Raw genomic sequence first — 57671 nt, forward strand, 5'->3', positions numbered from 1 at the left:
CTCGCGTTCCAGTAATTCCATTTCAACAATTCCACTCCGGCATCGCCATTTCATTAATCCTTCCTCGCGTTCCAGTAATTCCATTTCAACAATTCCACTCCGGCATTGCGATTCCTTTAACTCTATTATGTCGAAATAGTGATTGACAAATATTTCAATTCAATTCCACCGTTTTTTATCAATCAGGAGCTTCCCATATTTCCCCCTGGTCAAACTTCCCAAGCTGTTCCTTTATCTATTTATGCTTTCGGTCTTTCCTATTCTGCCTGTTGATTTTGCCTCAGGTTCCTTTCGTCTTTACTTCTTGTTCTGTTTGTCTTTGCTATTCTTCCTGTCAGTTTTGCCTCTGGTTCCGTATGTCTTTACTGCTTGTTCCTTTCCCGTTCGTCTTTACTACTTGTTCATTCGGTCTTTGCAGTTAGTATGTTTGGTTGTTGCCTTATGATCTGCGTTCGTCTTTGCCTCTTGTTCTGTTTTTATTTACTTGTTCTGTTTTTTTCTATATCGGATGCCCGTTTTTCTTCAGGTTCTTCCACTTTCGGATCGCCACTTTTAACTTTATACTTTTAACTTTTTACTTTCTCAAGCATCCATTTCTCCCGCTATCAGATTCAAGCTACTCAGCGTAATAATTGCATCACTCAGCATTGCTCCTTCACTGATTTCAGAGAAGGCCTGGTAATAAATAAAGCAGGGTCTTCTGAAATGCAGCCTGAATGGAGCGCGGCCACCATCACTGATCAGGTAGTATCCCACTTCGCCATTGCCACCTTCCACTGCCTGGTACACTTCGCCTTTTGGCATATCGATTTCTCCCATGATGATTTTAAAATGCCAGATCAGGGCTTCCATCTTGGTATAAACATCTTCTTTTTTCGGAAGATAATATTCGGGAACATCGGCATGATAAATGGTGGCTTCTTCACCTTTGAACTCCTGTACTTTGCGATAAGCCTGCTCGATTATGCGAAGACTCTGCCACATTTCCTGGTTCCGAACCAGCCAGCGATCGTAATTGTCTCCAGTGGTTCCAACGGGAATTTCAAAATCAAAATCTTCGTAGGAAGAATAGGGGGATGTTACACGAACATCATAATCAACTCCGGTGGCACGCAGGTTTGGTCCGGTGAAACCGTAGTTCAGCGCCCGATCTGCTGCAATGGCACCGGTACCCATGGTTCTTTCCATGAAGATGCGGTTTCGTTGGAACAGGGTTTCGAATTCTTTCAGAACAACCGGATATTCTTTCAGGAAACGTTCAATTTTTTCGAATGCGGTATTGGTGAAATCACGTTCAAATCCGCCTATACGGCCAATATTGGTGGTAAGGCGGCTGCCGCAGATTTCTTCATAGATTTCATAAATCAGTTCACGGTACTGCATCACGTAGAGGAAGCCGGTAAAGGCACCGGTATCCACCCCAACGATGGAATTACAGATCAGGTGATCGGAGATCCGGGCGAGCTCCATAATAATTACGCGTAGATAATCCACTCGCTTGGGCGTTTTCACGCCCAGTAATTTTTCGCAGGTGAGGTGCCAGCCCATATTATTGATGGGGGCTGAGCAATAATTCAATCGGTCGGTAAGCGGTGTAATCTGATAAAGTGGCCGTCTTTCTGCAATTTTTTCAAATGCCCGGTGAATATAGCCTACTGTTTGTTCAGCTGACACGATTCGTTCACCATCTACTTCCAGGATATTCTGGAATACACCGTGGGTGGCGGGGTGAGTTGGGCCAAGGTTCAGCGTCGTGGTTTGTTTTCCGATAGAGCCTTCCGGAAGCCTGACGTGCTGCTGTTCTTGTTGTATAATTTCTGACATTGCTGTCTTGTTGTTTAAGGTGTTGGTTAGTTCTTGAAAATACCGGTTCAGATGCTTCCGCCTCTGCCGAACATTTCATCGTCCTTATCAATACGAGTCTGATCTTCCAGTGGGTATTCCTTTCTTAGCGGGAAATAATCCATTTCCTCCACATTCAATATCCGCTTCAGATTCGGGTGCCCCACGAAATTGATTCCATAGAAATCATAAGTTTCTCTTTCCTGCCAGTTGGCCGACTGATAGAGGCTGGTTGCAGTAAATACATCCGGCTGCTGCACATCGGTGAACACTTTCATCCGGATCCTTACATTTTCCGCCATATTGTGCAGGTGGTACACAACAGCCAGTTCACGACCCTTCTGATCTGGATAATGCACCCCGCAGAGATCGGTCAGGAATCGAAAAGCGAGGTCCGGATCATCCTGCAGAAACTGCATCACTTTCAGGTTCAGGTCCTTGGGCACTTCGAAGGTCAGCAGTCCATATGGTTCTTCCACATTTGAGATGGACTCTCCAAATTTTTCTGTTAATCGCTGTGTGATATATTCGTTCGTCAAAACCATGATGGTAATGCTGATTTGTAATTATTGAATACCGTAGGATTCGAGTAAAGCTTTGTACCGGTCTCCGTTTCTGCGACGCAGACTTTCATTCCCCACCAGTTCCTGAATTTTCATAACCCCGTCGATGATCGCTTCCGGGCGGGGAGGACATCCTGGAACATATACATCTACCGGAACCACCTGATCAATGCCCTGTAATACAGAGTAGCTGTCGAATATTCCTCCGGAAGAGGCACAGGCTCCAACGGCAATTACCCAGCGGGGTTCTGCCATTTGAAGATAGACCTGTTTTACAACAGGTGCCATTTTTTTAGCGATGGTACCCATTACCATCAGGAGATCACACTGGCGGGGTGAGAATCCCACCCGTTCTGAACCAAACCGGGCCAGATCATAGTGAGAAGCCATGGTGGCCATGAATTCGATTCCGCAGCAGGATGTAGCGAAAGGTAAGGGCCAGATGGAATTTTTCCGTGCTAATCCAACGATGTCGCTGAGCTTGGATGCAAAAAACCCTTCTCCCATGTGACCATCGGGCAATTCGCCCATGGTAACGATCTTACCACCTTCATTTTTTACATTAAACTGAACCGGACGTGCCATAAGTTGCTTTTTTAAATTAGTCCTCCCATTGGAGGGCACCTTTTTTGATGATGTAATAGAACCCACACAAAAAGAACCCCACAAACATCAATACAGCGAGGAAGCCATTCCATCCTAACTCCCTGAAATTCACGGCATAAGGATAAAAAAAGATAACTTCCACATCAAATAATACAAACAGGATGGCCACCAGAAAATACTTGATGGCTACGGGCTGGCGGGCATTTCCTACTGCGTCAATTCCACTTTCAAAGTTGGCTAACTTATCACTTGTTTTACGTGAGGGACCAAGTAAATGGGTACCTCCAAGGGTCAGAGCAACAAATCCCAGCGCAAACAGTAACTGAATGGCTATGGGCAAATAATTGGTTGTGGTATTGGATGCAACCGCAGTTTGTAAGAAAAAAATATTCATGCTTTTGCTGTTGTGGGGCAAAAATAAGATAGCCTGCCAAATAAAACGCGGAACATTGAAAATAAGTTCATTGCATTCGATTTAAGGGCACTTATCAACGAAAAAAGGCCTTCGGAGCGTATCCGAAGGCCTTCCTATTAGATTTAATTTAATCTGATCGGCTAATTTCCTGATGAAGCGGAGGGTTTGGCACTTCCTCCCGAACTACCCGCTTTCTTATTTACTGCTTTGCTCAGAATGTCTTTGATTTTAACAGCTGTTTCATTAGCCGGATCAATAGCCAGCACTTTCTCGATGTATTCGAGTGCTTTTGCCGGATCCTTTTTAATGTCATTATGGTATTGAACCAGGTAGAAATAAGAGGATACTGCCTGTCCCTTGTATTTGGCAGCGTCCAGACTAAGTGACATTTCACCTAACTTTTCATAATGTGGTACAGCTAATCCCTGCGCCATGGTGGTATCCATTGCCTGGTTTGCTCTGGCCCTCCAGAGGTAGCCAAATATTTCATTGGGATATTTTTCTGTATAGATTGCAAAAATTGAATCGGCCTGAGGATACTGCGCAGCCTGATAATTAGCGAAGCCCCAATTATACAGGTCCACATTGTTGGGATCCTTTTTTGTTTTAAAGAGTTCACCCAGGTATTTTGCTTCCATTACACGGTTACCGGTTTTTTTAGCCAGCGCCGCAGCATTGGTCATCAGTTCCAGTTTGGATTCCATGGCAGTATCCATAGCGATGGCTTTATCGTAATTGGACATAGCCTGCTCTTCATTACCGGGGAATTTAGCCAGGGTATTTGCCAGGAATTCATAATCCTTTGGTACAAAACCTTCTTCCTTCTGTTTAGCGAAATACTGCTCCAGGAATTTTTTTGCATTCAGAGAGTCTTTTTTCTCATCATAAGAATAGGCGATGAGTTTGTAGTATTTCGGATCAGCCTGTTCACCGAGTTTGGCTATGAAACCATTCGCTGTGCTGATTGCTTCGTCATAGCGACGGGAAGCATAGAGGATAGCGGTTTTTTCATAGTCGTTTTCAGGTGAAGGATCGGAAACAGCCAGGTATTTATCGTAATAATCCTTGGCTTTGTTGATATCGCGACTGAAATAATAATAATAGAGATCGTAAACAGCCGGCGCATAATTGGCATCCAGGCGAATCGCATCTTCAAATGCCGGTATAAAAATATCGGAGTTTTTCTGCGTCAGGTAAATGCGGCCGATACGGTGTTTCGCTGCTGCCAGATTGGGATTCAGTTCCAATGCTTTCTGGTAATTGGTTACCGCGCTGCCGCCATCCACTTTTTTGCGATAGGCATCACCCATTATCAGGTAAGTCTCCGCATTATTGAATTTCTTAATCTGAGTAGCCTGTGTGAGTTTTTCAATAGCATAATCAGAGTCACCGTCTTTTGCATTTACAACGGCACGACCAATGGCATTAAAAATATCAACATCTTTTGATTTGGTGAGACTGATCGCCGTTTCAAAACGTTGTTTTGCTTCTTCTTTTTTGCCATCCATTAATTCCATATGACCGGTACCTACCAGCAGCAGGGGTGCATTACCGTTAGTGGAGAGTGCTTTCTGATAAACGGCGCGGGCACCCACGGTATCTTTCATATCCAGTAAGGTCTGACCCAGCCAGTAAGTAGCCTCAATATTATTGGGGTTGGCTGCCAGTACTTTTTCCAGTTCATCTTTTGCACTCTTATAGCGCTCATAATAATAAAACTTCTTTCCCTGGTCAACACTCTGCGCAAACAGTGCATTGCTACACATTACTGCGGCCACTACCAGACTGTAGAGGTATTTCTTCATTCGTTGCTGTTTTTAGTCGTTAGTCGGATGATAAAAATATTAAAATAATACAGATTACTCGTCTATTCCTGCATTTCTTATCTCAAAGGCCATTTTTGCCGGCCAGAGATAAGCTCTGCGGAAAATCAGCTGTCCTCTTTCATAGATGAGAAAATTCGCGAATCCACTGCCCAGCCCTTCATAATTTTCTTTTAAAATGTAATGCAATCCGCGTACCAAAGGATAACGGCGGGTAGCTATATTGGCCTGATAAGGCTTAACATAGGCGTCATCCGGACAAATTTCACATTTTAAAGAGGCGATGGTAACTTTTTTCTGAAAGCTGAGTTGAACGGGATCGTCGTTGTTGCCGATCCAGCTAACACCGATAAAACCGATGGCGTCTTTGTTTTTGGAAACATAATCGATTACCCCTTCGCTGGAAGTGGCGGCGGTTACTTCTTTGCTTAGTTTATCGCCTCTGAGGATGGAATCAATAGCGAAACGGACGGTACTGGTGGCGGTAAGTCCGTCCATAACCGGCCTGAATTTATAACCACTGGTTCCGTTCAGGATTGATTTCAGGTCACTGCGATCGAGCAGGGAATCCTTATTGGAGGGGTGCACGATTATGGTAACCGCATCAAATGCAGCCCTTCCCTGAACGGGGATAAATCGCAACGTATCTTTCAGACGTCTTTCCTCAATAGGTAAAAGTTTGCGGGTAACAATGACCATGCGGATACTGTCTACCAGCAGGTCTTTCAGACATTCTGCCTCGGCTTTGTAATGCGCAATGATTTTTGCTTCGGGGTTGGAGGATTCGAATACTTTAATCTGTGAATCAATAACAGGTTTAAAGGATTCGTCCACGCTGATATGAATGGTTCCTTTGGTTGCGGTATCTCCTCTGTAAACAACCGGCTGGTTGTTACAGCGAATGAACGCGAACATTGCCACTACCACGGTGATCTGTACTTTCCAACGCCTATGCATACACGATATCTTAATTCTTATTCGGAATAATAATTTTTCTGGTAACCGCGATAAATTCGCCAGGCTCCATACACAATACAAAGTCCGGAGAAGAAATATTTAAAAAATGGTTCCATTTCGAAATCAAAGCCCAGTTTTTCAGAAAATAAGAAGAAGAAACCAAAGGTCAGTATGAGTACACCCATGCCATAATCGAGGATGGATCGCATCAGACTGTATTGCTTTCTTCTTTTATTTTGTGGATCAATAGCCATGTTAAGCTGCTTTGTTTGCGTTGGGCAATTTAGGAAAAATATGGGGTTCCCCTTTCACTACTCTTCGGGGGTTTCAAAAATTATGGGAATATTGAACCAAACGGCAACGGTATTACCATTTTGTATACCCGGATTCCACTGGGGCATTTTCTTTATTACGCGCATAACTTCCTGATCGTAGGGGTCTCCACCGGATTGGGTGAGCTGAATCCCGGTTATTTTTCCATTAACATCCACCACGAAGCGGGCGATTACTTTTACTCTTTGTCCGGGTTCCAGTCCATCCTGGGGTTTAAGGTTTCTGGAGAGCCAGCGTTGGAGGGCACTTAATCCACCCGGGAAACTGGGCATTATATCGGCAGTTTTGAGAATTTCCGGTGTTTTTTCTACTTCCGGCTCGATGGGGGCGGCACCTGTTCCAGAGCTTTCAGGGGCTGGTGGACGGGTGATATTATCGGATAGAGGTCCGTCCTGTGAGATGGTTGAGATGACTTTATTAACCAGGTCATCCATTTCGGGGAGCGGATCGGTGTGTTGATCATCCGGTACAATTTCAGGGGCTACGTATTGTTCAGATGCTGCAGGTGGCGGTGGTGGAGCAGGTGCGGGAGGTGGCGGAGGATCAACAGGTGTGGCCGGGGGCGGGATAAAATGATGGTCATCTGTAAGTATGATAGGGCCGCTCAGGAGTTTGGGGCTTGGGGGTTGCAGCAGAAAAAAGTTGGCTGCCAGTACCAGGACGGCCATTCCGCCCATTGCTATTAATAAACGCTGCGGGTATTCCCGTCTGAGCGTGTAGGCGCCGTATTGTTTGTTGCGGTTTTCGAAAAGAATGTCAAGCGCATCGCTGCGGAGAATGGTAGAAGGTTCCATACTGATTAAGTTTAGTTTGGATAAATAAGGAACGCAGCGCTGTGTTGAGATAGAGATGCAGGGGTTACAACTTTCCATAAGGGAATCTGTCCTATTTTTGCCGCCATGAAGATTTTGATGGTCTGTCTCGGGAATATTTGCCGGAGTCCGCTGGCAGAAGGAATATTACAGGCGAAAGCTGCAGCAGCCGGACTGGATTGGGAAATTGACAGTGCAGGCACCAATGGATACCATGTGGGGGAAGCGCCGCATCGCCTTTCACAAAAAGTAGCTTTGCACAATGGGATTGATATCAGCCTGCAAAGAGCGCGCCGGTTCCGGGCGGCGGATTTTGAGGAATTTGATCTGATTTATGCCATGGCGGAGGATGTGGTGGAGGAAATGAAGTCGATCTCCCGCCAGCAATTCGATGGTTCCAAAGTGGATTTACTGATGAATGAATTGCATCCCGGGCAGAACCTGGATGTTCCTGATCCCTGGTATGGAACCGAGCCCGGCTATCATGAAGTGTATGCCATGCTTGCTGCGGCCTGTGATAAATTGATTGAAAAACACCAATAGAACAATAATGTCGAAACCTTCCCTGCCTTCGGGCACGCGTGATTTTGGTCCGGATACCGTTCGGAAGCGTACCTATATATTAAATACGATCAAATCCGTTTTTGAATTGTATGGATTTCAGCCGCTGGAAACTCCGGCGATGGAAAATCTGGATACCCTGATGGGCAAATATGGAGATGAAGGGGACAAACTCATCTTCAAGATACTGAACAATGGGTTGAATGATCCGAAAAATATGGATAAGGCGCGGGCAGCATTTGATCAGGTGCTGGCGGGTAAAAATGATAAAAACCTGACGGAACGGGCCCTGCGCTATGATCTGACGATTCCGTTTGCGCGATATGTTGCCATGAACCATGGGCAGCTGGCATTGCCATTTCGCCGCTATCAGATTCAGCCGGTTTGGCGGGCTGATCGTCCGCAGAAAGGCAGGTATCGCGAATTTTATCAATGTGATGCGGATGTAGTGGGGAGCCGGAGCCTGTATAATGAAGTGGAATTGACATCGATTTATGCAGCTGCATTTCAGCAGTTGGGTATTCCGGTTGAGATCCGGTTGAATAACCGAAAAATTTTAGCTGCTTTAGCGGAACATTGTGGAGGTGCGGAAAAGATGATGGATATCACGATAGCAATTGATAAGCTGGATAAAATCGGGATGGAGAAAGTGAAGGAGGAATTGGTGGAACGGGGACTGGATGAGGCGCAGGTGAACGGGATTGAAACCTATTTAAAGATTGAGGGGTCGAATGAAGAAAAGCTGGCGGCGGTGGAAGCCTTGCTTGGCTATCTGGAATCGGCTCGTGTGGGTTTGGAGGAGTTGCGATTTGTATTGGGATTGTATGACGAAACGCGCGCTTCGGTTGCTGCTACAGGTGGGGTTGATTTGGTTTGTGATTTTACGTTGGCGCGGGGATTGAATTATTATACCGGGATCATTTTTGAGATTCGTGCGGTTGGGGTGAAGATGGGCAGTATTGGTGGTGGTGGCCGCTACGATGATCTGACCGGATTATTTGGGGTTCCGGATATTCCGGGTGTGGGGATCAGTTTTGGGGTGGATCGGATATACGATGTGATGGAGGAGTTGGGCTTGTTCCCTGAAACGGTAGCTGCGGGAACGGAGTTTTTGTTTTTCAATCTGGGGGAGGCGGAGAGTCGCCGGGCTTTTGCGTTGATGCAGGAATTGCGTGCATTGGGTCGGCGATGTGAGTTGTATCCCGAAACGGTGAAGCTTCAGAAGCAGTTCAAGTATGCGGATCAGAAAAAAATTCCTTTTGCGATTTTTTTGGGCAGTGATGAGCTGGCTGCGGGTACCCTCACGGTAAAAAACCTGCTAACCGGTGATCAGTGGAAGCTTCCTACCCAAGGTGTCAGACAGGTGTTAGAACTGTGTTAGAGAGGTGTCAGATACGTGTTAGAACGGTGTTAGTACACAGTGCTAACATGTATCTGATACCTGTCTGACGTTTAAGCCCTGCGTACTTTCAGGGAATGGATAGCCTGATCGAAGAGTTTGGCGCGGTCGGGTTCTACATAGTCGTAGCCGATGATAAAACAGTCGCGGACGGTCCGTCTCCAATTGGTGCCATTGGAATGTTTTCCGCTCCCCTCCTCTCCCATTGATTTCTTTAAATCGCTAAGTGTAGCGGAAGTGCGTTCAACCGCAATTACAGGATTTAATTCCTTGTCTTTACAGGCTATAAAAAACTCTGCCCCGTCTTTGTAATGAAAGGTGCGAATCAGAACGCCATTCTCATCCCGATGATGCGATTCTGATTGATAACCATCCGGAATAGAAAGTACCAGCTTTCGATGTTGCAAGCCTTCCGCATAAGCATATTCTAATTTGTCGGTCTCCCGCATGACACTGCAGGAGCTGGTGGCAGTAATTGCTAGTATTAGCAACATACTGCGCAGGGGTGATTGCTGAATCATTGTACAAGGTGTTGATGTACCGGTAAATTAAAAGGCAACACCTGCAGAAGAAAGTGAAATAAGGATGAATGCGTTCGACAAGATAATTTATAACTCAAAAATTATTGCTGCTCCCTGTCCAACGCCAACACACATGGTAGCCAATCCAAGAGTTGCACCGCGCCTTTTCATTTCATGAAGTAGGGTTGTTGCAATCCTGACACCACTGCATCCCAATGGATGACCCAATGCAATTGCTCCACCATTTACATTTACTTTATTCGGATCAAGTCCCAATTCCCGGATACAGGCAATGGATTGTGATGCAAATGCTTCATTCAGTTCAATCAGATCCAATTGTTGTTCGGTTATTCCTGCGCGTTGTAATGCTTTCTTCGTTGCTGGAACCGGCCCAATTCCCATAATGGATGGATCAACCCCTGCTACTGCCATCGAACGAATCTTCGCAAAGGGCTTTAAACCATATTTTAAAACAGCATTTTCGGTTGCCAGTAAGATGGCCGCTGCACCGTCGTTGATTCCACTGGAATTTGCCGCGGTTACTGTTCCGTCTTTTATAAACGCAGGTGAAAGTGTTGCCAATTTTTCAAGCGGACTCAAGCGGGGATGTTCATCCTTATCAAAAATTGTATCTTTTTTTCCCGGAATCGGAACCGGAATAATTTCATCCTGAAATTTTCCGGTCTCCCAAGCGTTCTGGTATTTCGTTTGGCTGTCGAATGCAAACTGATCCTGATCTTCCCTTGAAATATTCCACTGACGGGCTACATTTTCAGCTGTCTCCCCCATGGAAAACGGATGATACAGGGCAGCTAAAGCCGGATTGGTGAATCGCCATCCGATAGTGGTATCATAAATTTCGGATTGTCTCGACCAGGCAGTTCCCTGTTTGGCCATGACAAATGGGGCTCGGGTCATACTTTCAACACCACCCGCAATAATGAACTCGCCATCGCCATTTTGAAGGGCCCGTGCTGCATCCATAATGGCCTGCAAGCCGGAGGCACATAAACGATTCACGGTGGAACCCGCCACAGAAACCGGTAATCCGGCCAGCAAGGCAGCCATTCTTGCCACATTCCGATTATCTTCTCCAGCCTGGTTGGCGGCACCCGCAATTACTTCTTCAATGGCAGCCGGCTCAACAGAAGGATTTCTTAGAAGCAATTCCCTTATAATAAATGCTAGCAAGTCATCGGGACGTACGCTACTTAATGCTCCCCCATATTTACCTATGGGCGTTCGAACGGCATCAATTATATAAACTGTGTTCATAAACTAAAGATAGGATTCCGTCGCCTTCAGGTAAAAAACAGCAGTATTCATTTTTGAGCTGGCTTCTCCCAACTTACTTCGTATACTGGTCAATTTATAGTATCGATAAATCCAGGTTAAAACTCCAACAGGCAACACAATGTAAAAAAGAAAAGATGGCTGGGTAAAATACGATATAAGAAAACCGATCATTTAAGAGCCTCTGAATTTCCTGTGTTCTGTTAATGGCTGTTTTGGAACTAATGGATAAACTGGTGGAAGAATTCATATAACAATCTTTTCCTATTTTTCAGGTTAAGGTATCCCGAACATTTTTAAATTCCAAGCACCCGTCGGGTACCCTCTCCTTCCTCCCTCCTCCCTTCCCCTCTCCCTTCCCCTTCCTCCCCTTATCTTTGCAGGATGTTAAAGCTGGCAAAACCGAATATCAGGCAATTATCCCGGGAGGAACTGGATGCGTATTTCAAGGAAATGGGAGAAAAAGCTTTCCGGGCTAAACAGGTGTATGAATGGATCTGGACCAAACAGGCGTTGCGCTTTGAGGACATGACCAACCTCAGCAAGGAGCTGCGCACCAAACTGGCTGAATCCTTCAGTCTGCCTGCTTTAACCGAAGACCTGAGCCAGCATAGCTCTGATGGAACCGTTAAAAGCCGGTTCCGCACGGTGGATGGCCACCTGGTAGAAGGAGTGCTGATACCGACCGATGACCGTAAAACAGCCTGTGTATCCTCTCAAATCGGCTGTTCCTTAAGCTGCAAATTCTGCGCTACCGGCTATATGGATCGCAAACGCAACCTGGAATTTGATGAAATTTTCGATGAAGTAGTCCTCATCAACAAACAAAGCGAAGCCGTTTACGGGAAAAAACTAACCAATATCGTATTTATGGGCATGGGCGAGCCCCTGCTCAACTATAAAAACGTACTAAAAGCAATTGAAAAAATTTCTTCTCCCGACGGGCTGGGTATGAGTCCGAGAAGAATTACCGTTTCCACCGCAGGTGTTGCCAAAATGATCAAACAATTGGGCGATGACCAGGTTCGGTTCAAACTCGCCCTTTCCCTGCATGCTGCCACTGATGCGAAACGTCACGAGATCATGCCGATCAATGATACCAATGATATCCAATCGCTGGTGGAAGCCCTCAATTATTTCTACCAGAAAACCGGCAATGAAATCACCTTTGAATATATTCTTTTCAAAGATTTCAACGATAGTCTGGAAGATGCTGCGGAGCTGGTTAAACTTTATCGTCGTGTACCTGCTGATCTCATCAATATAATCGAATACAATCCAATTGACCTGGCACTGTTTGAAAAACCTGATGAGGATAAGACCATGCAATTCATGCAATACCTCGAAAAACACCGGGTGAATGTTCGACTCAGAAGAAGCAGGGGGAAGGATATTGATGCGGCATGCGGGCAGTTAGCAAATAAGTGAAAGGTGAAAGGTGAGAGGTGAAAGAGGGAAGTGTTAAACAGATGTTAGAAGTATACTATTGCGCGGGGGGTAATTAAACCCGGAAGTCCTGTTTGGGTCCTATATGAAACGAACAGGAAATGAAAAAAATCTTACTACTTACCCTGATGGGATTGGGCATTCTGAGCATACAGGCGCAGGATAGCACCCACCACAAATCATCCGATAAAAAAGTTCCGTTACACGAGCGTAAAGCAAGGAAAGCCGGTATAATGCAGCGTCAGCCCGGAATACATCGGATGGATTCGGTTCTGCAATTGACAGAAGCCCAAAAAATCAAACTCAAAGAACTCAACGAAGAATACCAGCAGAAGCGAATGGCTGTGTATACCCCTGAGCAAAAAGCAAAACTGGAACAATTTCAGAAAAACAGGCAACACAGAATGAAACAGGGCAGACATCAAAAAGGCCCGATGGTATCCAATCTGACTGAAGAACAAAAATCAACTATGCGAACCATGCGGGAAAAACAACGTGAAGAAGCCGCTCTGATTAAAGCCAATACAGCACTATCAGAGGCAGAGAAAAAAACAAAGTTGAAAGCCCTTCATGAAGCTAATCGCGAAAATATGCGCCAAATCCTGACTCCTGAACAACTGGAGCAGCTAAAAAAGCGCTCAAAATCACCTATGGACGGTCCGGCCCGATAAATCAACCCCTGGAAAATACAAAAGACAGCCATCCCGGCTGTCTTTTGTATTTTTGCGATTCCTGTTGAAAAACAGCAAATACAAGAACATGAAAAAAGCTACAGGTTTCGAGAAATTCGCAAACAAGAAAAAAGCGGGTACCGTAAAAGAACAATACCGCCAGGAAAGAAGAGTTGAAAAGAAAGAAAGGTCGCAGGCCATTGATGAATCCTTCGAAGAAAAGCGAAAAGTAAAATTTGAGAAAAGAAATCTGCCCATTGCCGGTAGTCAGGGGAATCGCGCTGAAACAGGAGCAACTGTTGTAGCTTCTGGTCCCATGCCCTTAAATAAATTCATTGCCCATGCAGGGGTTTGCGCGCGCAGAGATGCAGCAGAACTCGTAAAGTCTGGAGTGGTAACCGTGAATGGTCAGCCTATCAGTGAACCGGGATTTAAGGTGAGCGAAAAAGATGAAATCAAGGTAAAAGGAAAGCGCATCACTATTACAAAGAACCTGATTTACATCTTACTAAATAAACCGAAGGATTATATCACTACTACGGAAGACCCCCAGGGTAGAAAAACCGTACTTGATCTCATCAAAACAGCCACCGCTGAGCGGGTTTATCCGGTTGGCCGTTTGGACCGTAACACCAGTGGGGTATTGCTTTTAACCAATGATGGCGAGCTGGCCCAAACCTTATCCCATCCCAAAAATCAGGTAAAAAAAATCTATGAGGTAAAACTCGATCGGCCTCTAACCAAGGCAGATTTTGAAGCCATTGCCCATGGTATTATCCTGGAGGACGGATTTGTACAACCGGATGCCATCGGGTATGCAGATCCACGAGATAAATCAGTAATCGGAATAGAAATTCATAGTGGACGAAATCGTATTGTGCGACGCATCTTTGAACATTTGAAATACGATGTAAAAGGGCTGGACAGAGTCACCTATGCCGGATTAACCAAAAAGAATGTAAATCGCGGCAAATGGCGATTACTAACGGAGAAAGAAATCAGATTATTGAAACATTTCAATAAAGACACTAAAAAACCAGCACCGGCAGCAGAAAAACTGATCAGTCCGGAGCCTACAGCAGCAGGAAGTTTTAAACCAGCTGGCAAATCAGCAAGACCATCCAGACCAACTGACCGTACAAAAACAGGAGGCAGCTCCCGACCGGCAAGGACGTCCAAGCCTGCGGGAACTTCCAAAGCAACACGTACCAAATCATCCGGCAAATAAGATGAAATCCATTCGTACAGCCATACTACAGGAGAATTCGGATTGGGTAGCTATCAATAAAGAAGCTGGCTTGCTTTCGATTCCGGACAGAGAACAATCAAGCCCTTCACTCAAAGACCTTCTCCTCAGAGAATATGGTTCCATTTATACCGTTCACCGGCTCGACAGAGAAACCAGTGGTGTCATTCTCTTCGCCAAAAATGAACAGAGTCACCAGTTTCTGTCCAAACAATTTGAAGAACGTTCAACTGTAAAAAAATACAATGGACTGGTGCTAGGGAAAGTGTACGAAGCGGAAGGAAGCATAGATGTTCCAATTGGCCCGCATCCCGGCAAACCCGGACAAATGACGGTCATCAGAAAAGGAAAACCTTCCATCACCTTATTCAAAACTCTAGAAAGTTTTTCAATGTACTCCTGGATGGAATTTACCATTCTAACGGGAAGAACACACCAGATCAGGGTACATATGCAGCATTTCGGACATCCGATAGTTTGTGATCCTTATTATGGTGATGGAAAACCTTTTTTGCTATCAGGCATCAAGAAAAAATTCAAACTGGGAAAGGATATATTGGAAGAACGACCCTTATTAAACAGATTGGGGCTGCATGCGAGTTCATTAAGTTTTACTGATACCAATGGTGCACTTGTTGAACTGCATGCTCCATTGCCGAAGGACTTGCGGGCAAGCCTTCAGCAATTGGAGAAGCAGGATTGATTATTTTTTCAACAGTTCCATTTTTTCAGGATTCCATAAGATGGCTTTATCCTGGCGATAACTGTCGTTACACAATAAGGCTGGAGCGGCAGCGCGATAGCCAAATACCGCATCTTCTGCAACTTTTCCATTTTTGCGAATCGCTTCAAAGAAATTTACAAAGTGATCGTACGGTCCGCCTTTGTATCCTTTCTCTGCACTGAACTTAAATTCCTGCGGAGGAAGAATCCGTTTTCTTCCACCCACTTCTTTTCCTGCTTTGCGCATCTGTTCAATAAAAAACGGATCATCTGAAGTAACTTCTTTGTTACGTTTCACGGTAACATCATCCCAGGTAATATCCATCGATCCTTCACTACCAACCAGTTTCAGGAAGGTTGTACCACTGGTACCATCCACAAAGTTGCAACGCAGGGAAAGATTAAATGCCGGATGTGCTTTCTGTACACCGTAGTCAAAGGTTCCCAATAAAACATCGGGGACTTCTCTGCCATCTTTCCAGTAACGGAGTCCACCGGAAGAATACACTTTATTCGGTCCCAGAGAATCTGTTATGAAATGTAAACTTGAAAACAGGTGTACAAACAAATCACCCGACATGCCCGTACCATAATCGGTATAATTTCTCCAACGGAAAAAGCGGGTTTTATCAAAGGGACGTTTGGTTGTATTACTGATAAATGTTTCCCAATCGAGTGTAGCGGGTGATGCATCATCCGGAATCGGATATTGCCATGCTCCGAGCGGAGAATGACGAGCCCAGAAACCTTCTGCATAATTCAACTCGCCAATAGCGCCATCTTTCAATAGTTCCTTTGCTTTTTCATTACCGAGGGAGGATACACCCTGACTTCCTACCTGGAAAATTTTTCCGGACTCCTGCTGGGCTTTAATAACAGCCGGACCTTCACCAATGGAATGCACCATTGGTTTTTCACAGTACACATGTTTACCGGCTTTCAGACTATCAATAGAAATCTGCTGATGCCAGTGATCAGGTGTTGCAATAATTACAGCATCAATATCTTTTCTTGCCAGGATTTCTTTATAACTGCGGGTAGTGGCGATAGCCGAGCCCCAGCGTTCTTTCGCTTCCTTCAAACGACCATCATATAAATCACAAACAGCCACCAGTTTAATGCCCGGCACCTGCAATGCAGTGATTGTATCCTGAACACCCATACCACCTGCACCGATGAGGGCGATATTAATCTGATCGTTGGCATCGAAACCGGATTTTGAACGAATGGACTGTACCCAAACATTTTTCTCCTCTGCAGCCATTGCTACATTACCAACCGCCAGTGCTGCTGTTGCAGCTGCCATATTACGCAGAAAACCTCTGCGCGAAGCTTGTTCTTTCTTACTCATGCTTATTTTATAATTCAGTAATACGAATATTTTTCCAACGAACTTTAATTCCACCGCCATCATGGATCTGCAGTGCAATAAAACCTTCACCAGCACCAATCTTTGCATCGGTAATATCAACCATCTGGTGTCCGTTCAGGAAAGTGGTCACTTTATCTCCCCGAACGAGGATCCGCATATCATTCCATCCGTTTGCATTTAGTTTTGATTCATCTTCCGGTTTTGGTTTGATCAGCCATCCCCTTCCATAGGACTCATAAATACCGCCGGTATGTTTGTCCTGAGGTGCAACTTCCACCTGCCAGCCGCTGATTTTGGTGCCTTCAATTCCCGAACGGATAAACACACCACTGTTGCCATTGGCTTCCAGTTTGAATTGCAGATTAAGTTCAAAATTTTTGTAGGCTTTTTTGGTGGAAAGGTATCCGTATTGTTTATCCGGACCACTTTCGCAAATCAGTTCACCATTTTCAACATACCATTTTTCAGTACCATGGATAGTCCAGCCTTTCAGGTTTTTGCCATTGAAAAGCGATTTTGATTTTTGTGCCAGCATCGTGCTACTCATACAGATGGCCAGCAGGAGAATTGCAGTATATTTCATGCTCCCAAATTAAGCAATGCGGGAGGAACTTTAAACCGTAAAAATAAAATTGATGCTAAAATTTTCAGATCAATCGATTGCGCTATTCGCCTTTTCCCTTGCTTCCTGTTTTTCTTCGGTAGTTGCTTCCGGAGCTTCCTGCATTTTTTCCAAAGCAGGCTGGTATTGCAATTGAATAAACATGGGAAAATGATCGGAACCCACATGAGGCATGCGTTTCATGGCAATCAAACCAAAATCTGCGGAGCTGAATATATAGTCCAATGGAAAACGCATGAACCAGTAATTGGCAGAAAAAGTGCTGTAAAAACCTCTGCCTCTTCTTGGATCCAGGAGGCCACTTGTTTTGCGGAATAAATTAGTTACATAACTCCAGGCTACATCATTGAGATCACCCATCACAATCACGGGAAGTTTTTCTTTTTCTGCCCGCAGGGCTACTTTCATAAGCTCTTTATCTTTCGCGGTGGACCTGTCATCCTCTCCGGGTACGGGTGGTTTGGGATGAAGTCCCCAAATTTTAACGGGTTGTCCGGAAGGCAGTTCTACTTCCAGTTCAACAGAAGGAACGTCCGATTCGACGAGGTAGTTGATTTCCGCTTCCCGGAAAGGAAGGTGGCTGTACAAAAGCAATCCATAGGTATTAGGGAGCGGTTCTTTCAATGTATGCGGGTGAGTTTTCGCAAATGCAGCATCCATGGCCGATTCCCATCCCTCGTCGGTTTCAAGCAAAAAAAACAGATCCGCATGGGATTGCTGAATCTGTTGTATTACCCGATTATAGGCTTTATTATCCTGGTATACATTGCAGGTATAAATGCGAATCTGATTAGATGTATCGGCCGAACGAACAGCAAGCACTTCTTTTTTTGCAAGTGGCAGATAAGGCCAGATCAGATAAATCAGGTAGCCGATTGAAAGCAATAAAAAAATAAAGGTGAGATGATGTGATAACCGACCATAATCCCCCCCTACTATCCAGCAAATTGCCAGGGCTATAATGATAACCAATTTTTGGTACCGCGGATATTCGCAGATACGGAAAATCCAGTAATCGTGTTTAACGAAAGGAAGCACCACCGTAGCGATCATCAGCCAGGAAAAAATCAGTAATACCGTCATAGCTTAATTTCTTCGAACAATTTTTCCATCCTTCATCACAAGATGAATTTTACCCATTGCATGGATATCTTTTAAAGGATCAGCATCCAATGCAATAATATCTGCCAGTTTACCTGATTCAATTACACCAAGTATTTCAGCAGCTCCTAACAACTCTGCTGCATGTATTGTCGCGGCCCGTATGGCTTCCATAGCGGGCATGCCTGCTTCTGTCATATAAACGAATTCCATCCAGTTTTTACCATGTGCAAATACACCGGCATCCGTTCCGAATGCGATTTTAACTCCTGCTTTGTAAGCTTTTGCAAATGTAGCCTGTAACTGAGGTCCGGTTGCCAATGCTTTGGGTGTTACGATATCGGTATAATAACCCGGAATTTTTGCACTGTCAGCCACTGATTTTCCTGCAGTAATGGTTGGCACATACCAGGTTCCATTTTCTTTCATCAGCCGGATCGCTTCATCATCCAGAAAAGTGCCGTGTTCAATGGAATTTACTCCGCCGATAATTGCTCTTTTAGCTCCTTCTGCACCGTGTGCATGTGCGGCTACCCGGAAGCCATAATCTTTTGCGGCAGTTACGATGGCCCGAATTTCTTCCATGGTGAATTGCGCATTGGCACCGTCTTTCGCCTGACTAAGAACACCTCCGGTTGCGGTAATTTTTATCAGATCGGAACCATCCTTGTATCGTTGCCGAACGGCCTGATAAGCATCGGCAACGCTGTTGATTACCCCTTCTTTTGGTCCGGGGTCACCTGCCAGATCTTTTCTATACCCATTAGTCGGGTCTGCATGTCCGCCGGTGGTTGCAATTGATTTTCCGGCAGTAAAAATCCTGGGACCTTCTACCTGTCCTTTGGCGATGGCATTCCGCAAGGCGATGTTCACTCCTGAACCGCCCAGATCTCTAACTGTTGTAAAACCAGCATACAGCGTAGTTTTGGCATAACCTATAGATTGAAATGCGATATCAGGCGGATTAAGAACAAACCGTTCAGCAGCCCCGCCTTTTTTTGTTTCTGATTCGAGGTGAACATGCATATCAATCAACCCCGGAAGAACCGTTTTGTTTTTCAAATCAATTATCTGATCTGAGCTATTCGGTTGAATATACCCGTTACGAACATCCGTAATTTTATTTTTCTCCACGATGATGGTCATGGAATTCAGCATTTTGCCTGATTTTACATCCACCAACTGGCCACAATGTAAAATTGTTCGTTGGGCGGCAGTGCAAAAGCAAATGAGTAAAGCTGTCTTTAAAAGAGAAAGTTGTCGCATAAAAAAAGGATAGTACATGAATATACTATCCTTTTTTAAAGATTACTGAATTTGTCCGGATGCCTGCACATTGGCACCATTGAGGAGCTTGAGCGTATAACCGGTTCTTCCGGTTAAATCAGCATAAGAAATAGCCTGGTTGGTACTCAACTGAAGCACGGGATTAATTAGTACCCTGGCAGATCCACCATTAATTTCACCGAGGTTAGCATACACCAGTTCACTGTCTGTGGATTCGTCGTAGGTAACAATTACAGCATTGAAACGCGCCCCATTGATCCGGAACGCCTGCGCCAGATTGATTTCAACGGCTGCATTTCCATTCGATTGTTCCAGAATCCGAAAAGTACCGGCAGACTGAGATGAACCGGAAGAAAGATTGACAAGCTGATAGGTTTCATTTTGCAATGCAGGTCCATCCTCATCATTTTTGTTACAACTGATCAAAATAATTGCCACACTGAGCAAACTAAGGAGGCTCATCCATTTCCATTTCATTTGCATAGGTTATCATTTTGCAATAGGTAAGCCTAAAATGATACCAAGTTTAACTGACCGGGTAATATATGCTGGAAGCAGATTGCTGCTATTTTGTTTAATGAAGGAATGCCACCATTTGGGGAATGGAATACACATTAAAAAACCCGGCACAGTAACTGTACCGGGTTCCACAACTTAAGAATTTGACTAGTCTTTATTTGGCTGAGGGGTATAACGCAAATAGGGTTTTACCACTTTAACACCTTTTGGAAATTTTTTAATGGCATCTTCTGTGCTTACTGAAGGAACCACAATCACATCTTCCCCGCTTTTCCAATCAGCCGGTGTAGCCACGCTGTAATTGGCGGTCAGTTGCAATGAATCAATAACACGCAGAACTTCATAGAAATTACGACCGGTAGATGCCGGGTAAGTAATCATCAGTTTTACTTTTTTATCAGGACCAATTATAAAAAGAGATCGAACGGTAAAGGTTTCTGATGCATTGGGATGGATCATACCATACAGATTGGCAACTTCCTTACTTTCGTCTGCAATGATGGGGAAATCAACCGTACAATGCTGGGTTTCGTTGATATCGTTTCTCCAACCCAGGTGTTTATCGAGTGGATCCACACTCACTGCCAACACTTTTACACCGCGTTTTTCAAACTCCTGTTTCAATAAGGCAGTTTTGCCCAGTTCAGTTGTACATACGGGTGTGTAATCGGCAGGATGTGAAAACAACACACCCCAACTATTACCCAGGTATTCATAAAAATCGATTTCACCTTCTGTAGTTACGGCTTTGAAATTTGGTGCCGCATCACCTAAACGTAGACTCATATTTTTGAATTTAGTTGTTCAATGGGCTGCTAAAATACTGAATTCCTAGTAATTTGATAGGGGTTTCTAGGAATTTTTTGTGCCTCCTGCCTTAAAAATAGCTGATTTCCCAAATTTTGTTTTGACAGAATCGATGGCTTTATAGAGATCGGCCTTTCGGTTCATGTCCTGAAAGAGATTGGTTTGCCGGGCTTCATCGGTTAATTCACTTACCCGAACACCTAATAACCGAACCGGCTGACCTTTTCGATAGAGTTCTTTAAATAATTGCTTTGCCTGAAGGATAAGTTCGTCGTCATAGAAGGTATAGGGTATGGATGTTTGCCGGGAGCTTGTTTCAAAATCGGGATAGCGGATTTTTACGGCCACACATCCGGCCATTTTATTTTCCTGACGAAGTTCATAGCCCAGTTTTTCAGCCATTCTAACCAGTTCCTGTTGAAGGGTTTCCAGATCGGTTAAATCCAGTTCGTAGGTATTTTCAGTGGAAATGGATTTGGCTTCCTGCCAGGGGGCTACTTCGCTGGTATGAATTCCCTGCGCTTTTTGCCAGAGATCCAACCCGTGTTTGCCTAGTTGCTTTTGAAGTAATTGAGGTTTTGCCTGACGAAGTTCATAAATCGTTTCGATACCCAATTGCAGGAGGTTACGAAAGGTCTGATCACCCACACCCGGGATTTTATCAACCCGCATTGGATCAAGGAAGGCCTGTTCTGCACCGGGTTCAATCTTTTTCCAGCCATTTGGTTTGGCTTCATTGGTAGCCATTTTAGCCAGCATTTTATTGGGGGCCAATCCGAAGGAAATGGGCAATTGTGTGGTATCCATTATTTTTTGTCGCAGGCCCATTGTCCACTGAAGAGGATTGAAGAAACGATCCATTCCGGTGAGATCGATGTAGAACTCATCGATCGAGGCTTTTTCAAACATGGGTGCTGCGCTGGCGATAAGATCCGTTACGATTCTGGAATAACGGCTGTATTCGCCCCTGGTTCCGTTCACTATAGTGAGGGTGGGGCAAAGCTGCTCGGCTTTACGCATAGGCATGGCAGATTGAATACCGAATTTTCTTGCTTCATAACTGCAGGCTGCTACCACCGATCGGTCGCCTTTGCCTCCAACCACCAGTGGCAATCCCTTCAGTGATGGGTTCAGCAAACATTCCACCGACACAAAAAATGCATCCAGGTCAAAATGTGCAATCCAGCGGGGCGGTTGATTCATTCCCTAAAGGTACAGAATCCTTCACCGGTCGGGTGCCACCGGTCGGGTGCCACCCGACCGGTGGCACCCGACCGGTGGATCAGGGAAGGAGTTGGAAGACAGCTTTAATCGGCAGGTGATCTGATCCATAGGAATGGGTGGTCAGCACACTGTCCTGCAAGCGCTTCAACCGGCTGTTGGTATAAAAAATATAATCGATTTTTTTATTGGGTTTCAGAACAGGGATGGTAAATGCATCCGGTGAACCAGCAGAACGATAACGGCCTTCAATCAATTGAATACTCTCTTCTTGCGGAACTGCATTGAAATCACCGGCAACAATCACCCGATTTCCACTAAACGGATTCAGGTGTTGGAGAAAAGCGCGTGCCTGAGCCAATTTTACCTCCTTGTTTTTAAAATCGAAATGGGTGCATCCAAAATACAGCGGCTCACCTCCAACTTCCACTTTTGCTACCAATAATTTGCGGGGTTCGGTTTGAATCCCCTCAATATTCGGCAATTCATAACTGGTTGTTTCAAGTAGCGGGAATTTGGAAAGTATGCCGATTCCATAAGCACCACCTCCATAAGGAATGGTACGTTCAAACCGGTAATACATACCCAGTATATCAGCGAGAACTTTCAACTGATCCACTTTGTTATTTCGGGTGGTAACGCTGTCCAGTTCCTGAACCGCCACCAAATCGGCACCGGAAGACCGTATTGTTGCAGCTATGGTATCCAGGTCAATGAAACCAGCTTCCCTTGTAGGTGGATTTCCATGGTGAATATTATAACTTAAAACGATCAGCTGTTTACCGGAATCAGTGCCCTTTTTCCCTGTTGTAGCACAGGCAAAAAGGAAAACCAATCCAGCCAGAAAAATCCAATTATTTTTTTTCATCTTGCTTATGGATAATTAAACAATGATAAGGGATTGTATTTTAATCGCTGGTTTTCTTCCGGAACTTTTATATCCAGTGTGATCGTTGCATAGGCTCCGTTAACCTCGTAATTTTTCACCAATACAATACCAAAAGAGAAATTATAAATCGGATCCCATCTGCCCCATCCAATATAAAATCCCTGTCCCACATTGAAGACATTATTGGTACGGCGATTGGTTTCATAAATATTATACTGCTCCCCACCTTCTGACCTTGGAGCAGCAACTTTATTGGCAACATGTTCCATCAGTTGGGTATCCCATTCCAGTGTATCAAATGAAACGGTATTGACACTGGCTCTATTAGCAGTTACAAGTGTATATGGTGCTTTATCCCAACCCTGCATATAAGGAGCAAGCGCATTGGCATAAGCAGCACCTGCTACAAATACAGCGGGCGGCATAATATTATTGCTGGTGGCAGTGTATTTAAAAAATCCCAGATCAATCACTTCATCAAACGGAACAGCTTCCGATGCTTCAAACACATGTGGTTCCTGATAGGCGGAGAAGAAGTTTTTCTTACCCGGACCAATTTCTGTAGTCAGAACAATATTTCTAAATACTTTCAACGGATTATAAATGGCACCAATCTGGTATTCCATTTCAGCCTGTTTACCACCCTCGTTGGTTCCGGAAATCCGGATGGCTTCAATTTCTTTTTCTCCCAAAAAATCCAAACTGAAAGAAAACTCATCAGCCGGTGTTCCAATTGGCAAATCAACAGAAGTTCCATATATACCATTTTTCTTTATGGCATAAGAAAACTGCGTAATAGCTGTTCCGGAAAATACCGTACCACTGATAGTGTTCTGAATCGTAGCATAAAGTTTATCAATTTTATCAGAACCGGTTGACAAACTGATCACTACCGCATCATCCTGAACATTTCCGATTTTAAAGGTATCCCGCACTACTGCTTCATATTCATTCACTGTTGTCAGAATTATTCCGGATAATCCTTTGACCACTTCAACGCCAATAGCAAAGGGCGCATTGTTTGGATTGGTAATCGGAACAGCCATTTCAGCAGAAACCGTGTTATCAATGATGGTCTGGTATTGAATGGATTGAAGTTCAAATTCTGATTCAACTGTACCTTCAATCAGCAGATTCTTTCCTTCAAAAACAGATTCTCTTTCTGAAATTCCATCTTTGAACTGAATGGATTGAATGGAACGGATATTATCTGTGGCGATATGAATTTCGCTGTTGTTATGGAACCGGTCGAATACAATCACTACCAGTTCTCTGAAATTTTCCGTCACTTTAAAACGGATGGTATCAGTCAGCTCCACCGGCAGGTCTGCCGGATCATTATTAACGGTGTTTCCTGAGCTGGTTCCGTTGGAGGTATTGGTGATTAAATAATAAGCCAGCCTTTTGATACCTCCTTCAGCACGAACAGTTACAGGTATAGCGAGTTCCTCACCGGCATTCAGTCCGTCTAATGCCGTATACTTTTCTTCAATGGTTATAACAGGTTTAGCTACCCTGTTATCGTCCTTTTTATTACAAGCTGCAACTAGTACTATAACAGCTATGCAAATATATCCGGTTATCTGTTTCATGAATTTGCTGTTTAACGGTTAATGGTTAGTTCACTTACCAACGGCAGATGATCCGATGCAAAAGTTTCCATCACAACTTTGTGCGACTGTACAGAAAATGCATTGGAAGGCCGGTAAGCCAGGTAATCAATGATGGAGTTTGCATTATTGGAAGGAAATGTGTTCGGACAATTTCCTGTGATACAGGTACGTGTAAAGCTATTGTCAAATATGGAAAAAAACGGAGCTGCAGTAGGCTGTTCATTCAGATCACCCCCCATTAGCAGAGGCAGTTTGATTGCCGATGCAATATTCACCAGCTCCTTTACCTGGAGCAGTCTGGAGTCTGCACTATTATGTTGCAAGTGTGTAACCATTGCAACCAATGAATCCCGGCCAGGCAAATCGACTTGTGCAAAACCTACCACTCTCTGCTCTTCCCCTGCGGTTCCTTTTGGCAATAATTGCTTGCGGATATTACTTAGCGGATACTTACTCAGAATTGCCACGCCATAAAATCCCTGCCCCACATTCGTGGCAGAGAAAAACGCCACATTCATCTGCGTCATAGCACCCAGTTCAGCCGACTGATCCTTGTTATACCCATTGCGTCCGGTATTTTTATCTACTTCCTGCAGCAGCACGATATCGGGCTGTTCTGCATTGATAACAGCAGCAATGGCCTGCATGTTTACCACACCTGGAGTAGAAGGCGGAACTGCTGCATGGATATTATAACTCATGAGTTTTATTTTACCCAATAGTGGCTGATCCTCGTTATTACCGCCATAATCATCCACATTATTCACCAGTTCCACATAGGTAGGTGGTTTATTGGGCAAATAGGGGTCTTTATTGCAGGCAGTGGTTCCGAGCACAAGCGCCAGCAAAAAACCATATCCGTATATTTTAATTGATTTCATATCAAATAAGATTACCAGTTAGGATTTTGTTCAAGATTTTCGTTCAGTTCCAGATCTTCAATTGGGAGCGGCCAGAGATAATCGCGATCCTCCCGGAAGGTTTTAATAATATTCCGGTTGGTATAAATGTTCCCGCCTGCAGAATTGGTAAGCTCACTGCTGGCAATCTGATAAGGGCCGGTTGCCGGTGGTCTAGCTCCATCATAAATCTCCACATCATTTCTGCCATCTCTGTTCAGATCATATAAACCCGGACCGGGAAAATACATGCCAAGGAAAGGACGCATAAGCAGATGACCTTCTTTCCATCTCAGCAAATCTTCCCAGCGCTGGTTGTTTTCCATTACGAGTTCAATTCTTCTTTCTCTTCTGATTTCAAGTACTACGCCTTTATTTGGTCCGCTTACATTACGATAGGCATCAGCGAGATAAGGGTCCGGGTTGGCATTGGCGACCGTCATGTTCAGATTGGGCATGCCCACTCTGTCGCGAAGTAATTTTATGGAGCGATCCAGATCCTCCTGTGTTAGTGTTCCCAACTCTGCTTTTGCCTCTGCATAATTCAACAAAACTTCGCCTGCACGAAAAAGCACCATATCGTGATAGGATTGACTATTCCCATCCATGGCAACTATGTTCATCCATTTGATAGGCTGGTAACCGGTCATGGTTGCTTCAAAATCCGGTGGCAACGAAGTGGTTTGTCCAATTCGGGTGTATCCCGGTGTACGAATGGTTTGTGCCAGACGGGGATCCCTGTTTTGCACTTCTTCATAAAACTCCATGGTTTCATAGCCCTGAATATCCGTAAAGCGGCTTCCGTTGGCCATCAGGTAACTATTCACGAGGCTTTTTTCCAATCCGGGTTTGCCCTGGGTACGTGCCGTGATATAAAACTGCAGATTGTGGCGCATGGCAAGTTCATTGGAATACCGTCTTGCCAGTATCACTTCTTCCATCACATCATCTGCATTCAGTGATGCAAATAAATCCTGGTAGGGCTTACCGGATGGACCGGAGGTTTTATTGTAAATCGTATAACCGCTTTCATTCATGAATTCGAGGGAAGCCTCGGCGCAGAGTTCTAAAAATCTGTCAGCTCCGGGAAGATTGCTTTCTGTATGATACTTTCTCCAGGTTCCTTCATACAATGCGATCCGTGACTTCAATGCAAGCGCAGTCCATTTTGTAACACGCTCCACATTTCGGGCGGTTGGTAAATGCTGGATGGCGAAATCCAGATCAGCCATAATCGAGTCCATGATCAATGTTCTTGGATCCCGGGCTTTCATCAGGTTTTCGAGATCTGTGTTTTCAATAACCTGACCATACCAGGGAACATCACCATACCAGCGAACTTTTTCAAAATAGAATACAGCGCGGAAAAATTTGGCAAGGCCGAAATAACGATCACGTACAGCCGGGTCTTTATAATTCAATGCACTGGGGTTGTTCAAAAGAAAATTGATATTTCTGAGTTCAGCCCAGGACCATCTTCCATCTGTAGTAGGTACGATACGGGTTCCACTTATTTCTGCAGGAACGGAGGATTTTATTATGTTATCGGCAGCTTCTCCATATACATCACCGGCAGCAGGCAATGCAGTATAAAATCCATTTGTATAGGAAATAAATTCATTTTCCGATCTGAAAAAATTTTGCGGTGCTACCTGATCGGTTGGATAACGTTCCAGAAATTCTTTGGTACAACCGGATATAGCCATTAACCCGGCAAATAATGATATATAAATACAATTCTTCATAATGCTATTTTTTTCATTCAGAGAACGGTCAAAGAGTTATATCAATTCCGAAAGAGAGGGTTTTGCTGAACGGATAAACACGTCCGTCAATCTGGGCCATCGCCTGTTCAGGATCGATGTACTTTGATCTAAGCTTGGTAAATGTTACCAGGTTTTCACCACTTACAAATACACGCAACCCTTTGATTGAAGCTCTACGGGTAAGTGTAGCCGGCAGGGTATAACCCACGATTACATTTTTCAATCTCAGATATGCAAGATCCTGCAGATAACGATTGTTGGTTGCTCTCAATTCATTGTTCGCGTTTAATGCTACATAAGCAAGCAGATTGGGGAAATAGGCATTGGTATTATCCGCACTGTATATATCTTTCTCAAAATCAGCAGGGATAAAGGAAAAATACGGACGGGAATAAGGTCCCCAGAAACGATCTGCATTATTACCTGGATACCAGTTCATTTTTCCAAGTCCCTGGAATAGGAAACTAACATCAATATTATTCCAGCTTGCATTACCACCCAAGGCATAGGTATAACGCGGGGTGCTGTTCCCAATAACACGCTGATCGCCCGGATCATAAATGGTATTGGCTCCGGCACTGATTACATTGTTGCCATCCAGATCAACCCAGCGAAGATCACCTGCGCGAATCGGAATATTATTATCCAGCCGCACGCGGTTCAGGAAGCGTTGATCAACCGGGTAGGCTTTTGCTTCCGCATCTGTCTGGAAAAATCCGTCTGTAATGTATCCCCAGATTTCACCGAGCTCTTTTCCTTCATATAAACTGTAGGTCAGCGCTGTGGGATTGTTGATTCTTTTCACAAAGGATTTATTATCGCCTAATGCAACATTGAAACTATAGGATAAAGGTTTTGAGCCAAGCATTAGCTTATTTCGATAATTAATGGCAAGTTCAAATCCACGTGTTTCAAGTGTAGCCACATTTTCAAGTGGCTGTGTTGCACCGTATACGTTTGGAATTTTTACGCCAGCTGCCAGAATATTGTCGGTAATCCGTACATATTTATCGAAACTGATACTAAGTCTGTTTTTGAATAAGGAGAGATCGATACCACCGTTGTAAGTAGTAGCAGTTTCCCAGGTAAGGGAAGCTGAAACGGGGTTAGCCGGACTGTAATAATTTGCTCTTTGTCCGTCAAAAATATAATTGGCCAAACCGGGGTTCATAGAAGATATGTAAGGGTATCTGCTGCTTATTTGCTGGTTGCCCAGTGAACCGATGGATCCACGCAGTTTGAAATCACTTACGATATCACGAAGCGGTTCAAAGAAATTCTCCTCACTTACGCGCCATGCAACAGACATGGAGGGGAAAAAGCCCCATCGATCGTTTTTAGGAAAGCGGGATGATCCATCATAGCGACCATTTGTTTCAAAAAAATACTTGCTTTTATAGTCGTAGTTTACCCGATAAAAAATTCCGACAAGTGCCATTTCGGAAGAACCACCAAATACCCGTTGATCGCCGGTACCCAGGTTAAGGTCGTTCAGTTCATCCGAGCTCAGGTTATTTCTTTCTCCGCGGATCCGTTTATCGATATGTAATTCCTGATTGTATCCGGCAAGTAGTTTCAGGTGATGTATTCGATTAAATGTTTTGGTGTAATCGGAATAAATATTAACGACATGCCGATGATTCATCTGCTGCATTTCTTTCAACATATCAACGCTGTATTTTGGAGCAACTTCTTCTACACCGGGATACAGAGAGTAGGTGGCAGCTGTCTGGCGATAAAAACTGGGGTCCGTATATAGGTTATAACTATAATTACCTGTAATATTCCATCCTTTCAATGGTTGAATGGCCACTTCGTTGATGGTGGTAATTTCATATTTTCTGTCTTCACCACGTGTATTTCCATTGATCAGCATCGCAAAAATTCCGTCACCGATATCGTAGTTGTTTAAGCCAGTTCTATAGGAAGCCGTTCCATCAGGATTATAAGGGGCATACGCGGGTGAAGCATGTACGTTTACATGGGTGAAATTGGCAGAACCACCTCCTTCCCTTCCCTGATAATCGTATCGGTTGGTATAGAAATTGGTATTGTTTGAGATACGTAACCATGGATTGATTTTTGCACTGATTTTCGTACGCAATGTTTTGGAATTGTATTTATCCGTATTCATGCGCATGATACCGTCTTTAGTTTTCAGGTTTCCATTGATCATGTAGGAAATAGTTTCGCTTCCTCCACTGAGTGAAAGGTTATGATTTTGTCCTGCCTGCCATTTGGTGAACATGATATCCCACCAGTCGTAGTTTCCGTAATACACATACTGATCCTTGCCATTCCTGTTCTGGATAGTAACCCAGGGGCGGGAGGGATCTTCTGTGCGATCGTTCCGACGTGCATAGAGTTCCTGATAATCGCGCTCTGTATAACCGGAGTAACCGCCCACATGTGCGAGAGCCGCATCGTTAATTCGCATCCAGTCGTAACCATTGGTAAGAAAATCGGTACTGACGGTAGGTGTGGAGGTATTAAAGTTATTGTTGTATCGAAGCTGTGTTTTGCCAGCCTTTCCGGTTTTGGTGGTTACCAGGATTACACCAAAAGCGCCACGTGCACCATAGATGGCTGCAACGGATGCATCTTTCAATACACTGATACTTTCCACTTCTTCCGGATTCAACCGATCCAATGTACCGGGCACTCCGTCAATGATCACAAGTGGCTCCTGAGCAACGGGATTGCTTCCACTGATAGAGGAGGCACCCCGAATATTGATTGTACCCATCTGACCCGGAGTACCGCTTCCTACCCGGATGTTCAGGTTTGGAACAACACCCTGCAGCATGGAGGTCATATTGGTAACTGGCCGGTCGCGCAGGTCATCGCCTGCCACCTGTTGTACCGCACCACTCAGATTGATTTTCTTTTGTGTTCCGTATCCCACCAGCACTACTTCATCCAGCCCTTTTGGTACGGGCTGGAGTCGAACCATTATGGAATTATTTTCACCTTCCTTAATCAGAAAATTGTTCACATTATACTGTGTGAACCCAACATAACTGAAACGGAAATGATAAGATGCGCCTGCCTTGAGTTGTGGCAGTGAAAAGATGCCATTTGCATCGGTAACTGTTGAGTACTGGAGGGCGGTATCTGCCGTATTGATAGCAGTTACAGTTACATTGGAAAGAACGGCTCCATTATCATCCAGCACTGTTCCGGTAAGTATCCTGCTTTGTGCATAAATCGGTTGCTGATAAAACAGGAAGAGCAAAAAGAGCATCCCCAACACCCGGAGACGAGGTAGTTCTACGTTCATAGTCGTATGCTTTGGTATATATGTTTTTTCTTTTTCTGAGCCTTTATTGTTGTGGCTCTACTGAATAATTTCCACGTTTCAGTTTATGCAGCTTCAGGTTATTCATCCGGCAGATAACCTGGAGCATGTTGATATAGGAATTATCATCAGGGATCACACCGGTGAATATGATGTCGGCTACTTGTTCCCTGTTGTATAGAATTCGGATATTATGTTTGTTCTGAAGATGATCGAATAAGCTGGGCAGTTCCATTTTTTGGTACAAATCGCCTCCTGTTGTTTTTTCAATTGTTCCTGCAGACTTTTTTACTGATTCACTAAACGGAAGTGTTGGCGCAAGATTCATGGATCTTTCATCCATGCTGACCAATCCGGCTATTAAGTCGAATGATTCCTCTGTATGAAAAAGCTTGGGTTCATTTCCAATAAAATAGGAACCGTCTTTTTTTACCATCGCCAGTTTATTCATGGTTCCAATAATATGCAGGATCAGTTCCAGAGAATCAGTTTCTTCGAAACTCCCTGTAAACAGTTTTGAATCGATCAGTGAACTGTCTACCTGTATACTGGTGGAAAACCGTTTTTCAAGGCGATCAAAAACAATGGCAAGCGGCACTTTCACAAACGAAAGAGATTGTTCGTTGGATAGTGCGTCAGCAATTGGAAGAACCGATTGCGGTTTTATTATTTGAGTAAGTTTCGGAATGGCCGAAACCGCTACCATCTCTGTAAGAATATCGATATCACATTGTTGTCCGGGTGACAAATAAGTATCCTCAATTGAGAGTGCCGGATCAAGTGCTTTCACCACCACTTTCCCTTCGTAAAGTGCAATATGAATGGCAGATTCTTTTTTCGTTGCATCCACCATAAACACGGTACCAAGAGCCGTAGTACTAACTGCTCCTGATTTCACCACAAAAGGCAGCTCCGGATTTTTTGCCACTTCAAATTGTGCTTTACCGAATAATTGTAATTCCCTGCTTTTTTTCATTGAAGATGGAACGATCAGACCAGCGTTCCCATAGAGTTTGACTGTTGAACCATCATCCAGCGTTATGAAAAGTTGTTTCTGGCCAGTGTTTAGAATGGTATCGTACAGTTTAACCGGAACAACAGCAGGTTTTATTTCTGCAACCAGTTGCTGCGGCGCGGGCGGTTTGGAATTCCAAAAAAACAGTGTTGTGATTAGGGCCAAAATAGATGCGGCAATGGAAATTGGTCGAATGAAAGCCGGTAAACGGAAGGGTGTTGTTGCCCGATGAACCTTGCTGTCCATCTCCTCTTCCAATCTGAAGGGAATAGCTTCATCATCTGTTGCGTTCCATTCTTCCTCAGGAAGCAATTCTTCCAGCAATTCCGGATTTTCCTTTAATAAAGCAGTTACCAATACAGCTTCATCAGGAGTTGACTGGTTGTTCAGAAATTTTCTTATGAGTGCTTTTTTATCCAATGCTATCTAATCAGTACAAGTATGTACGCAGCTGGAGGACAAACTCCCTATTCGAAAAAAAATAAAATATAAATAAGTACAAATTGGGAGCTGCTGAGTGATTTTCTTAATTCATGGATGGCTTTGAGTAACTGATTATCCACCGTTTTAACAGAGATGCCTAGTGCCTGCGCAATTTCTTTATAGGAGTATCCATGTATGTGTTTTAGCTCGAAAATTTTTTTTCTTTTTTCCGGCAATTGATTGAGAGCAGCTGATAGCGTGGATTTTAATTCGGGATTCATCTGGTATACCGATACATTTTCTTTGGTATCCGGGGAATCGGCAAAATGTTTTCGGTGTTGCGCTTCTTTTTTTAACCAGTCGAGGTATACCTGACGTACTTTTTGGAAAAGTTGTCTTTCCAGGCTGATGGATTCGTCCAATTGACGGCGATACTTCCAGAGTTTTATGAAACTCTGTTGAGTAAGATCTTTGGCGGCTTCCGTATCCTGCGTGCGTTTCAGGCAATAGTGGTATACTTTCCGCTTCCATTTATCATAGACATCCGTAAATGCCTGATGATCCCCCTCTTTTATACAAGTCAGCATTGCAATGGCATCTTAATATGGTACAAACCTAGACCGATACGCGTTCTAATTTATTGATTTAATTTTAAGAAATTATAAATATTCGCGTAACAGTTATAATGAAATCACAGATAGTAGTTTTAAATGAGATGTATCAGCAGCTTTCCGCTATCCATGCGATGGAGGAAAAAGCATGGGAAGATTTTCAGCAGATCTGGGTTCCGGTTTCCTATAAACGAAAGGAAGTTGTTACTGCTGCAGGTGAAGTAGAGCGATATTTATATTGGGTAGTAGATGGCATTCAGCGCGGGTTTCATCTTCATGAGCAAAAAGAAGCAACCATTGTATTTACGTACCCTGGATCATTTTCCGGAATTATAGATTCCTTTTTGTTGCAGCAACCATCGCGCTATTTTCTTGAAACCCTTAGCAGCAGTGTTTTTTTACGTGCTTCTTTTCAGCAGGTTGAACAATGCAGGAAAAAACATCCCTCCATTGCTGAATTGATGTATAAGGCACTGGCATTTACTACCAAGGGAATTCTTGAGCGTCAGATCGAATTAATGGTGTATACAGCAGAAGAAAAATTCAGGACCCTGCTGAAAAGAAGTCCGCATATCCTGAATCTTGTTCCGCACAAATATCTGGCTTCCTATCTGGGCATAGATGCCACAACCTTCAGTAAATTGCTGGGGACTGTGCGATTGGATTCCTGAAAATTGGGTGCACATCTTAAAATCTTGGTCCAGACCAAGAATCAGTTTCAGGGTGTCTGGTAGTTTTGTCAAAACATTCAAATATGAAAGCACTTATCGCTTCAGAGCTGCTGCAGTCATTGAAAGAGGAGGCTCTTTTCTTGTTGAATCAGGTAGAATCCATTGCATCCCATACACCAACTGAGCTATTGGAATCCAATGATGGGCCAAACAGGTGGAATACCTTACAGGTTTTGGAGCATTTGAATACTTATTATCGGTATTATATTCCCTTACTGGATGCGGCGATGGACCAATCCACACTGCCGGCAGGTGCACATTTCCAACCCGGCTGGCTGGGTGGTTATTTCACCAAAAGCATGTTACCCAAAGAGGGTCAGGTAAAAAACAAAATGAAAGCAATGAAGGGGCATTCACCCTCACCGGAGCTGGATAGAGCAACGGTTATAAAAGAATTTCTTCAATGGCAGCGAAGATTGATTCTGCTACTTGATAAAGCGCGTCAGAAAGATCTCAGTTCTATTCGGGTACCGATAAGCATTGCTTCATTTATCCGTTTAAAATTGGGTGATGTGTTCATGTTTATTACCGCCCACAATCAGCGCCATTGGGTTCAGATAGAAAACCTGCTTGGCCGACTTCCGGTAGCCCTCGCCTAGCGGTAGATATCTAGGAGGCCGTCGGGCAGTTGGACGCGGATCATTTTTTTGGCGGGATTCACTTCGAGCAGGCTGTCCTGATGGATGGGCAGCAGGGCTTCTTTTCCAAAATAATCGATTCGGCAGAGTACCTGATGGGGTTGTTCAATGATTTCAAGGATTTCACCGAGGTCTTCATCACCATTCCAGATGGAGTAACCCAGGAAGGAAATCGTTGCTTCAGGTGCTGCATACCGATGAAAATCTTCTTCCGGCAGCCAGCATTCGCGGCTCACCAGTTTTTGTGCAGCTTCGCGGGATTGAACTCCTTCCAGCTGCAGATAAATTTCCTGTTCGTTCCGGGCTTTGGCTCCTACAATAAAATACGGCAACAACTCCCCTCTTCTTTCTTCAATAAAGATGGTTTCAAGCCCCTTCAGCGAGGTTTTGGCACCGAGCGCATGCTTTACTACTAATTCGCCCGAAATGCCGTGGGCTGCGACGATTTTACCGATGCTATTGTATTTCATGAAGAATTGAATGGTGAATGGTGAAAAAAAATCCCGGAAGCGCGAATGCTACCGGGATTAATTATGTTGGAGCTGGAATTATTCAATTATTCAGCACCACCTTCCTGACGAGGCTGTGGACGACGTGCACCCTGGTTAGGGAAACGACGAACCTGGCGTTGTCTGCGGTTTTCATCACTGCGCTTCTTCAACTGAGCCTCATGCTCTTTATGCCATACTTCAAACTTCTGCATAGCTGTAACATCGTCGAACAAGCCCAGTTTAACTCCACGCAGCAGGTGTTTCAGGTACAATACTCCTTTGAAAGACAGGATCCGGCGAACGGTATCCGTTGGTTCTGCACCTTTGTGCAGCCAATCCAGTGCACGCTGGCGGTCCAACTGAATGGTAGCAGGAACAGTAAGGGGGTTGTAAGTACCGATTTTCTGGATGAATTTTCCATCTCTTGGTGCACGGGCGTCCGCTACTACTATGAAGTAGAAGGGTCTTTTCTTGGAGCCGTGACGCTGCAATCTCATTTTAACTGGCATCGTAAATAGACATTTAAATGCGGTGAACAAATAGGGTTTCTAAAAATAACGGACTGCAAAATTAACAATCCAATCAATATGAACAAACTTAATAATTATTAAGGAATTATAAAAGATTAACGTCGACCGAGGCCTCCCATACCCGGCATTCTACCCATTGGCATCTTATTCATCATTTTCATCATATCTTTCATTTGTTCGAATTGCTTCATGAACGCATTCACTTCCGTGAGTTCTTTTCCGCTTCCATTGGCGATGCGTTTACGGCGACTTCCATCAATCACATCCGGATTGGCGCGTTCAAAGGGAGTCATGGAGTTAATCATGGCTTCAATGCCTTTAAAGGCATCATCGCTGATATCAATATCCTTGATGGCTTTGCCCACCCCGGGGATCATACCCAGCAGATCCTTGATATTTCCCATCTTTTTGATCTGTTCCAGCTGTTGCTTAAAGTCTTCAAAATCAAACTGGTTCTTACGGATTTTTTTCTCCAGCTTTTTGGCTTCTGCTTCATCAAACTGGGCCTGGGCGCGCTCAACGAGGGTGGTGATATCCCCCATTCCAAGGATCCTTTGCGCCATCCGCTCAGGATAAAAGACATCCAGGGTATCCAGTTTTTCACCGGAAGAGATGAATTTAATCGGCTTGTTAACCGTGTATTTGATGGAAAGTGCCGCACCACCGCGTGTATCACCATCAAGTTTGGTTAGTACAACACCGGTGAAATCCAGGCGTTCATTAAATGTTTTGGCTGTATTTACGGCATCCTGACCGGTCATGGAATCGACCACAAACAGGATTTCCTGCGGATTTACGGCGGATTTGACATTACTCACTTCGGTCATCATCACTTCATCAATAGCCAATCGGCCGGCCGTATCGATGATTACCACATTTTTATTCAGGGTTCTTGCCTGGGCAACCGCATTACGGGCAATGGAAACTGCATCTTTATTTTCCGGTTCACTGTACACTTCCACACCAACCTGTCCGCCCAGTACTTTCAACTGATCAATGGCTGCCGGACGATAGATATCAGCTGCTACCAGCAGGGGAGAAAATTTCTTTGATTTGAGGTAATTTGCCAGTTTTCCGCTGAAAGTAGTCTTACCTGAACCTTGCAGACCTGCAATCAATATAACTGCCGGATTACCTTTGGCGTTGAATTCGGATTCGGTTCCGCCCATCAGTTCAGCGAGTTCGTCTTTTACGATCTTCACCATGAGCTGACCCGGACTAACGGCAGTCAGCACTTTTTCGCCCATTGCTTTATCCTTGATCTTGTCTGTAAATTCTTTGGCGATTTTATAGTTTACATCGGCATCCACGAGGGCACGGCGAATATCTTTTACCGTGGCTGCCACATTGAGTTCGGTTATGCGTCCTTCCCCTTTGATCTGTTTAAAGGCCGATTCGAGCCGTTCGCTTAATGATTCAAACATAGTCGGTCAATTTTCACCCAAAAATTAAGGTGAACGAATCGTTCACCTTAAATCGGAATGCAAATATATTGGATGCAATTGATTAAGCGCCCAGGTAAGTGCGCAACTGTTGCGATCTCGAGTTGGTTTTTAGCTTTGTAATGGCTTTGTCTTTGATTTGACGAACCCTTTCCCGGGTAAGATTAAACTTTTCCCCAATATCTTCCAGGCTCATGGGATGATCCACCCCTATGCCGAAGAAATAACAGATTACTTCTTTTTGCCGCTCGGTCAGCACCTGCATGGAGCGATCCAGCTCCATTTTCAGGCTTTCATCGTGTTCGATTGCCTTATCGGTACGCTCCGCATTGGGATTTTCCATCACATCCATCATGGTATTATCTTCCCCGTCTGAAAGTGGGGTATCCATACTGATGTGACGGGATGACATACTCAAACTGGCAGAGACTTCATCTGTATCCATTTCCAGAAGGGTGGCAACTTCTTCAGCAGAAGGTTCCCGCTCGTATTCCTGTTCCAGTTGGGAAAATGCTTTCTGAATCCGGTTGGTTAATCCAACTTTATTCAGGGGAAGGCGTACAATCCGGCTTTGTTCGGCCAAAGCCTGCAAAATACTCTGACGAATCCACCAAACCGCATAGGAAATGAATTTGAACCCGCGGGTTTCATCAAAACGTTGGGCCGCTTTAATCAGTCCCAGATTCCCTTCATTGATTAAATCAGGAAGGGAAAGTCCCTGATTCTGGTATTGTTTCGATACGGAAACAACGAAACGCAGGTTGGCCCGGGTAAGCCGGTCTAACGCTCTCTGATCGCCCTGTTTGATAAGCCGGGCCAGCCGGACTTCTTCTTCAGGACCAATGAGTTCAACTTTTCCAATCTCCTGCAGGTATTTCTCCAAACTTTGGGATTCCCGGTTGGTAATGGATTTGGAAATTTTTAATTGCCGCATACTCATAGGTGTGGTTTTAGGTTTCTTTTTCTAGAGGTTAAGAGGTTTAGCGCAAATAGGAAACGAACAAATAAGAATTTTCTTGTATTAAATTATTAGAGTTGCCTACTATTTGAACGACTCAAATTAGCTTTCAGGTATGCGTTTTCCAAAAATTCCAGCCTTAAATTGTTGAATCCCAGTGTTTATACGGGTCCCTTGTTGAAGTTTGAACCTTATTTCCTTTAACAAAAAATACTTGAAGGATTATTTTACAGTGTCATTTAATTTTCTATCATTGCAGAGATTGTATTCCTAAAGACAGATTTGAACTGGAGATGAGTAAGAAACAAATGTATACGCTAGAATATCCTGTCAGGTGTTCGCCATCAATTTTATATGAATTTTTGAGCACACCGGCCGGATTGCAGGAATGGTTTGCCGATAAAGTGGACGAAAGGGATCAGGTATTCAGTTTTTCCTGGAATGGTTCCATTGATAAAGCCGAGGTATTGGAAAGTGAAGAGAACAGTTTTATCCGCTTTCACTGGCTGCATGCCCCCAAAGAAGAATTTTTTGAATTCAGAATTGAGAAATCCGAAGTAACGAACCAAACAATTCTGGTCATAAATGATTTTGCTGAGAAAAAGGAAATAAAAGACCAAAGTCAGCTCTGGGGTTACCAGGTAAAAGACCTTTTTCACAGATTGGGAAATTAAGTCCCAGCCAACAACTGCATCCAAGCCGAAAACGACTGGTTATAAAAGTCAGGCACCTGCTCCCAATGAGAAATTGGGAGCAGGAAGGCCAGCTTAATGAACTGCTTTTGACAAATCCTCTGGTATTCAGCTGCTGATAAAGACGCAACCAACCTGAAATTATCCGCTTCAAAATGATGCTCCCACGGCGATGCATGCACGCAGATATATAAACCAGGCAATTGTATCCAATCTTTGTCTGTTATCAACTCTTTTAGTTGGCCGCTTACAAGCAGACTGGAGGAAAACAGATGCCCCCACCAGAAGAACTGTCGGATAGCCAGTATTTGCCCGGATTGGAAACAACGGGGAAAATCAAGCATAAGCCAGGGCATTTGCCGGTATTGATCGCCTTTGGAAATTTTTGGCGGGTGCAGGAAAAACTCCTTTGGCAGACGATTTCGCAGCAATTCAGCTCTTGCCACCTCCTGTTCACTCAGCATTCCCAGCAGGGTGTCTACTTTCTCCAGAATCCGATTCTTCGTTAAAATAACTGAAGGATTACCAACCAATACCTTTTCCTCTTCGGAAAGCTGTAATTTTACCCGGTCCATAGAAAATAAAGGTAGTCAGAAATCTTCCGGTGAACCGTGATAAAAAAACTAGATAAACTCATCCTAAAAGCTTTTGTGGGGCCTTTTATTGCCACTTTTTTTATCACTCTCTTTGTGTTGGTGCTTCAGTTTTTCTGGCTTTACATCGATGATTTTGTTGGAAAAGGGCTGGATCTGATAACAATAGGGGAAGCAATATTGTATGTTGCGGCAACTGTTGTTCCTCTTGCTCTGCCCCTGGCTGTATTGCTGTCCTCTATTATGACCTTTGGAAACCTGGGTGAAACATTTGAACTGGTTGCCATTAAATCAGCCGGGATTCCTTTACTGCGCTTCATGCGCCCCATCATGGTAGTGGCATTGTTTTTAAGCGGGGTCGCATTTATGTTCAATAATTATCTCCTGCCTGTTTCCAACCTGAAATTAAACCGCCTGAAATACGATATCATCAATAAAAAACCGGCATTTGACCTGCGGGAAGGATCTTTTTATACCAATATTCCGGGTTATTCAATCAAGGTTGGCAAAAAAGAAAAAGATGACTCCACGCTAAGGGAAATTATCATTTTCGAGAAAGATTATAACCTTCAGGATAATATCATCATAGCCAATAAAGGCATTATGAGGGTTTCCGATGATAAGCGTTTTCTGGAATTCAAACTGATAGATGGCTGGCGTTATACGGAGCGGGGAAGCAGGGTAAATACCAATACTGAATACATTCGACTGGGCTTTAAGGAATTCAAAAAAGTATTTGATTTGAGTGCACTTCAGTTTAATCCAACGGACGACAGTTTATTCAAGGATAATTACCAGATGTTAAGTGTACGGCAATTAACCAAGGCAATAGATTCACTTGGAACAGTCCACACCATTTTCAAAAAGAAAGTAGCGGATGAAATTGGCGGATATGTGCAGTTCTATAAACAGATGGATACGGCCTATACACCGGCTCCTGAATTGGCAAAAGCAGATTCTCTGGGAGCCATTATTCCGGATAGTATGCATACCTCCATGAATGACCGGGTGCTTTCCCAATTATCAATTACCAGAAGTTCTCTGGAAATAAGTAAATCTGATTATGAAAACCGGATGAAAAGTCTGCGTTTTCATAAAATGGCCTGGCATGAGAAATTTTCCATGTCCATTGCCTGTTTTGTACTTTTTCTGATTGGAGCACCCCTGGGATCGATCATTCGTAAGGGTGGAATCGGCACACCACTTGTATTTGCCGTGGTATTTTTTGTAGTATTTTTTCTGTTGAATAATTTCGGTAAGAAGTTTGTGAAGGAAGCAGTATTGGAACCTGTTTGGGGAATATGGCTGGCAACTTTTGTATTGGTCCCTATTGGTGTGTTTCTAACTTATAAGGCTATGCGCGATTCACAACTTTTCAATAAAGAATTTTATTATAGGACATTTCGCCGGCTTCGTCCATATTTCGACCGGTTTTTTAAAAAAAGCGCGCCTGTCCAGCCGCACTAATTAAAAATATACTTGGTATGAAAAAGACTTCCACATCACGACGAGAATTTTTATCTGCCACCTCAAAAGCATCCATTGCAATGGGCATTGGCGGTACCTTCATAGGTTCCGGATTATTAAGTTCCTGCAAAACTTCCCAGGGGGCTGGCAGTAATCCATTCCGCACTTCTTTTGAACAGGCAGCTCTACCTTATACTTTTGGGGCACTCGAGCCATCCATTGATGCATTGACGATGGAAATTCATCATACCAAACATGCGGCTGCATATACCAAAAACATGAATGATGCCGCCATTGCTGAAGGAGTTGATCGGGGCAAACCTGTAGAAGATGTTTTGCTCAATATCAAGAAATATTCAGAGAAAATGCGCAACAATGCAGGTGGTCATTACAACCATGAATTATTCTGGAAAAGCATGCGTCCGACCAGAACTGATAACAAACCAACTGGCGATTTACTCACCGCAATTGAAGGAAAATTCAATTCCTTTGCCAATTTCAAATCCGTTTTTTCAGAAGCAGCGAAAACCCGTTTCGGAAGCGGTTGGGCATGGCTGGTTGTTATGAAGGACAAACAACTGATTGTTACCTCCACACCCAATCAGGATAATCCGCTGATGCCGGTTGCAGGTACACAGGGTATTCCTTTACTGGGTCTTGATGTATGGGAACATGCGTATTATCTGAAATATCAAAACAAAAGAGCCGATTATGTAGATAATTGGTGGAATCTGGTGAACTGGGATTATGTATCTACCCGCTTTACTACAGCAATGAAATAAAGGAGAGGGATCCATCCCTTTAATCTGCATCTTTAAAGAGGCCGGTTTTCAACAATACCTTGAACCGGCCTCCTTCTGTTTGGGAAGAGGTAAGCAGGTAAACTTTTTCACCAACAACGGCCACACTATTCCACAGGCCCTCATGTTGAGAGGAAATTCTGAACGGATTGGCATCCAGCAATCTGAATTTACTATAACTGTTGGGTTCACTAATTGCAATAAATGGTACTGAAATATGTAATGGATCGTTCTGTTTGATTCGCTGGTAATCGGTTTGACCGGTTAATAACAAGCCGCCATTTGGCAGGGCTGCCAGATAAGGAGCCCCGCAATAAATGGACTTATCAGCCATTTCATCCGGTACAACACCATGAAGCCGCACAGAAGCGACGGAACCAGCAACAGCGGGACTTTCAAGTATTGAAATCGTAAATCTCCCCCCTTTGGAATTATCTTCAATAGCAGTCAACACCTTGGGCTGAATTTCGTTCATCACGATTGACACCGGCATTCCGTCTCTGGCACCCGCCGAGTAACAAAACCGAACAGGCCCTGTCCAGGTAAGCCCCTTATCAATTGAATAAAGCTTGCTGATTTCCTGATCATCGTTGTTTCGGAAATTGTTTTCATTGGCAAAATAAATTTCCAGATTCCCATCCGGCAATTCTATCATTTTAGGCTCCCAGCATCCATTATGAAACTCATTATCCGCACGATAAAGGATCGCTACAGTTGACCAGGATCCTCCTGCCGGTTTGGTAATTAAACCAATTTCAAAATTATAAGCCCCCCCAGGATTTTTTGGACGCAGGTTGGTTAATACCATCAATGTGCCATCCTTCAATTCCATTATTTCAGGGTTATTGAATTCATGATTTTGCGTATTGTGATGTATCACTTCCGGGTCTGACCAGGTTTTGCCTTCGTCTGCACTATATCGTGAAATTATTCCTCCATTTATAGTATCACCGGAATCGAAATAAGTAAGCATTAAGCGGCCATCTTTCAAATGGATCATACGTGCATAACCATGATAATTATCATCGTTCAGATCTGATACGATTTTAAAACCGGTATCCCAGTTTATATGAGCAGTTTTGATTTCTTCCTGACCCGGTTCTTTTTCTTCATGATTTGGACTGCAATTAGAGAGAAAGCAAATCCCTCCTACTAGTAAAATGTTGGTTATGCAATTCATAAAAGGCTGATTATTGGGCAAAACGGTGTACTGCACCACCGCAGGATATAAGTGGGGGTGACGGTTTCGGACTTTTGTCCGAAACCGCAAAAAAATTAATGTAGTTATTTAAATTTCACCAATGATTTATTATACAATTGCTGGTGCAGTTTTTTCAACGCATCGGGGGAGAATTTGATTATTTTTCTATCATAAGTCATCAATCCATTTGTTTCAACTTCCACATCGGTAGTTTGCGTATATACAGCTGCAGATAATCCTTTTTCGATAAGATGAGGCATCACTGAAATAAATTCCGCGTAACGATTATATAGGTCTTCCTTATTTTTAAAACTTTGATAACCCCAGTTGTTTTTTTCCTGCCAGGTATGATTTTCAACTGGAAGCCCCAATCCTCCAAATTCACCCAACACCAGAATCCGATCAGCACCAAACAAAGCCGGATCCGGCATGAGTGGCTCGGGATAATTATGCAAATCAATGATATCTCCAACCGGCTCAAAATTTCCACCACTGGCGGTATTTACCAGACGGGAAGGATCTTCTTTCATCGTCCATTTAACAATTTCAGCAGTTTTAAACTGCCCCCATGCTTCATTAAATGGCACCCAGACAACAATAGAAGGGAAATTGTAGAAATCTGTCATAATTTCTTTCCATTCTGTTCTAAAAATAGCTTCTGATTCCGGTGTTCTGTTTTTGTCAGTTGCTTTTCCATAAATACCAGGGCGCATTTCCCAACGGTTTCCCATATCACCACTTGGCATATCCTGCCATACCAGCATACCTAACTGATCACAATAATAATACCAGCGGGCCGGCTCAACTTTTACGTGTTTACGGATCATATTAAATCCCATTTCACGTGTTTTGACGATATCAAATTTCAATGCTTCATCTGTTGGAGCTGTATATAAGCCATCAGGCCACCAGCCCTGATCCAGAGGGCCATACTGAAATACAAACTCATTATTGAGTAACATGCGTTGAATTCCATTGGCATCTTTTTTCATGGAAATTTTCCGCATGGCAAAATAGGAGCCTACTTCATCAATTGTTTTTTTATTTCGTACAATTGAAATTTTCAAATCGTAGAGAAATGGATTTTCAGGTGACCATAATTGTGAATTTTCAATTGACAAAACCGCCGGCTGACCAGGCTCCACATCTTTTTGAGCTACTATTTCTGTTCCTTTTTTTACAACAACCAGCACTTTATCACCAGGCTGCGTATTTTCCACCTGCGTTGCTACAGTTACTGTTTTCTGATCAATATCAGGAGTTTGTCTTGTAGATGCTATGTAGGTAGAAGGCACTGCTTCCAACCAAACCGTTTGCCAGATTCCGGTTACCGGAGTATACCAGATTCCATGAGGTTTTACCACCTGTTTCCCTCTGGGCTGAGGACCTTCATCAGAAGGATCCCACACTTTTACAACTAGTTTTTGTGCGCCTTTTTTACGAAGTGCGGAACTGATATCAAAACTGAATGGATCAAATCCGCCTTTATGTGTTCCAACCAACTGATCATTAACAAATACATCACACTGCCAGTCTACTGCGCCAAAATGCAACAAGACTTTCTTTGATTTAGCCTTCGCTGGAATTGTAAAATTGCGCTGATACCAGAGCACACTGTCCTTACCCACTGTTTTCTGCACACCGGAAAGAGCAGACTCCACTGCGAATGGAACAAGAATAGATCCATCAAACTGAGCAGGCTGCGTTGTATTAACCAGCGGTTGGATGGTATAATTCCATAAGCCGTTCAGGTTTACCCATTCGGAACGTACCAGATGAGGTCTGGGATATTCTGGTAAAACACTGGAAGGATTCACTTTTTCTACCCATTCAGATTGAATTTTTCCATTTACCGGACTCCACTCCTGTTGCGCCTGAACCATGCATGAAAAAGCCAGGCATCCAATCATCCCTGTTACTGATTTTAGATTCATTTCAAATAATTATAGTGATTCAAGTATATCCATTTCTATATTCATTTGGTTATCCCAAAACGATCTACTAATTTATTGTATTCTGCACGACTAATTGTTATCATACATCCATGACGGACTTTTGCAGGCAAACTATATTTATCCCAATCGTGGTGAAAGGTATAACCGGAAGCCTGATACCAGGGACTTTGCAGATGATCTGCAATTGAGAGGCCATAAGATACACCAGGATATTGTTCATAGTACAAATAAAATATTATATCATCCGGTGATTTGATCAGCATCGGCGCTTCCCTGAAATTTGGACTGATGGATTCACCCGGCTCTGAATACGGTCCCAATAAGGATGGCGCTTTCGAAATTCGAATTGTTTTCCCCGTTGGCCAGTACAAAGTTGGATAGGTTTCATCTTTTATTACTGCAAAATATTGCCCATCAATCTTACGGATAAACACATCAATGGTGCCCATATCCCAGTCAAATAGGCGCTGTGGTTGTTTCGGAAAGCTTAACAAGTCTTTCGACAACACATATAATGTACGCTGACTGGCCCAATATCTTTCCGGATCTTCTTTGGTTCCTTCTTTATGCGGCGTATGCCAGGTCATGAGGTATTGTTGTGAATCCGTATCATAAAATAATTTGGGTGCACCAATCCGTTGCAATGCGTTTGAATAATCCGGTGTGCTTTTCAGATCCGGTGTATAGGTGCTGTGTTTTTTCCAATCAATCAAATCAGTAGAAACCCAGATATTGATATCAGGAGAAGCATCACTCTGGTTTCCTGCAATATAATAGCGGCCATCATGGCCTTTACAAATGTCCGGATGCCCTCTGTATTCTTCAAACACCCGTTTACCCTGATTGAGCGAATACCAATGCAACCCATCCGTACTTACTGAGTAATATAATTTTCCATAATCAGCATGAGTCATATGGGCAAACAGATAAGCCTGATTGACCGCTTTTGAGGAATCTATTACCTGTCCGGGTGGATTGGGTTGTTGTGCCAGCACCGGCTGAACAAAATATGTAACCAATGCAAGTAAAAAAAAAGAAATCCGTTGCAATATATTATATGGCAAAAACATAAATCGTGCTTTAATTGATGCTATTTTAAATCAAATGAACTATCGAGTTAAATTCCGTATTGTTTCAACTTCAGTTTTACTAAAAGGGGTACCGTCTTTTCTGAAAATATCATGAAACCATAAGAGGGGTTCAGTTCCCTCTTTTATAGGAGTATCCCAGGCAAAAATGGTATTGGTTTTTCCACTTACAAAACCCCAGTTAATTGCCCCAATATTTTCTTTCTTTAAAACGGGCAGAATCACCTGAAACAAGCTTCCGTTTCTGCGAGCCATATATTCGGTACAGATCAACGGTCTGTTATAGGCCCTTAATGTATCAATTGCATTCTGATGATGTTCTACATAATTGTAATTATGATAAGTAATAATATCAGAATTCTCCAATTGAAACTTATTGAGCGATTGAAAGGGGTTATTATTATTCCATACACCTGCTGAAACCGGTTGAGAGGGATTAATTTCTCTGGCCCAGGTAAAAACTTTCTTCAACAATGGCAGGCTTTTATCATGTTGCCCATTATTTCCAGGTTCATTGTATAGATCCCAAAGAAGGATCCGATTATCATTTTTAAAAGTTCGCAGAATGTCTTTTACATAGGATTCAAGGGTAGCCGCAGTATCAGGATAACGATGAATCATTGTTCCCGGATCACGGACCCAACCTGAATTATGAATTCCAGGCTTAGGGGCAGGTTGCGAACCGAGCCAGGCAGTGTCATTCCAGCAATCATCAAAAAAAACAAACATGGTTTTAATTCCATTTCGGTTGGATATTTCCAGATAGGTGTTCAGTCTTTTCTTAAAACCTTCCTTATCCTGCACCCATAACAAATGATGGAGATATACTCTCATTACATTCATGCCTAAACCTCTTGCCCAATTTAATTCCCGATTTATAGTAGCCGTATCAAAACTTGCAGCCTGAAACATTTCAAGCTGATTGATAGCAGTGGAAGGCTGAAAATTTGCCCCCACCAACCAACCCTGCTTTTTATACCAGGTGCTTGCTTTTTCAGCACTCCATTTTCCAGAAATAACCTGCGCAGAACCAGACACAGCCAGCAGGCACAGCAGTAAAAACAATATAGATTTTATTGTACGCATATGTTCAATTGTTTTGTATTGAATAGGCAGAGGGCACCACCAGTGGATTTTTTAGCGGTATCGGTTTTCCGAAATCAGGAGAGCCATCTGCCTTCCATCTGAATCGCTGAGACCGGGGTGATCGATACTGAGCGCAGCCCATACCCGGACGATCATTTGCATGATAGAGAATCCAATCCTGCTGACCATCCGGTGATTTAAAGAAAGAATTATGTCCGGGTGAAAATATACCCGCCTCTGCAGAGCCTGAAAAAACAGGTTTTAGTGATTTTTCCCAGGCGCTGGCATCCAGTGGATTCATTGAACCTTTCAAACTTAGCATGCCTAACGCATAATTATCTGTCCAGCATCCACTGGCGGAGTAGATAACAAACAACTGCTCATTTCTTAAAAGTGCCTGTGGGCCTTCATTAACAAATACAGTGGCCGTATCGGTTGGTTCGTTCCGCTTGCCGTGCCTTTCCCATTCCAATTCCGGCTTCGAGATACATACTCTGTCTCCTGAAATTGTCCAGGGATTTTTCATGGCTGCGATATAAATGTTCTGGTGACGGCTTTTTGCATTTTCCCAGCCAGACCAAACCATATATCGTTTACCCTGATATTCAAATACATTGCCATCAATTGCCCAATAATCTGAGCTTGCTGCTATTTTCCCCTTCATTTTCCATTTTCCGCGTGTTGGGTCCTTCCTTTTGTTTTCCAACACATAGATTCGGTTATTACGTCCTTTATTATCCGCGGCCGAAAAATAGATATACCACCTATTATGGATATTATGAATTTCCGGAGCCCAGATATCTTTTGCATAGGAAGCAACAGAAGGAGGCCGAAACACTGTTACTTCTTTTGCCCCTGCTAATGCAGAAAGGGTTGTTGTTTTCCACAATGAAATGCGGTCAACCAGTGTATGTGTGTAATAATAATACCCATCTTTCCAATAACTGTATGGATCCGCCCCTGATGGCAGTATTGGATTTCGAAATGTTTGCGCAATTGCAGCTTTGAGGTACCGGAAGCTGGTGGGATCAACAACAATTTTTTCATTTTTCTCTCCCGGCTCAAATCTAATATCAATAATTGCTCCCAGTCTTGGCGCCACGGTCGTTCGGTCAAAATGAGTGTGTAAAACATATTTAAACTTCCCGTCTGAAGTAGTAAATAAATCACCGTGACCAGGTCCGCTTACACCTAGTAATTTCCGGCTGATAATAGGTGAATCATCTGATTTTACAAAAGGCCCTTCGGGGTGATCACTAACTGCATATCCAACAGCATAATCCGGATTACGGAAATCATTGGTGGAGTACATCAAATAATATTTCCCGGACCGTTTGATTACAGTTGGCCCTTCTGCAACCGGCCAATTGGCATTCCAGGTATTTTCCCATAGTTTTTCTGCAGCCAGAATTTCTTTTGCAGTACCGGGTTCAATATCACTTAAATCGGGTTTCATTTTAACCACATAAATCCGGTTACCATTATTAAGTCGAACATAGTACATATACCAGGTTCCATCTTCATCCTGAAAGAGAAAAGGATCAATTTGTTTTCCCTCACCGGAAAGTTGTTTTTTTTCTGACTGACGAAATGGTCCCAAAGGGTTATCACTAACAGCAATTGCCAATTGTTCATTTGCTGTATAGGCCATATAAAACTTATCTCTGTAATGAAAAACCTGCGGCGCCCAAAAACCGCTTGTCCCGAATGTATGCTCTTTACTCAATGCCATACCACTTGTTGCACCAACCGGATTTGACCAGTTCATCAAATCTTTGGAAGTATAGACCAGAAATCCCTGACCACTTTCCGGGCTAGTACCATAGAGGTAATAAGTGCCTTTATGCAGAAAAATGGTAGGATCAGCAACAGTAATTTCTTTTTGCGCACTTGTTTTTTTGGAACAGGACCAAAAACAGAGGACAAGTATAAGAATACGATGTAATTGCAAACTATTCGAGTTGAGGTAAGAAAAAAAGCAGACTGGCTGAATGCCAGCCTGCTTTGGATAATTAATACATTGGATTCTGCGTAAGATTGGTATTGTTCTCTACTTCAATCTGAGGAAGAGGGAGGCGGATATGTTTACCAACCTGGAAATTATTGAAATCCGGATCACGTTGTTTGATCAGATCAACGCCTGCCTGAGTTTCAAGATCACCCCAGCGCTTTAGATCAGCCCAGCGAACGCTTTCGCCGCAGAGCTCCAGCACACGTTCCACTTTCAATCGATTCCTGAACAAATCCTTATCCGTACCAATGGCTGGAAATGCTGTTGCCAATGGATGCATTCCAACTCTTTCCCTTACCATATCAACATATTGATAGGCATCCCCGGTTTGTCCCAGTTCATTCAGCACTTCAGCATACATAAGCAGGATATCTGCATAGCGCAACATTCTGAAATTATTTTGTGCAAAATAATCTTCGTTGTTACGAAAATAATCGCGGGAATATTTTCTGTACCAGGCTTCCTGTGCGCCCCATTCCCAGCTACGGCCATAAATTTTATCTCCGAAATCGGCTTCCAATGCCGGATAGAATAAGGTATACCGCAATCTGGGATCAATACCACCGGCAGCAGTTGCCTCTTTTTTAAATTCATTCACTACCCAGTATCTTGCCTGTCCATCTGACCAGCCAATACCCCTTGGTGCAAAGAATTGAGGACGATTGGTACTCATGGTTTGGTTTACACCATCACCATCCCCTCCCTTATTCACATCAGAGAATTGAATCTCAAATACGGACTCCGTATTATTCTCCAGGAGATGTGTGAAATTGTCTTTGTAGTTCGCCATTAAGGCATACTGCCCCTGCCCTTCTCCGGTGAAGAAATAATCGAGCGCAGTTTTAGCTTCTGTCCATTTACGTTGTTGCATATATAAGCGAGCCAGATAACCTTGAACTGCACCTTTTGTTGGACGTCCAACATCCGCAGCACCATAACTTACAGACAATGCGGGCACTGCTTCTTTCCAGTCTTTTTCAACCTGCGCCCACACTTCAGCAAGTGTATTTTGCAAAGGGAGATCATCGGGCTTGGAAGGCTCCAATACCAATGGAATATTTTCCCACATTAAACCTGCATAATAATAGTGTAATCCACGCAGGAATTTTGCTTCTGCAATGAGCCGTTCTTTTACAGCAGGATCAGCAAAAGGAATTTCACCCACATTTGCGAGAATCTGATTCAGGCGAAATACGGCTTTATAGGTATCGCGCCAGGTGATATTATTCCCTTCCCAAAAATTGTAATTGATATATTGAAAACGAGTCCAGTCGGCCAGTTCAATCCAGGGACTGTTACTGAATCCTTCATCGGAGGTAAGGTCGAGGCGGAAATAAATCCAGCGCGACCAAAGTCCCGGTTTGTAAAACATGGCATAGGCTGCATTCAACCCTTTCTGAGCATCTGATTCAGTTTTCCAGAATACGTCTTCTGTAAGTGTATTTGGATTTTTCACATCGAGTTCAGTTTTACTGCAGGAAGCAGCGAGTAGTATAAGTGCTGAACAGACAAATGATATATTGAGTATTTTTTTCATGACATTCAATTGTTGGTTAAGGTTAGAATCCTACAGCAAGACCGAGGGAAACCATTTTAACATTGGGATATTGGAAGCCCGCTACACCTCTTTCATAAATACTTGCATTATTAAATTCAGGATCCAGGCCGGTGAATTTGGTAATCGTGATCAGGTTCTGACCAGAGACAGAAATCTGTGCAGAATTGAATCCAATCTTACCCAGCAGGCTGGAGGGCAGATTGTAGCTGATTCCAACATATTTCATACGAAAGAAATTACCTGATTCCAGCCAGCGATCCGTATCTCCTCTTGAGTTCAGCGTGGAAGCATACAAAGCTCTTGGGAAAGATGTATTGGGATTATCGGGCGTCCAGGGTTTTACACCTGACCGATAGTTGGAGTTATCATCAAAACGATCAACCAGGCTTCTATAACCGTTATATACGGTAGACCCGAAAGAACCGAACCAATTCATTGTGAATTCAAAACTTTTCCAATTGGCCCCTAAATTCAGCCCCACTTCATATTTCGGCCAGGGATTGGCAACAACTGCTTTATCAGAATTAGTGATTTGTCCATCTCCGTTATTATCCTTGAAACGGATATCACCCGGTTGGGCATTCGGCTGAATTATAACACCGTCTTTGTTTACATAACTGGTAATTTCCGCCTGATTCTGAAATATTCCATCTGTTTCCAGTACGAAAAACATACCCAGCGGCTGACCAATTTCAGTTACTGTATTTCCAACGTAAATATTGTTCCTGCCATAACCTAATTCCTTCACTTCATTTTTAAGTGTTGTGAGATTAAGGCCGACATTGTAGCCGAAATTTTCTCTTTGTTCTTTATAAGTGGCAGAAAATTCAAAACCTCTATTGCGTATAGTTGCTGCATTTACAACCGGATTACCTCCATCATTACCTGTAGTAAGTGCAATCGGCATGGTGGTAAGTACATCACTGGTGGTAGCGTCAAAATACTCTGCAGAAACCGAAAGTCTGTTATTGAACAATTCAGCATCGAATCCAAAATTCTTCTGTACCAGTTTTTCCCAACCCAAGTCCTGATTTACCAATCGAACCTGTGTGGCTCCGGGCAGAATTGCCTGATTGGAACCCATTGCAATGGTACTGAAGGTATTGATAACAGCCAGGTAATCCCAGTTACCTATATTACTACTGCCCAGTGTTCCATAACTGGCTCTTAATTTAAGATCACTGATCCAGCTTACATTAAAAAACTGCTCGCGGCTGATTCTCCACGCTGCGGACACTGAAGGGAAATTTCCCCATCTGTTTTGCATGCCAAGGCGGCTTGTTCCATCTCTTCGTAATACCGCATTGAAAAGATAGCGATCATCATAATTATATTCCAGTCTTCCCAGATAAGACATTATAACAGACTCATTTATAAAACCACCGGTTTGTGGCTCATTTCCCTGATCTAACGTACTGTAATACCCTCCTCCCAAAGGATTGGGCAACATGTTTCTTTTGGTACCCCAGATTTGTTCATACCGATCACTCTGGTAGGTTTGTCCCACTACCAGATTTACCTTATGCAGACCAAATTCTTTATTAAATGTTAGCGTGTTATCAATCTGTTTGGACATGGAACGCGCCATGTTTTCATTGGCAATGGATGGGTCATAAGGCTGGTTCAATGTCCAGTTCCCTTCTTTACGCAGGTATTTGTAATGATCATTACTAGCATCAATACCTACATTGGCCCGGTATTTCAGCCAGGGTCTGAATTTTAACTCTGCCCAGATATTACCGCGAATACGCAGGTTTTGCTGCGTGCGATCTTCCAGGTCGGCAATCGCGATAGGATTGGTGCCAAAAGTACGTGCTCTGGCTTCATGTCCATACCCATAACCACCCGGATTCCGTGAATCCCGCACCGGAATTGTAGGCAGCAAGCGTACCACATCAGCAACCGGATTACCGGACATCAGGTCTTCTTCTGCATTACTGATAGCGATGTTTTCACCAATACTGAATATACCTTTGGAGCCCTGTGAATTTACACGCAAGCTCAGGCGATTGAAATCTGTACTGATAACTGTACCCTTGTTTCCAAAATAGTTGGCAGATACCATATAACTGCTATTCGTACCACCACCGGAAAAACTGGCATTGATGTCGTGCATTAATCCGGTCCGATAGGTTTCATCCTGCCAGTCGGTATTATTATCCAGTTCATGTTGCTGATGCGGCTTACCTGCATTATCATAGGCCATGTTGTTTAACGTTACAAATTCATCCCTTCCTGCCAGATCAAACCTTGGCATAATCTGTGCACTCGACTTTGCGCTGATCTCCATTTTCATTGGTCCCTGACGCCCTCTTTTGGTAGTAATGATAATAACACCGTTAGCAGCCCGAGAACCGTAAATTGCGGCGGCAGAGGCATCTTTCAAAATCTGGATGGATTCAATATCATTGGGATTGAAATCACGATTGGCTGTAGCAATCAATCCATCAATCACATAGAGCGGATTAGTATTGCTTAAGTTTTTAATACCACGAATCTGAATATTGGCTTCAGATCCCGGCCGGCCGGATGCCCGTACATAAACACCGGAAGCAAGTCCCTGCATGGCTTCTGCAACTGTAGTAGCCTGGCGTTTTTTCAAATCATCCGGATTTACAACTGAAATGGCACCAGTAAGATCTTTCTTACGCTGGGTACCATATCCTACAACTACAACCTGCTGGAGTTCTTCTGAACCTGCAAGCAGCTCAATATCCAATAAATCACCTGAGCCAACTACCACTTCTTTACTTTTAAAACCTACATGGGAAATAGTAAGTACATCACCGGCTGCCAATTGAGCGGTAAATACGCCATCATTATCAGTTGTGATTGTTGTGCCGGTCGATTTTACTACAATACTGGCACCGGAAACTGGTTTGCCGTCAGAGGAATGAACTTTTCCCCGAATGGACTTCTGAGCATAGACAGCTACACAGGTAATTAGTAGCACACAAAGTGCAGCAACCTTGGGAAGCAATCGAATTTTCATCTTGTTAATTTTGGTTAATTAATCTTTAATTGGCAAGTAGGGAAGAATAAGCGGAAAATCTTCCTAAACAAAACAACACTATTTTAAATGGTTTATAGTTTCATATCGTATCAATTCTGCCACAAAAAATATCATTATACCAACTGAATAACGCAAACAATTGTAACTTCCGAAGCCAGAAAAGAATCTGCATTTCAAGTCTATGGGATTATGTATTCAGTATGTATCATCGATTGCTTAAAATATATCATTGGGGTAGTAGCTATATATCAGTAATTAGACTGTTATGTCTGCTGCTTTCAATGAAATCTCAGGTTGCTTTTTCACAGCAATATTATTTCCGTCATTATCAGGTTGAACAGGGACTTTCGCATAACACCGTTTTCGCCAGCCTGCAGGGAAATAATGGTTTCTTATGGTTTGGTACAAAAGAGGGACTCAATCGCTTTGATGGATACAATTTCAAATTATTTCTGACACCAGTAACCTCCAGGAATGAAATAAATAACAACTATATATATTCACTTAATAAAGATGATAAAGGTCAAATATGGGTAGGCGCCCAAAACGGTCTTTACAGAATTGATGAAACAAAGGAAACCCTGGTACCTGTTACTAATGCAATCCGAAATATTTATAAAGTCATACAGGCAAAAAATAACAAATACTGGATACTTGCCCAACATTCCGTTTATCTATATGATACCATCAGCAGAAAACTGGTTACAGTTGCTTCCGATCAGCAGGTATTGGCAACAGCGCTTGCAAAAACGCAGGATGGAACTATCTGGATTGGTGATGAAGAAGGGAAAATATTGCGGTATAATCCATCCGATTCAATTTTCACGCTTTATCCCGGTAAAAACAATACCAGCTCCGGAATATTGAAACGTATCAATAAACTGGTACCAGTAAACGGGAATAATTTATTTATTTGCACAGCCGGACAGGGAATTAAGAAATTGGACACAGAAGATAGCAGCCTTACCAGTATCATCACTTATAATGAAGACAAAACACCCATTTTTGCAAGAGACATTATTCAGGAATCTGCAAATCAATACTGGTTTGCTACTGAATCCGGTATATTTATTTATGATGCTCAAACATCAAAAATTACTAATTTAAAAAAGACGTTTCTGGATCCCTATTCACTTTCAGATAATGCAGTTTATAATTTAACGAAGGACAGTGAAGGTGGAATCTGGGCAGGAACATTTTTCGGCGGGATCAATTATTTCCCAAAACAATACAACTATTTTCACAAGTTTTACCCGGGTTCTTCAGAACCTTCCATAAGTGGAACATCGGTTAGGGAAATTCGGGAAGACAAAGATCACCAAATCTGGCTGGGAACCGAAGATGGAGGATTAAACAAACTTGATCCTTCAACAGGAAGCATTACCCATTATAAACCAACAGGAAAAAAGGGAGATATATCCTATTCGAATATTCACGGACTTCTGGTTGATGACAATACCGTTTGGATTGGCACATTTGAGCATGGTCTGGATTTAATGAATCGGACAACCGGAAAAGTAATCCGGCATTACGATGCCGGATCAGGAGAACATGACCTGAAAAGCAATTTCGTACTTAGTATAATCAAACATTCGTCCGGAATAATTTATTTGGGAACAGCTAATGGGCTTTATCGCTATCGTACTGCTACCGAAGATTTTGAAATGGTTAGAGAAATTCCCCATAATATTTTTATTTCTATTCTCCACGAAGATCATACCGGAACTATCTGGGCTGGCACACATGGGAGCGGCTTCTACCACTATAATCCCAGTTCAGGAGAAGCAGCACAATTTGCAGACAAATCAAAAAAACAGATACCGCTAAGTCACATATTTGTTAATGATATTTACGAAGACTCCCATCAGCAATTATGGATTGCAAGTGAAGGAGGGGGACTAATTTCCTTGAATAAGGACAGAAAAATTGATACGATTTATAATAAACTAAATGGATTTCCAAGCAATCATATATTTAAAAGTCTGGAGGATAATAATGGCATTTTATGGGTAACCACATCAAAGGGACTTGTTGAACTTAACAAGGAGAACAGTAAGATGCAGGTTTTTACAAAGGAAACCGGCTTACTGAATAACCAATTCAATTATAGTTCAGGCTGGAGAGATCATACAGGACGTATTTATTTTGGCAGTATTAAAGGAATGATAAGTTTCAAGCCGGATAGTTTTGAGGAAAATCGCTTCTCCCTGCCTATTTACATAACTGGCATTCAGGTTCACAACAATGAAATAAATATTGAAAAATCGGGTGGTATTTTAAACAAATCGATTCTATATACTGAAGAAATTACACTGCCTTTTGATCAATCCTCCATTAGTCTGGATGTAGCTGCATTAAGTTACACGTCGCCGGAGGTTACCCAATATTCTTATATCCTTGACGGACTTGACAACCAATGGACAGTTCTGGAAAAAAACAGAAAGATTTATTACACCAATCTGGCTCCTGGAAGTTACACATTTAAAGTAAAAGCAAACGCATTCAATGAAAACAGGAGTGATACAAGAACATTACGAATTAAAATACTACCTCCCTTCTGGGCAACACAGGTGGCCTATCTTACTTATTTTATAGCATTCGGAAGTTTGATTAGTTTTCTGATTATTACCTACCACAATAGAATGCAGAACAAAAAAGAAAAAGAAATATACGAGGCCAAAATCGATTTTTTTACCAATGTAGCACATGAAATAAAAACGCCCCTTACTTTAATTAAGGGACCGGTAGAAAATCTTCAGGAAGTAACCGATGATTTTCCGGCAATCAGGAAAGATGTCAGTATGCTGGAAAGAAATACCAATAGATTAGTTGCACTGGTACAACAAATACTTGATTTCAGACAAACCGAAACAAAAGGATTTAAACTTTATTTTACCGAGCTCTCCATTTCCGAATTATTGAAACATGTATACGAGGATTTTATTCCATTGGCTTCAAAGAAGAAATTAATTTTCACCTGGATAGATTCTGAAAATAATCTAATTGTAAAGGCAGATGAAGATGCACTGGAAAAAATATTTTCAAACCTGATCAGCAATGCTATCAAGTATGCCACTAAAAATGTCCTGATTGAATTAAGAGCCACCGATGTGAATTACTGGCAATTAATTATTATGAATGATGGCAAACTAATTCCGGAAGAGCTTCGGGAAAAAATATTTGAACCGTTTTACCGAATCAATGAGCCAGGTAAACAAAAAGGAACAGGAATCGGACTTGCATTATCCCGGTCACTGGCTGAACTGCATAATGGCACAATTAAATGTACAAGCATGAATGGAATGAATACCTTTATATTATCCATACCCAAACAACTTTGATGGTTAAAATGAACTGATTATGCAACCTGTACTTTTATTAGTTGATGATGAAGAAGATATTCTTGAGTTGCTGGAAAATATTCTTCAAAGCAAATACCAGATCATGAAGGCATCCAACGGCCTTGAGGCGATCAAACTGTTGAGTGAAGAGGCTGTCAACCTTATGATTTCTGATGTAATGATGCCGGAAATGGATGGATTTGAACTCTGCAGGAAAGTCAAATCCACCGTGGAATTCTCCCATATTCCGGTTATACTCTTAACTGCCAAAAATACCATTCAGGCGAAAGTAGAAGGATTGGAATTAGGTGCGGATGCCTATATTGAAAAACCCTTTTCAAAAGAACATCTGCTGGCCCAGATTCACAGCCTCCTAACCAATAGAGCAATGATCCGAGATTTTTTCGCCAGTTCCCCCCTTGTACATATAAAAAGTATAGCGCATACAAAATCTGATGAGAAATTTCTTACTCAGTTAAACAATGAGATTCAGGAGCACATGGAAGATCTTGAGCTGGATGTTGAGAAACTGGCTAAATTTATGAATATGAGCCGGATCACACTTTATCGGAAAATCAAAGCTGTATCGAATCTTACGCCGTTGGAATTAATAAATATAAGCCGCTTAAAAAAAGCCGCAGAGTTATTAGCAAATGCGGAGTATAAAATCTACGAAGTTGCTGATATGGTAGGATATAGCTCCCAAAGTAATTTTGCCCGGAATTTTCAGAAACAGTTCAATATGACTCCTACTGATTATATGCACTCAAAGAAAAAGCCGTCAAAAAACTGATTAGCCGATAAGTGGATTCAATGCAGAATCTGCTAACTCACCCGGATTAATCCCCATCAACCAGCGTTGTCGATCATTTTCCTGATGTTGATTCGCCGGATTTGTAACCCTTGCACCGTCGGCAAAATAGATAATGGTCATTACTTCTCTTGTCTGCGCAGACTGGTTGCCTGGTGCATTATGAAGTGTCCATCCGTAATGCCAGCTGGCATCTCCCCCGTTCATGGTGGATGGGCGGGTAATCGAATAATTTTTCTCCTTCACATAAGCATCCAGCAGTAAATCAGATTCATCTGAAATGGCTATGTTTTCGACAGCCCCTTTGATATGCGAACCTGAAGCAAAACTCAGCATACCCATTTCAACAGAAATCGGTATCAATGGCATCCACATGGTAATGGTATTTTTGGTATCCAAGGGCCAATAGTATTGATCCTGATGCCAGGGTGTATGTCCGCCACCGGCCTCTTTGTAAAGCGCCTGATCGTGGTAAAGCCGAACTTTTTCCACCCCAAGTAAGGCTGCAGCGATTTTTCCAAATCGTTTTGCCAATGTAAATGATCTTACCTGCTCGTCCACTTCCCAAAGGTTCATGATTTGAAGAAAGGCTTTCCCATAAGTATCGCGTT

At 43.1% G+C, this 57671-nt stretch carries 50 protein-coding genes (1 of these 50 running past the window's edge); 13 read left to right on the forward strand and 37 right to left on the reverse strand.

Annotation, left to right across the window (positions count from 1 at the left end; all coding sequences use genetic code 11):
• Nucleotides 1-582: 582 nt before the first annotated feature.
• The 8 genes from B2746_RS00005 to B2746_RS00040 form a co-directional block, all read right to left on the reverse strand.
• The gene (locus B2746_RS00005) at nt 583-1824 is read right to left on the reverse strand and encodes an NADH-quinone oxidoreductase subunit D (RefSeq protein WP_290789391.1); all 1242 of its coding nucleotides are present in this window, start codon (nt 1822-1824) and stop codon (nt 583-585) included.
• A 47-nt stretch (nt 1825-1871) separates the two neighbouring features.
• Nucleotides 1872-2387 (reverse strand): NADH-quinone oxidoreductase subunit C, encoded by a 516-nt coding sequence (locus tag B2746_RS00010; protein WP_290789394.1) that lies wholly within the window; start codon nt 2385-2387, stop codon nt 1872-1874.
• 21 nt (nt 2388-2408) lie between these two features.
• Nucleotides 2409-2990 (reverse strand): NADH-quinone oxidoreductase subunit B, encoded by a 582-nt coding sequence (locus B2746_RS00015; RefSeq protein ID WP_290789397.1) that lies wholly within the window; start codon nt 2988-2990, stop codon nt 2409-2411.
• 16 nt (nt 2991-3006) lie between these two features.
• Nucleotides 3007-3405 carry an NADH-quinone oxidoreductase subunit A gene (locus tag B2746_RS00020; protein ID WP_290789400.1) on the reverse strand — a complete coding sequence of 133 codons (399 nt, stop codon included), beginning with the start codon at nt 3403-3405 and terminating at the stop codon, nt 3007-3009.
• Nucleotides 3406-3566: 161 nt separating this feature from the next.
• A complete protein-coding gene (locus B2746_RS00025; protein ID WP_290789403.1) occupies nt 3567-5231 on the reverse strand; it encodes a tetratricopeptide repeat protein in 1665 nt (554 codons plus the stop codon).
• Nucleotides 5232-5285: 54 nt separating this feature from the next.
• Nucleotides 5286-6206, reverse strand: a complete 921-nt coding sequence (locus tag B2746_RS00030) for a PstS family phosphate ABC transporter substrate-binding protein (RefSeq protein WP_290789406.1) — start codon at nt 6204-6206, stop codon at nt 5286-5288.
• 17 nt (nt 6207-6223) lie between these two features.
• Nucleotides 6224-6460, reverse strand: coding sequence for a hypothetical protein (locus B2746_RS00035; protein ID WP_290789408.1), 237 nt, complete (start codon nt 6458-6460; stop codon nt 6224-6226).
• A 57-nt stretch (nt 6461-6517) separates the two neighbouring features.
• Complete coding sequence (locus tag B2746_RS00040; protein ID WP_290789411.1) at nt 6518-7333, reverse strand: energy transducer TonB; 816 nt, start codon at nt 7331-7333, stop codon at nt 6518-6520.
• A gap of 105 nt (nt 7334-7438) precedes the next feature.
• Here B2746_RS00040 and B2746_RS00045 point away from each other — a divergent pair, with 105 nt between their 5' ends.
• Nucleotides 7439-7894 carry a low molecular weight protein-tyrosine-phosphatase gene (locus B2746_RS00045; protein WP_290789414.1) on the forward strand — a complete coding sequence of 152 codons (456 nt, stop codon included), beginning with the start codon at nt 7439-7441 and terminating at the stop codon, nt 7892-7894.
• 7 nt (nt 7895-7901) lie between these two features.
• A complete protein-coding gene (gene hisS / locus B2746_RS00050) occupies nt 7902-9293 on the forward strand; it encodes a histidine--tRNA ligase (RefSeq protein WP_290789417.1) in 1392 nt (463 codons plus the stop codon).
• Nucleotides 9294-9364: 71 nt separating this feature from the next.
• Here hisS and B2746_RS00055 read toward each other — a convergent pair whose 3' ends face one another.
• Nucleotides 9365-9832: a hypothetical protein gene (locus B2746_RS00055; protein ID WP_290789420.1), complete on the reverse strand. Its 468-nt coding sequence runs from the start codon at nt 9830-9832 to the stop codon at nt 9365-9367.
• Nucleotides 9833-9919: 87 nt separating this feature from the next.
• Nucleotides 9920-11107, reverse strand: coding sequence for an acetyl-CoA C-acyltransferase (locus tag B2746_RS00060; protein ID WP_290789423.1), 1188 nt, complete (start codon nt 11105-11107; stop codon nt 9920-9922).
• Between the two features lie 402 nt (nt 11108-11509).
• On the opposite strand from B2746_RS00060, the gene rlmN reads away from it, so the two are divergent.
• The 4 genes from rlmN to B2746_RS00080 all read left to right on the forward strand — a co-directional run bounded on the left by rlmN (nt 11510) and on the right by B2746_RS00080 (nt 15191).
• Nucleotides 11510-12553 (forward strand): 23S rRNA (adenine(2503)-C(2))-methyltransferase RlmN, encoded by a 1044-nt coding sequence (rlmN, locus tag B2746_RS00065; RefSeq protein WP_290789426.1) that lies wholly within the window; start codon nt 11510-11512, stop codon nt 12551-12553.
• A 119-nt stretch (nt 12554-12672) separates the two neighbouring features.
• A complete protein-coding gene (locus tag B2746_RS00070; RefSeq protein ID WP_290789429.1) occupies nt 12673-13242 on the forward strand; it encodes a hypothetical protein in 570 nt (189 codons plus the stop codon).
• A gap of 88 nt (nt 13243-13330) precedes the next feature.
• Nucleotides 13331-14470: a pseudouridine synthase gene (locus B2746_RS00075; RefSeq protein WP_290789432.1), complete on the forward strand. Its 1140-nt coding sequence runs from the start codon at nt 13331-13333 to the stop codon at nt 14468-14470.
• A 1-nt stretch (nt 14471) separates the two neighbouring features.
• Nucleotides 14472-15191: an RluA family pseudouridine synthase gene (locus B2746_RS00080; protein WP_290789434.1), complete on the forward strand. Its 720-nt coding sequence runs from the start codon at nt 14472-14474 to the stop codon at nt 15189-15191.
• On the opposite strand, the gene B2746_RS00085 is transcribed toward B2746_RS00080, so the two are convergent.
• From B2746_RS00085 to B2746_RS00150, 14 genes are all read right to left on the reverse strand, one after another.
• The gene (locus B2746_RS00085) at nt 15192-16562 is read right to left on the reverse strand and encodes a Gfo/Idh/MocA family protein (RefSeq protein ID WP_290789437.1); all 1371 of its coding nucleotides are present in this window, start codon (nt 16560-16562) and stop codon (nt 15192-15194) included.
• A gap of 7 nt (nt 16563-16569) precedes the next feature.
• Complete coding sequence (locus B2746_RS00090) at nt 16570-17166, reverse strand: 3-keto-disaccharide hydrolase (RefSeq protein ID WP_290789442.1); 597 nt, start codon at nt 17164-17166, stop codon at nt 16570-16572.
• 69 nt (nt 17167-17235) lie between these two features.
• On the reverse strand, nt 17236-18288 hold the full coding sequence (locus B2746_RS00095; protein WP_290789445.1) for an endonuclease/exonuclease/phosphatase family protein: 1053 nt from the start codon (nt 18286-18288) through the stop codon (nt 17236-17238).
• A 3-nt stretch (nt 18289-18291) separates the two neighbouring features.
• Entirely contained in the window at nt 18292-19464 is a 1173-nt protein-coding gene (locus B2746_RS00100) for a metal-dependent hydrolase family protein (RefSeq protein WP_290789448.1), read from the reverse strand.
• 150 nt (nt 19465-19614) lie between these two features.
• Nucleotides 19615-20070 carry a hypothetical protein gene (locus tag B2746_RS00105; RefSeq protein ID WP_290789451.1) on the reverse strand — a complete coding sequence of 152 codons (456 nt, stop codon included), beginning with the start codon at nt 20068-20070 and terminating at the stop codon, nt 19615-19617.
• Nucleotides 20071-20259: 189 nt separating this feature from the next.
• Nucleotides 20260-20898, reverse strand: a complete 639-nt coding sequence (locus B2746_RS00110; protein WP_290789454.1) for a peroxiredoxin — start codon at nt 20896-20898, stop codon at nt 20260-20262.
• A gap of 66 nt (nt 20899-20964) precedes the next feature.
• On the reverse strand, nt 20965-22122 hold the full coding sequence (gene dinB / locus B2746_RS00115; protein WP_290789457.1) for a DNA polymerase IV: 1158 nt from the start codon (nt 22120-22122) through the stop codon (nt 20965-20967).
• 79 nt (nt 22123-22201) lie between these two features.
• Entirely contained in the window at nt 22202-23008 is an 807-nt protein-coding gene (locus B2746_RS00120; protein ID WP_290789460.1) for an endonuclease/exonuclease/phosphatase family protein, read from the reverse strand.
• A 5-nt stretch (nt 23009-23013) separates the two neighbouring features.
• Entirely contained in the window at nt 23014-24621 is a 1608-nt protein-coding gene (locus B2746_RS00125; protein WP_290789463.1) for a hypothetical protein, read from the reverse strand.
• 11 nt (nt 24622-24632) lie between these two features.
• Nucleotides 24633-25523 carry an endonuclease/exonuclease/phosphatase family protein gene (locus tag B2746_RS00130; protein ID WP_290789467.1) on the reverse strand — a complete coding sequence of 297 codons (891 nt, stop codon included), beginning with the start codon at nt 25521-25523 and terminating at the stop codon, nt 24633-24635.
• A gap of 11 nt (nt 25524-25534) precedes the next feature.
• A complete protein-coding gene (locus B2746_RS00135) occupies nt 25535-27286 on the reverse strand; it encodes a RagB/SusD family nutrient uptake outer membrane protein (protein ID WP_290789470.1) in 1752 nt (583 codons plus the stop codon).
• 28 nt (nt 27287-27314) lie between these two features.
• Nucleotides 27315-30587, reverse strand: a complete 3273-nt coding sequence (locus B2746_RS00140; RefSeq protein ID WP_290789473.1) for a SusC/RagA family TonB-linked outer membrane protein — start codon at nt 30585-30587, stop codon at nt 27315-27317.
• 43 nt (nt 30588-30630) lie between these two features.
• On the reverse strand, nt 30631-32040 hold the full coding sequence (locus B2746_RS00145; RefSeq protein WP_290789475.1) for a FecR family protein: 1410 nt from the start codon (nt 32038-32040) through the stop codon (nt 30631-30633).
• A gap of 47 nt (nt 32041-32087) precedes the next feature.
• Nucleotides 32088-32630: an RNA polymerase sigma factor gene (locus tag B2746_RS00150; RefSeq protein WP_290789478.1), complete on the reverse strand. Its 543-nt coding sequence runs from the start codon at nt 32628-32630 to the stop codon at nt 32088-32090.
• Between the two features lie 98 nt (nt 32631-32728).
• On the opposite strand from B2746_RS00150, the gene B2746_RS00155 reads away from it, so the two are divergent.
• Together B2746_RS00155 and B2746_RS00160 are read left to right on the forward strand one after the other, a co-directional pair.
• The gene (locus tag B2746_RS00155; RefSeq protein WP_290789481.1) at nt 32729-33325 is read left to right on the forward strand and encodes a Crp/Fnr family transcriptional regulator; all 597 of its coding nucleotides are present in this window, start codon (nt 32729-32731) and stop codon (nt 33323-33325) included.
• A gap of 83 nt (nt 33326-33408) precedes the next feature.
• Nucleotides 33409-33984 (forward strand): DinB family protein, encoded by a 576-nt coding sequence (locus tag B2746_RS00160; protein ID WP_290789484.1) that lies wholly within the window; start codon nt 33409-33411, stop codon nt 33982-33984.
• On the opposite strand, the gene rimM is transcribed toward B2746_RS00160, so the two are convergent.
• From rimM to B2746_RS00180, 4 genes are all read right to left on the reverse strand, one after another.
• Nucleotides 33981-34493 carry a ribosome maturation factor RimM gene (gene rimM, locus B2746_RS00165; protein ID WP_290789487.1) on the reverse strand — a complete coding sequence of 171 codons (513 nt, stop codon included), beginning with the start codon at nt 34491-34493 and terminating at the stop codon, nt 33981-33983. The genes B2746_RS00160 and rimM overlap by 4 nt on opposite strands.
• An 86-nt stretch (nt 34494-34579) precedes the next feature.
• Entirely contained in the window at nt 34580-35023 is a 444-nt protein-coding gene (rpsP, locus tag B2746_RS00170) for a 30S ribosomal protein S16 (RefSeq protein ID WP_290789489.1), read from the reverse strand.
• A 116-nt stretch (nt 35024-35139) separates the two neighbouring features.
• Nucleotides 35140-36468: a signal recognition particle protein gene (gene ffh / locus B2746_RS00175; protein WP_290789492.1), complete on the reverse strand. Its 1329-nt coding sequence runs from the start codon at nt 36466-36468 to the stop codon at nt 35140-35142.
• Between the two features lie 82 nt (nt 36469-36550).
• Nucleotides 36551-37426 (reverse strand): RNA polymerase sigma factor RpoD/SigA, encoded by an 876-nt coding sequence (locus tag B2746_RS00180; protein ID WP_349680596.1) that lies wholly within the window; start codon nt 37424-37426, stop codon nt 36551-36553.
• Nucleotides 37427-37737: 311 nt separating this feature from the next.
• Here B2746_RS00180 and B2746_RS00185 point away from each other — a divergent pair, with 311 nt between their 5' ends.
• On the forward strand, nt 37738-38118 hold the full coding sequence (locus tag B2746_RS00185; RefSeq protein WP_290709983.1) for an START-like domain-containing protein: 381 nt from the start codon (nt 37738-37740) through the stop codon (nt 38116-38118).
• Here the strand turns inward: B2746_RS00185 and B2746_RS00190 are convergent.
• Nucleotides 38115-38711, reverse strand: coding sequence for a hypothetical protein (locus B2746_RS00190; protein WP_290789495.1), 597 nt, complete (start codon nt 38709-38711; stop codon nt 38115-38117). The genes B2746_RS00185 and B2746_RS00190 overlap by 4 nt on opposite strands.
• Before the next feature lie 36 nt (nt 38712-38747).
• Between B2746_RS00190 and B2746_RS00195 the strand changes: the two genes are divergently transcribed.
• Nucleotides 38748-40196, forward strand: coding sequence for an LptF/LptG family permease (locus tag B2746_RS00195; RefSeq protein WP_290789498.1), 1449 nt, complete (start codon nt 38748-38750; stop codon nt 40194-40196).
• A 17-nt stretch (nt 40197-40213) separates the two neighbouring features.
• Nucleotides 40214-40978 (forward strand): superoxide dismutase, encoded by a 765-nt coding sequence (locus tag B2746_RS00200; RefSeq protein WP_290789501.1) that lies wholly within the window; start codon nt 40214-40216, stop codon nt 40976-40978.
• Nucleotides 40979-40997: 19 nt separating this feature from the next.
• Here B2746_RS00200 and B2746_RS00205 read toward each other — a convergent pair whose 3' ends face one another.
• From B2746_RS00205 to B2746_RS00235, 7 genes are all read right to left on the reverse strand, one after another.
• Nucleotides 40998-42176, reverse strand: coding sequence for a sialidase family protein (locus tag B2746_RS00205; RefSeq protein ID WP_290789504.1), 1179 nt, complete (start codon nt 42174-42176; stop codon nt 40998-41000).
• 104 nt (nt 42177-42280) lie between these two features.
• On the reverse strand, nt 42281-44131 hold the full coding sequence (locus B2746_RS00210; RefSeq protein WP_290789507.1) for a glycoside hydrolase family 2 protein: 1851 nt from the start codon (nt 44129-44131) through the stop codon (nt 42281-42283).
• A gap of 41 nt (nt 44132-44172) precedes the next feature.
• The gene (locus B2746_RS00215; protein WP_290789509.1) at nt 44173-45222 is read right to left on the reverse strand and encodes a hypothetical protein; all 1050 of its coding nucleotides are present in this window, start codon (nt 45220-45222) and stop codon (nt 44173-44175) included.
• 39 nt (nt 45223-45261) lie between these two features.
• Entirely contained in the window at nt 45262-46326 is a 1065-nt protein-coding gene (locus B2746_RS00220; protein WP_290789512.1) for a cellulase family glycosylhydrolase, read from the reverse strand.
• 4 nt (nt 46327-46330) lie between these two features.
• Complete coding sequence (locus B2746_RS00225; protein WP_290789515.1) at nt 46331-48277, reverse strand: family 43 glycosylhydrolase; 1947 nt, start codon at nt 48275-48277, stop codon at nt 46331-46333.
• Between the two features lie 61 nt (nt 48278-48338).
• Nucleotides 48339-49874, reverse strand: coding sequence for a RagB/SusD family nutrient uptake outer membrane protein (locus B2746_RS00230; protein ID WP_290789519.1), 1536 nt, complete (start codon nt 49872-49874; stop codon nt 48339-48341).
• A gap of 22 nt (nt 49875-49896) precedes the next feature.
• A complete protein-coding gene (locus B2746_RS00235) occupies nt 49897-52887 on the reverse strand; it encodes a SusC/RagA family TonB-linked outer membrane protein (RefSeq protein WP_290789522.1) in 2991 nt (996 codons plus the stop codon).
• 302 nt (nt 52888-53189) lie between these two features.
• Between B2746_RS00235 and B2746_RS00240 the strand changes: the two genes are divergently transcribed.
• On the forward strand, nt 53190-56249 hold the full coding sequence (locus B2746_RS00240; protein WP_290789525.1) for a sensor histidine kinase: 3060 nt from the start codon (nt 53190-53192) through the stop codon (nt 56247-56249).
• A 19-nt stretch (nt 56250-56268) separates the two neighbouring features.
• On the forward strand, nt 56269-57042 hold the full coding sequence (locus B2746_RS00245; RefSeq protein WP_290789528.1) for a response regulator transcription factor: 774 nt from the start codon (nt 56269-56271) through the stop codon (nt 57040-57042).
• Here the strand turns inward: B2746_RS00245 and B2746_RS00250 are convergent, their stop codons facing one another.
• Nucleotides 57043-57671 carry the 3' portion of a phytanoyl-CoA dioxygenase family protein gene (locus B2746_RS00250; protein ID WP_290789531.1) on the reverse strand. It continues 187 nt past the right edge of the window, so the window shows 629 of its 816 coding nt (coding positions 188-816); its start codon lies off the right edge, out of view; its stop codon occupies nt 57043-57045.

Origin of the sequence: Flavihumibacter sp. UBA7668, from assembly GCF_002483205.1 — a bacterium.
In the GTDB taxonomy this organism is placed as follows: domain Bacteria; phylum Bacteroidota; class Bacteroidia; order Chitinophagales; family Chitinophagaceae; genus Flavihumibacter.

Bases quoted from the DNA above. Each gene is read 5' to 3' on its own strand.
- B2746_RS00035 (WP_290789408.1), bottom strand. From the start codon at position 6,460: ATGGCTATTGATCCACAAAATAAAAGAAGAAAGCAATACAGTCTGATG.
- B2746_RS00180 (WP_349680596.1), bottom strand. From the start codon at position 37,426: ATGAGTATGCGGCAATTAAAAATTTCCAAATCCATTACCAACCGGGAA.
- hisS (WP_290789417.1), top strand. From the start codon at position 7,902: ATGTCGAAACCTTCCCTGCCTTCGGGCACGCGTGATTTTGGTCCGGAT.
- B2746_RS00080 (WP_290789434.1), top strand. From the start codon at position 14,472: ATGAAATCCATTCGTACAGCCATACTACAGGAGAATTCGGATTGGGTA.
- B2746_RS00185 (WP_290709983.1), top strand. From the start codon at position 37,738: ATGAGTAAGAAACAAATGTATACGCTAGAATATCCTGTCAGGTGTTCG.
- B2746_RS00055 (WP_290789420.1), bottom strand. From the start codon at position 9,832: ATGATTCAGCAATCACCCCTGCGCAGTATGTTGCTAATACTAGCAATT.
- B2746_RS00060 (WP_290789423.1), bottom strand. From the start codon at position 11,107: ATGAACACAGTTTATATAATTGATGCCGTTCGAACGCCCATAGGTAAA.
- B2746_RS00025 (WP_290789403.1), bottom strand. From the start codon at position 5,231: ATGAAGAAATACCTCTACAGTCTGGTAGTGGCCGCAGTAATGTGTAGC.
- B2746_RS00215 (WP_290789509.1), bottom strand. From the start codon at position 45,222: ATGTTTTTGCCATATAATATATTGCAACGGATTTCTTTTTTTTTACTT.
- B2746_RS00045 (WP_290789414.1), top strand. From the start codon at position 7,439: ATGAAGATTTTGATGGTCTGTCTCGGGAATATTTGCCGGAGTCCGCTG.
- B2746_RS00220 (WP_290789512.1), bottom strand. From the start codon at position 46,326: ATGCGTACAATAAAATCTATATTGTTTTTACTGCTGTGCCTGCTGGCT.
- B2746_RS00200 (WP_290789501.1), top strand. From the start codon at position 40,214: ATGAAAAAGACTTCCACATCACGACGAGAATTTTTATCTGCCACCTCA.
- B2746_RS00125 (WP_290789463.1), bottom strand. From the start codon at position 24,621: ATGAAACAGATAACCGGATATATTTGCATAGCTGTTATAGTACTAGTT.
- ffh (WP_290789492.1), bottom strand. From the start codon at position 36,468: ATGTTTGAATCATTAAGCGAACGGCTCGAATCGGCCTTTAAACAGATC.
- B2746_RS00210 (WP_290789507.1), bottom strand. From the start codon at position 44,131: ATGAATCTAAAATCAGTAACAGGGATGATTGGATGCCTGGCTTTTTCA.
- B2746_RS00085 (WP_290789437.1), bottom strand. From the start codon at position 16,562: ATGAGTAAGAAAGAACAAGCTTCGCGCAGAGGTTTTCTGCGTAATATG.
- B2746_RS00160 (WP_290789484.1), top strand. From the start codon at position 33,409: ATGAAAGCACTTATCGCTTCAGAGCTGCTGCAGTCATTGAAAGAGGAG.
- B2746_RS00120 (WP_290789460.1), bottom strand. From the start codon at position 23,008: ATGAAAAAAAATAATTGGATTTTTCTGGCTGGATTGGTTTTCCTTTTT.
- dinB (WP_290789457.1), bottom strand. From the start codon at position 22,122: ATGAATCAACCGCCCCGCTGGATTGCACATTTTGACCTGGATGCATTT.
- B2746_RS00140 (WP_290789473.1), bottom strand. From the start codon at position 30,587: ATGAACGTAGAACTACCTCGTCTCCGGGTGTTGGGGATGCTCTTTTTG.
- B2746_RS00075 (WP_290789432.1), top strand. From the start codon at position 13,331: ATGAAAAAAGCTACAGGTTTCGAGAAATTCGCAAACAAGAAAAAAGCG.
- B2746_RS00135 (WP_290789470.1), bottom strand. From the start codon at position 27,286: ATGAAGAATTGTATTTATATATCATTATTTGCCGGGTTAATGGCTATA.
- B2746_RS00130 (WP_290789467.1), bottom strand. From the start codon at position 25,523: ATGAAATCAATTAAAATATACGGATATGGTTTTTTGCTGGCGCTTGTG.
- B2746_RS00150 (WP_290789478.1), bottom strand. From the start codon at position 32,630: ATGCTGACTTGTATAAAAGAGGGGGATCATCAGGCATTTACGGATGTC.
- B2746_RS00245 (WP_290789528.1), top strand. From the start codon at position 56,269: ATGCAACCTGTACTTTTATTAGTTGATGATGAAGAAGATATTCTTGAG.
- B2746_RS00155 (WP_290789481.1), top strand. From the start codon at position 32,729: ATGAAATCACAGATAGTAGTTTTAAATGAGATGTATCAGCAGCTTTCC.
- B2746_RS00105 (WP_290789451.1), bottom strand. From the start codon at position 20,070: ATGAAATGGAAATGGATGAGCCTCCTTAGTTTGCTCAGTGTGGCAATT.
- B2746_RS00230 (WP_290789519.1), bottom strand. From the start codon at position 49,874: ATGAAAAAAATACTCAATATATCATTTGTCTGTTCAGCACTTATACTA.
- B2746_RS00020 (WP_290789400.1), bottom strand. From the start codon at position 3,405: ATGAATATTTTTTTCTTACAAACTGCGGTTGCATCCAATACCACAACC.
- B2746_RS00240 (WP_290789525.1), top strand. From the start codon at position 53,190: ATGAAATCTCAGGTTGCTTTTTCACAGCAATATTATTTCCGTCATTAT.
- B2746_RS00070 (WP_290789429.1), top strand. From the start codon at position 12,673: ATGAAAAAAATCTTACTACTTACCCTGATGGGATTGGGCATTCTGAGC.
- B2746_RS00005 (WP_290789391.1), bottom strand. From the start codon at position 1,824: ATGTCAGAAATTATACAACAAGAACAGCAGCACGTCAGGCTTCCGGAA.
- B2746_RS00095 (WP_290789445.1), bottom strand. From the start codon at position 18,288: ATGACGGTATTACTGATTTTTTCCTGGCTGATGATCGCTACGGTGGTG.
- rlmN (WP_290789426.1), top strand. From the start codon at position 11,510: ATGTTAAAGCTGGCAAAACCGAATATCAGGCAATTATCCCGGGAGGAA.
- B2746_RS00100 (WP_290789448.1), bottom strand. From the start codon at position 19,464: ATGCTGAATTCCATGACCATCATCGTGGAGAAAAATAAAATTACGGAT.
- B2746_RS00205 (WP_290789504.1), bottom strand. From the start codon at position 42,176: ATGAATTGCATAACCAACATTTTACTAGTAGGAGGGATTTGCTTTCTC.
- B2746_RS00190 (WP_290789495.1), bottom strand. From the start codon at position 38,711: ATGGACCGGGTAAAATTACAGCTTTCCGAAGAGGAAAAGGTATTGGTT.
- rpsP (WP_290789489.1), bottom strand. From the start codon at position 35,023: ATGCCAGTTAAAATGAGATTGCAGCGTCACGGCTCCAAGAAAAGACCC.
- rimM (WP_290789487.1), bottom strand. From the start codon at position 34,493: ATGAAATACAATAGCATCGGTAAAATCGTCGCAGCCCACGGCATTTCG.
- B2746_RS00030 (WP_290789406.1), bottom strand. From the start codon at position 6,206: ATGCATAGGCGTTGGAAAGTACAGATCACCGTGGTAGTGGCAATGTTC.
- B2746_RS00010 (WP_290789394.1), bottom strand. From the start codon at position 2,387: ATGGTTTTGACGAACGAATATATCACACAGCGATTAACAGAAAAATTT.
- B2746_RS00090 (WP_290789442.1), bottom strand. From the start codon at position 17,166: ATGAAATATACTGCAATTCTCCTGCTGGCCATCTGTATGAGTAGCACG.
- B2746_RS00015 (WP_290789397.1), bottom strand. From the start codon at position 2,990: ATGGCACGTCCGGTTCAGTTTAATGTAAAAAATGAAGGTGGTAAGATC.
- B2746_RS00110 (WP_290789454.1), bottom strand. From the start codon at position 20,898: ATGAGTCTACGTTTAGGTGATGCGGCACCAAATTTCAAAGCCGTAACT.
- B2746_RS00235 (WP_290789522.1), bottom strand. From the start codon at position 52,887: ATGAAAATTCGATTGCTTCCCAAGGTTGCTGCACTTTGTGTGCTACTA.
- B2746_RS00040 (WP_290789411.1), bottom strand. From the start codon at position 7,333: ATGGAACCTTCTACCATTCTCCGCAGCGATGCGCTTGACATTCTTTTC.